At 75.3% G+C, this 57671-nt stretch carries 6 protein-coding genes and 1 pseudogene (1 of these 7 cut by a window edge); all 7 read right to left on the bottom strand.

The window, feature by feature from the left end; all coding sequences use genetic code 11:
* Positions 1-17595: pseudogene (locus ACZ4UB_RS08295) on the bottom strand (amino acid adenylation domain-containing protein) (its annotated part extends 387 nt beyond the left edge of the window); the annotation flags it as partial.
* An 82-nt stretch (positions 17596-17677) separates the two neighbouring features.
* The gene (locus ACZ4UB_RS08290; RefSeq protein ID WP_468069074.1) at positions 17678-20296 is read right to left on the bottom strand and encodes a type I polyketide synthase; all 2619 of its coding nucleotides are present in this window, start codon (positions 20294-20296) and stop codon (positions 17678-17680) included.
* A gap of 58 nt (positions 20297-20354) precedes the next feature.
* Positions 20355-21488 carry an adenine nucleotide alpha hydrolase family protein gene (locus ACZ4UB_RS08285; RefSeq protein ID WP_468069073.1) on the bottom strand — a complete coding sequence of 378 codons (1134 nt, stop codon included), beginning with the start codon at positions 21486-21488 and terminating at the stop codon, positions 20355-20357.
* 56 nt (positions 21489-21544) lie between these two features.
* On the bottom strand, positions 21545-25081 hold the full coding sequence (locus tag ACZ4UB_RS08280) for an amino acid adenylation domain-containing protein (protein WP_468069072.1): 3537 nt from the start codon (positions 25079-25081) through the stop codon (positions 21545-21547).
* Positions 25078-40053, bottom strand: a complete 14976-nt coding sequence (locus ACZ4UB_RS08275) for an SDR family NAD(P)-dependent oxidoreductase (protein ID WP_468069071.1) — start codon at positions 40051-40053, stop codon at positions 25078-25080. Before ACZ4UB_RS08275 ends, ACZ4UB_RS08280 begins: the two co-directional genes overlap by 4 nt.
* A gap of 574 nt (positions 40054-40627) precedes the next feature.
* Entirely contained in the window at positions 40628-49864 is a 9237-nt protein-coding gene (locus ACZ4UB_RS08270; protein WP_468069070.1) for an amino acid adenylation domain-containing protein, read from the bottom strand.
* 15 nt (positions 49865-49879) lie between these two features.
* Entirely contained in the window at positions 49880-57652 is a 7773-nt protein-coding gene (locus tag ACZ4UB_RS08265) for an SDR family NAD(P)-dependent oxidoreductase (RefSeq protein ID WP_468069068.1), read from the bottom strand.
* Positions 57653-57671 lie beyond the last annotated feature (19 nt).

The raw sequence follows: 57671 nt of genomic DNA, 5'->3' as shown, positions 1-57671 counted from the left end.
GGCGATGCCCTCGGCGGCCAGCGGGTGGCCGATGTTCGGCTTGATGGAACCGAGCGCCACCGGCTGGGTGGAGCCGGACCGGTAGACCCCTTCCACGGCCTTGAGTTCGAGCAGGTCGGTGACGGCCGACCCGGAGCCGTTGGCCTCGATCCAGCCGATGTCCTGGGGCAGGTGGCCGCTGCGCGCGAGGGCCTCCTTCATCACGTCCTTCTGGGCCTGGAGGTTCGGGGTGGCGGGGCCGGCGGTGCGGCCGTCGTTGTTGATCGCGATGCCCTTGATGACGGCGACCACGCGGTCACCGTCGGCCTGCGCGGCCGCCAGCGGCTTGAGGACGACGACCCCGACGCCCTCGCCGAGGACCAGGCCCGCGGCCCGGCGGTCGAACACGTGGAAGGCGGAACCGGGGTTGAGCAGTCCGCGCTGTCCGAAGACCTGGTGGGCCCGGTCGTCGGCCAGCAGGCTGACGCCCGCGATCACGGCGGACTCGATGTCGCCCGAGCGCAGGGCCTGGACGGCCATGTCCATGGCCACCAGGGCGGAGGAGCAAGCGGTGTCGACGACCAGGCTGGGGCCGCGGAAGTCGAAGAACTGCGAGACGTTCGCGGACAGGTAGTTCTGGCCGGTGACCACGACCGGGTTCTTCGCCCCGGCCAGGCTTTCGGTGTCGGGGGTGTGGGTGGCGCGGCCGCCGACGTAGACGCCGATGCGGCGGCCCTTGAGTTCGGCCGGCCGGTAGCCGGCGTGGTGCAGGGCGTTGTCGACCTCTTCGAGGAGGAGCAGGGCCTGCGGGTCCATGGCCGCGACGTCGGCCTCGGCGAGGAGGAAGGACTCCGGGTCGAAGCGCAGGACGTCGTCGAGCAGACCCGCGTGGTAGCCGACGGGACGGCCGAAGCGGCTGTCCGGGATCGGGTGCAGGGCCGAGCGGCCCTGGCGCAGCAGGTCCCAGTACGCACCGGCGGACGGGGCGTCGGGGAAGCGGCAGGAGAGGCCGATCACGGCGATGTCGGTGGTGGCGGGTGCGACGGCCGCGGTGGCCGGGCCGGCCGGCGCCGCCGGCGCGGTCGGCGCGGAGGCCGTTACCGCGCGGGCCGCGGAGGCCGGGATGGTGGCGGGGACGGCCGCGGCGGGGGCGGCGAAGGCCGCGAGGAGGGCGTCCCGGTGCTCCTCGGCGAGGTACGCGGCGAAGCCGTCGGCGGTGGGGTGCTCCAGCAGCGCCGAGGGGTCGATGGAGACGTCGAGTCGCTTGGCGGCGGTCTGCACCAGCTGGGACACCATGATCGAGTCGGTGCCGTAGTCGTGGATGGGGGTGTCGCCCGTCAGCCGGCTCCGCTCGAAGCGGAGTTCGGCGGCGAGCCGGTCCAGCAGCCAGGAGGAGGCCGCGTCGACCGCTCCCCGGACCGCGTCGTCGGCCGCCGCAGCGGCGGGCACCGCCGGGGCGGCGGCGACGGCCGGGGCGGCCGGGGTCGCGGCCGGGGACAGGCGGCGGGAGGTGAGCAGCTCGGGGCGCCACTCGGCGTCCGGACGCGGCAGCGCGGGCAGGACCACCCGGGCGCCGCTCGCCAGGGCCCGGTCCAGCAGGGCGAGGCCCTGCTCGTCCGTCAGCGCGGACAGCCCGGAGGCCTGGTAGGCGGCGCTGCGCGCCTCCCCCATCCCCGTGTCCTTCCAGCTCGGCCACTGCACGCTGACCAGCGGGAGCCCGTAGGGACGGGCCTCGGCGACCGCGTCCAGGTAGGCGTTGGCCAGGGCGTAGTCGCTCTGACCCACGGCGAGGGCGGGCACGGAGGCGGCGACCGAGGAGTAGAGCACGAACAGGCTCAGGGGCTCGTCGCGGAAGCAGGTGATCAGCGAGTCGAGGCCGAAGACCTTCGGGCTGACGACCCGGTCGATGCCGGCCTGCGTCTTGCGGACGAAGGCGGGGTTCTCGAAGTCGGTGAAGCCCGCGCTGTGGATCACTGCGCCGGCCGGTCCCATCCGCAGCCGGATGTCGGCGAGGCTCTTGGCCAGGGCCTCCGTCTCCTCCAGCGGTACGGCGAGGACCTCCAGCTCGATGCCGCGCGCGACCAGTTCGGCGAGCGGGCGCAGCTTCTCGCCCAGGGCGGTGCCGGCGGCGATGTGCGCGGCCCATTCGGTGCGCGGCGGGAGTTCCTCGCGGCCGGTGAGGACCAGCTTGCGCACGCCGTGGCGCTCGACGAAGTGGCGGGCGCTCAGCAGGCCGAGGCCGCGGGTGCCGCCGGTGACCCACAGGACGTGGTCGGCCGGGAAGGCGGTGCGGCCGGTCGGGACCTGCTGCGGCAGGGCGCGCAGCTCCGCCCGGTGGCGCGCGCCGTCGCGGTAGGCGATCTCGTACGGGTCGTCGCCCGCGGCGAGTTCGTCGGCGACGCGCAGGCACAGCTCGTCGTCGAGGACGCCGTGGCCGGCGTCGACGTGGCGGGAGCGCAGGTGGCGGTACTCGCTCTGCAGCATGCGGTAGAGCCCGGTGCGGGCGGCTCCGCCCGCGCTGCCGTCGCGCGTGATGAGGAGGGCGGTCAGTTCGTGGCGGCTGTCGACGAGCTGGCGCATCCAGTGCAGCCAGCCGGCCAGCAGGTGGTGCGCCGCGGGTCGGGCCGGGTCGGCGCAGCCCGCGAGGTCGACCACGGCGTCGTAGCGGTTCCACACGGTGGTGGGGTCGGCGATGTCGGCGGCGATCCGCTCCGCGTCCAGTACCTCGGCGGCGGGCAGGTGCGCGGCCAGTCGGGCGGCGAGGGCCTCGGTGCCCGGTGCGGCCAGTACGGCGGTACGGGCGGGCAGGGCGCCGCGCACGACCGTCCCGGCCGGGACCCAGTGCCGGGTGAGCAGTTCGCCGGCGGGGGCGGCCGACCGGTTCAGGGCGGTGAGTTGGGCGTCCGCGGCGGCGAGCCAGACCCGGTCCCCGCCGAAGGGGTAGCCGGGCAGGGCCGTACGGGCGGGCCGGCCCGCCGGGTGCAGGACGGCGAAGTCGACCTGGCGGCCGGCGGTCCACGCCTCGGCGAGGGCCGCGGGGCTGTCGTCGACCGGACCGCCCGCGACGGGCTTGCGCAGGTTGACGACCGCGCGCCAGGTACCGGCCGGGGTGTGACCGGCGGCCAGGTCGTCCAGGCGGGCGGCGAGTTCGGCCGGGTCGTGGAAGAGGACGGCGAGCCGGTGTTCCATGGCCTCGCGTCCGGACTGCAGGGTCCAGGCGATCTCGTCGGGGCTCGCGTCCACGGCCTCGTCGCGCAGGTGCGCGGCCAGTCGGCGGGCCTGGGCGGTGAGCCGGTCGGCGTCGCGGGCGGACAGCACGGCCAGCTGCGGTCCGACCGCCGGAGCGCGGGTCGGCGCCGCCGGGTCGCCGACGTACTCCTGGAGGATGATGTGCGCGTTGGTGCCGCCCGCGCCGAAGGAACTCACGCCGGCGGTGCGCGGCTTGACGGTGCCGTCCTCGAGGACGCGGCGCGGCCAGGGGGCGCGTTCGCGCTGGACCTCGAACGGGCCGGCGGAGAAGTCGATGTTGGGGTTGAGGCGGTCGGCGTGCAGCGAGGCGGCGAGTTCGCCGTGCCGCATCTGGAGCAGCACCTTGGTGATGGCGGCGATGCCGGCGGCGGACTCGGCGTGCCCGATGTTGGACTTCACGGAGCCGATCGGCAGCCGCTCGGGCGTGTCGCCCTGGAAGGCGCGGAGCATGCCGGTGACCTCCACCGGGTCGCCGAGGGCGGTGCCCGTGCCGTGGGCCTCCAGGTAGTCGAGGTCGGCGGGGCGCAGCCCGGCCCGCTCCAGGGCGGAGCGGACCAGGTCGCCCTGGGCCTTGGGGTTGGGGACGCTGTACCCGGAGCCGGCCCCGCCGTGGTTGACGGCGGAGGACTTGACGACGGCGAGGATGCGGTCGCCGTCGGCGAGGGCGGCGTCCAGTCGCTTGAGCAGGACGGCGCCGGAGCCCTCGGCGGGCACGTAGCCGGTGCCGCCTTCGCCGAAGCTGCGGCAGCGGCCGTCCGCGGCGAGGAAGCCGCGCTGGGCGAGCTGGAGGAACTTCACGGGGTGGCTGGAGATGTTGACGCCGCCGGCGACGGCGACGTCGCAGTCACCGTTGCGGATGGCCAGGCACGCCTGGTGGATGGTGACCAGCGAGGAGGAGCACATCGTGTCCAGGGCGACGCTGGGTCCGGTGAAGTCGAAGAAGTACGAGACCCGGTTGGCGACCGAGGCGTAGGAGGAGGAGGGGGCGAAGCCCTTGCCCTCCAGGGCTTCCTGGACGCCGTACAGCTGGTAGTGGCCGTACATCATGCCGACGAACACGCCGGTACGGGCGCCGCGGAGCTGCGCGCGGGTGTAGCCGGCGTCCTCCATGAGGTGCCAGACGGTCTCCAGGAAGACGCGCTCCTGGGGGTCGGTGTGCTCGGCCTCGATCTGGGACATGCGGAAGAACAGCGGGTCGAAGCGGTCGGCGTCGCGGACGAAGCCGCCCCACTTCCCGTAGGTCTTGCCGGGGGCGGACTTGTCGGCGTCGTAGAAGGTGTCGTGGTCCCAGCGGTCGGCGGGGACCTCCTCGACGCTGTCGCGGGCGGCCCGCAGGTTGCGCCAGAACTCGTCCACGTCGTCGGCCTGCGGGTAGCGGCCCGCGACACCGATGACGGCGATCTCGATGTCCTCGCCGTGGGTGGCGGCGCGGTCGGGGGCGGCGGTCACGGGGGCGGCCTCGGGGGTCGGTGCGGGGGCCGGCGGGGCCGGGGCGGTCGCGGGCGTCGTCACGGTCGCCGTCGGGGTCGGGGTCGCGGTCGCGAGAGCGGTCAGCGCGTCCGGGTGTTCGGCGCTGAGGTACCCGGCCAGTTCGCGGACCGTCACGTGCTCGAAGAGCAGGGTCTTGGGCAGCGGGCCGAAGAGCTCCTCCAGCCGGCGGACCATGCTCATCGAGATGAGGGAGTCCAGCCCGTACTGGTCGAAGGACTCGGTGAGGGAGATCTCGCTCTCGGGGAGCTTGACCTCCTCCGCGAGCAGTCGCAGGACCAGTGCCTCGGCGTGGCCCCGCACGTCCGCCTCGGCCGCCGGGGCGGTCGCGGTGGCCGCGGCGGTCACCGGGGCGGCGGGGGCGCGCCCGCCGTCGAGGGCGGCCAGGATGCGGTCGGGGTCACCGGGGGCCAGGAGCAGTCGGGGGGCGGTGGTGGCCAGGGCGCGGTCCAGGGCGCCGAGGGCGGCGGCGGTGCGCAGCGGGCGCATGCCGAGGACCCGGTCCATGAACTCCTCGGCGGCGGCGTCGATCCGCATGCCGCCGTCGGCCCACACCGGCCAGGCGGCGGCGAGGGTGCGACCGTGCCGGGTGCCCGCCAGGCGCCGGTGCTCGCGCTCCTCGGCGAAGTGGTCGAGGAAGGCGTTGGCGAAGGCGTAGTCGGTCTGGCCGGTGTTGCCGAAGGCGGCGGCGGCCGAGGAGAAGGTCACGAAGTAGTCGAGGCGGTCCTCGCGGGTGGCCTCGTCGAGCAGGACGGTGCCGTGCACCTTGGCGGCGAGGACGGCCTCGGCGTCGGCGCGCTCCTTGCGGGCGAGCAGGCCGTCGCGCAGGACGCCCGCCGCGTGCAGGACGCCGGCGATCGAACCGTGGGTGCGGCGGGCCTCGTCGATCAGCAGCCGCACGCCCTGCGGGTCGGACACGTCGGCCCGCACCACGCGGGCGCCGATGGCGTCGATCCGGGCGAGGGCCTCGGGGCCGGGGGCCGTGCGGGAGGCGAGCACGATGCCTCCGGCGCGGGTCCCGGCCGCGGTGCGGGCGGCGGCGATGTGCTCGGCGAGGAGCAGGCCGAGGGCGCCCGTACCGCCGGTCACGATGTGCGCGCCGGGGCCGGTGAAGGGCGAGGGGGCGGCGGCGGGCAGGGTCGCGCGGTGCCAGGTGCGGCGGGAGCGGCCCGTGCCGTCGGCGCGGGTCTCGACCCCGCCGGATCCGGCGAGTTCGGCGGTGACGGCGTCGGCCGGGGTGCGGTCCGCGGCGACGGCGAGCACGGTGAAGTCGACGGCGGGGTGTTCCAGGCGCACCGAGCGGGCGAAGGCGGCCATGGCCGGGTGGGCCGGGGAGGCCGCGGGCTCGGTGTGGACGTACAGGTAGCGCAGGGCTCCGCGGCGGGCCCGCTGCCAGGCCCGCAGGAAGGCGCCGGCGGTGTGGAAACCGTGCTCGACGGCCGCCGCGGTGTCGCTGTCCGGGCCGGACAGGTGCACCACGGTGGCGGATCCGGACGCGAGGGCGGCGACCGCCGCCTCGGCGTCGAAGGCGTCCGCGGCGTCAACGGCGCCGATGGTGCGCACGACCGTGCTCGCGCCCGCGGCGGTGAGGGCCGCGGTGACCGCCGCCGACCCGGCGGTGGGGCCGAGGACCAGTACGGCCGTGTCGAGCGGGCCCGCTTGGGCGGCGACGGGCTGCCAGCCGGGTGCGAAGGCGAAGACCTCGTCGGAGCCGGGGAGCGCCCCGGCCGCGCGGGCCGCGGCGGGCACGGCCCGCAGGGTGAAGGCGTCGATCGCGACGACCACCCGGCCCTCGGCGTCCCGCAGGGCGACGTCGAAGCACAGCGTGCCGGGTCGGGCCGGCCGGGCCGAGACCGTGGCGTGGGCGTACACCCGCTCCGGCAGGTCGGCGTAGCGGCGGACCGAGCCGAGCGAGAACGGCAGGTACGGGACCGGGTTCGCGGGGTCGGCGGCGCCGGGCGCGAGCCGCCCGGCGGTCTGCAGGGCCGCGTCGAGCAACGACGGGTGGAAGGCGTAGGCGCCGGGGCCGGTGTGGCGCTCGGCCGGCAGCCGCAGCGCGGCCAGGGCCTCGCCGTCGCCCTCGGCGATCTCCTCGATCACCTGGAAGGCCGGGCCGTAGTCGAAGCCGAGCCGGGAGAAGCCCGCGTAGCAGTCGGCGGCGGTGTGGACGCGCGGGCAGCGGGCGCGGACGGCCGCCGGGTCGACGGGGGCGGGGCGCTCGCCGGGGTCGCCGAACCGCAGGGTTCCGGCGGCGTGGACGGGGGCGCCGTCGCCCTCGCCGGCGACCTCGAAGGAGGCCGGGCGGTCGGCGGCGCCGGTGAGGCGGATCCGGAGGCGGTGGCCGCCGTGGCCGGCGGGGAGCCGGACGGGGGCGGCCCAGACCAGGCCGTCGATGCCGGTGACCGGGGCGCCGTCGGCGGCGAGTTCGCCGGCCAGGCGGGCGATCTCCAGGTGGGCGACGCCGGGCAGCACGGGGTCGCCGGCGACGATGTGGTCGCGCAGGAAGAACTCCCGGCCGGTGAGGTGCTTGGTGAAGGCGCGGCCGGCGCCGTCGGGCGCGGGGAGTTCGGCGTCGAGGAGCGCGGGGTGGAGCGGGGCCGCCGCGGCGGGGGCCGCCGGGGTGACCCAGTGCCGGGTCCGGGCGAAGGGGTAGGCGGGCAGGTGCACGCGGCGGCGCGGGGCGCCCTGGTGCAGGGCGGCCCAGTCGACCTCGGCGCCGTCCAGCCAGTGGCCGGCGAGGGTGTCGAGGTCCGCGGTGGCGGCGGCCGGGCGCGGCGTCAGGCCGCGCGCGGGCCGTCCGGTGCGCACCGCCGAGGGGCGGCCCGCCAGGTGGGCGGCGAGTTCGGCGCGCAGTGCGGCGGCGCCCTCGGCGACCACGGCGAGGCGGTGGGCCATCGGCTCGCGGCCGATCTGCAGGGTGTGGGCGAGGTCGCCCGGGGGGACGTCCTGCGCGTCGAGGTGGTCGACGAGCCGCTGCGCGGTGGTGCGCAGTGCCTCCTCGTCCCGGGCGGACAGCACGAACAGTTGCTCGGCGCTCTGCTCGTCGCGGGTGTCGGGCATGGTCGGTTCCTCCAGCACGATGTGCGCGTTCGCTCCGCCGAAGCCGAAGGAGCTGACGCCGCCGCGGCGCGGGTGCTGCGCGCCGGCGGCGTCGCGGTGACGCGGCCAGGGTCGGGCGGTGGCGGCGACCTCGAAGGGTCCGCCGTCGAGTTCCAGGTAGGGGTTCTGCTCGTGGAAGTGCAGGCTGGCGGGGATGGTGGCGTGCCGCATGCCGAGCGCGACCTTGAACAGGCCCGCGATGCCGGCGGCGGCCTCCAGGTGGCCGATGTTGGTCTTCACCGAGCCGATGGCGATGGGCGTCCGCGGGGCTGCGGAGCCGTTCTCGGCGCGCAGCCGGCGGAAGGCCGTGGAGAGGCCGGCGGTCTCGATGGGGTCGCCGAGCGCGGTGCCGGTGCCGTGGGCCTCGATGTAGCCGACGGTCTCCGGGGCGACCGCGGCCGCCCGGTAGGCCTCGACCAGCAGGTCGGCCTGGGCGTCGGGGTTGGGGGCGGTCAGCGAGGTGGTCCGGCCGCCGTGGTTGACGGCGACCGCCTTGATGACGGCGTGGACGGCGTCGCCGTCGCGTTCGGCGCGGTCGTTCGGCTTGAGCAGCACGACGCCGGCGCCCTCGCCCCGTACGTAGCCGTCGGCGCGGCTGTCGAAGGCCTTGCAACGGCCGTCGGGGCTGAGCATCTCGCCCTGGCTGAGGGCCTCGTAGACCGACGGGGAGAGGATCAGGCTGACGCCGCCGGCGATGGCCAGGTCGCAGGTCCCGTCGCGCAGCGCCGCGCTCGCCTGGTGGACGGCGGTCAGCGAGCCGGAGCAGGCGCTGTCCACGGCGACGGACGGGCCGCGCAGGTCCAGGACGTAGGAGACGCGGTTGGGGATGACGGACAGGGCGGCGCCGGTGAGGGTGTGGCCCTCGGTGCCGCGTCCGGCGGCGCGCTGCACGTCGAGGTAGTCGGAGTTGGTGACCGCGACGAACACGCCGACGCGCTGTCCGGCCAGCTCGGAGGGACGGTAGCCGGCGTCCTCGATGGCCGACCAGACCACTTCCAGCATCAGGCGCTGCTGGGGGTCCATCAGCTCCGCCTCGCGCGGGGAGATCCCGAAGAAGGCGGCGTCGAAGCGGTCGATGTCGGGGGCGAAGCCGCCCCAGCGGGAGCGGGATCGGGGCTGCTCGCGCCAGTCCCAGCGGTCGGCGGGGATCTCCGTCACCAGGTCGTCGCCGGCGGCGAGGTGGTCCCAGTACTCCTTGAGGTCGGTGGAGCCGGGCAGGCGTCCGGCCATGCCGATGACGGCGATGTCGCCGCTGGGGCGCTGCCCCCGCGTCGCCGGGGCGTCGGCGGCCTCCGCGCCCTCGGGGTCCTGGTCGCGGTCCGCGGGGAGCTCGACCCGGGCCGGGCCGAAGTGGGCGGTGAGTTCCCTGCCGTGGTGCTCCCACAGGTGGTCGGCGAGGGCGAGCAGGGTGCCGCGGCGGTAGAACAGCGTGGGGTAGACCTCGATGTCGTAGGCCTTGCGCAGTTCGGTGCTCAGCGCGGTGAAGCTGACCGAGTTCATGCCGAGGTCGCCGAGCGGGGTCTGCGCGCCGATGTCCTCGGGGCGCTGGCCGGCCAGGGTCGCGACCATGGTGGTCAGTTCGCCGACGAGCGCCTCGGTACGGAGCCGCGCGCTGCCGTCGGTGCGGTCCCGCTCGGGTGCGGTGGCGGCCGTGGCTCCGGTGGCGCCGAAGCGGGCCCGGAGTTCGGCCACGGGCAGGGCCGCCAGGGTGGTGCGGTCGATCTTCTCGTTGAGGGTGCGGGGGAAGCCGGTGACGCGGACCAGCGCGTCCGGGACCATGTGGTCCGGCAGCCAGGCCGCGAGCCGCTCCCGGGTGGGTTCGGTGGCGCCGTCCGCGAGGACGTAGGCGGCCAGCAGCGAGTGTCGGGTGCCCTCGCCGCGGGCGACGACCACGGCCTCGCGCACGCCGTGCAGGCCGCGCAGGGTGGTCTCGATCTCCTCCAGTTCCACGCGGAATCCGCGGATCTTGATCTGGGAGTCGATCCGGCCGAGGTAGTCGATCCGGCCGTCCGGGAGGCGGCGGACGAGGTCGCCGGTGCGGTACATGCGGGCGTCGGCGGCGGTGGCGAACGGGTCGGCCACGAAGCGTTCGGCGGTCAGCTCGGGACGGCCCAGGTAGCCCAGGGCCACGCCGTGGCCGCCGATGTACAGCTCGCCGGGGACACCTGCCGGGACGGGGCGGCGGGTGCTGTCGAGGACGTGGAGGGAGGTGTTGGCGATCGGGGTGCCGATGGTGACCTTCTCGCCGGGGGCGAGGCGGCTCGCCGCGGACCAGATGGTGGTCTCGGTGGGCCCGTACAGGTTCCACACGGCGTGGTTCCCGGCGAGCAGGGCCCGGGCGGTGTCGGCGGGCAGTGCCTCGCCGCCGCACAGGACGGTCAGGCCGGGCTTGCCCTGCCAGCCGGCGGCCAGCAGCATGCTCCAGGTGGCCGGGGTGGCCTGGATGACGGTGGCCCTGCTCGTCTCGACGGCGCGGCGCAGCCGCAGGCCGTCGCGGGCGTCCTCGGTGGGCAGGATCTCGACCGTGCCGCCGGTGACCAGGGGCAGGTAGAGCTCCAGGCCGGAGATGTCGAAGCAGACGGTGGTCAGCGCGAGCAGGGTGTCGCCGGGGCCGAATCCGGGTTCGCGGGCCATCGACCACAGGAAGTTGGTCAGGGCGCGGTGCGGTACGGCGACGCCCTTGGGCCGGCCGGTGGAGCCGGAGGTGTAGATGACGTACGCGGTGTCCCCGGGTCCGGCGGGGCCGGGCGAGGGGGCGGCGGGCGGCTCCTGGGCGCCGTCGGTGAGCAGGCGCGGCACGGCGGTGTAGGCGTCCTGGTGCGCGGAGTGCGTGAGCATCAGGAAGAGTCCGGCGTCCTCGGCCATGTAGGCGAGGCGCTGGCGCGGGTAGCCGGGGTCGAGCGGGACGTAGGTGCCGCCCGCGGCCTGGACGGCGAGGAGGGCGACGGGCAGGTCCGCGTCGCGCGGCAGCAGGACGCCGACGGTGCGGCCGCGGCCGACGCCGGCGGCGCGCAGCCGGGCGGCGAGGGTCTCGACGCGTTCGGTGAGCTCGCGGTAGGTCAGCTCGGTGCCCTGGTGGCGGACGGCCACGGTCTGCGGGCGGGCTTCGGCCTGCCGGCGTACGAGCTCCCACACGAGGGTGTCGGCCGGGTACGCGGCGGCGGCCGGCGGGGCCAGTCGGGTCCGCTCCTCGCCGGTGAGCAGGTCGAGCGCGCCGACGGCGGTGTCGGGGGCGCCGACGGCCGCGGCGAGGAGGGTGGTGAAGTGGGTGCCGATGCGCTCCACGGTGTCCGCGTCGAAGAGGTCGGGGTCGTACTTGAGGGTCCAGCGGCAGCCTTCGGCCTGCTCGACGAGCTCCAGGGTGAGGTCGAACTCGCCTTCCTGGTGGACTCCTTCGACGGGGCCGAGGACGAGGCCGTCGTGGCGGGCGGCGCGCGCCCAGTTCTGGAAGTAGAAGGCGGTGTTGAAGGGGGCGGACGGCGCGGCCGGGTCCAGCTTGCGCAGCTCCTCGGCGAGGGTGAGCAGCGGGTAGGCGCTGTGCTCCAGGGCGCCCAGGACGGTGGCGTGGGTGCGGCGGACCAGGGCGCGGAACGCCTCCTGACCGTCGACCCGTTCGGCGAGGACGACCATGTTCATGAAGTAGCCGAACACGTCGTCGTAGCCGCCCGCCGGGCGGCCGGCGGTGGGGGTGCCCACCGCGATGTCCGCCTGGTCGGCGTAGCGGTGCAGCAGGGCGAACCAGCCGGAGAGCATGACGCCGAAGAGCGAGGTGCCTTCGGCGGAGGCCAGGGCGCGGGCCCGCTCGGTGACCGGACCGGGGACGGCGCCGTCGATGCTGGCGCCGCGGTAGCCGGGTACGGCGGGGCGGGGGCGGTCCAGCGGCAGCGGCACGGTGGTCTGGCGGCCGCTCAGCCGCCGCGTCCAGTAGTCGCGCAGTCGACGGCCCTCGGGGCCGGCGAGCAGGTCGCGCTGCCAGGCGGTGAAGTCGGCGTAGCTGTGCTCGGGGCGGTCGGTGGGCGGCAGGCCGCCGTCGGCCACGGCCCGGTAGCCGCGCTCCAGTTCGGCGAGCAGCAGGGCGATGGAGACCCCGTCGAAGACCAGGTGGTGGAAGGTCAGCAGGAGGGCGTGGCGGCCGTCCCCGAGGGTGTAGAGGGTGGCGCGCAGCAGCGGGCCCCCGGCGAGGTCGAAGGGGCGGCGCAGCTCCGCCCGCATGCGCCCGCGCAGGTCGTCCTCGTCCACGGAGGTGAGGAACACCTGCTGGAAGGGGAGTTCGGGCTCGGTGGCGATGTGGGCCGCCGGGCCGTCGGCGCCCTCGCGGACGGTGGCGCGCAGTTCCTCGTGGCGGTCCAGGAGGTCCTGGAGGGCCACGCGGAGGGCGAGGAGGTCGGTGTCGCGGTCGAGCCAGAGGGCGAGGGGCAGGTTGTACGCGTAGGTGCCGGGGGCCATCCGCTCGATGACCCAGAGGGCGCGCTGGCCCTCGGACAGCGGGTGGACGCACGCCTCGGCGTCGGTGCGGGGGCGCAGCACGAGCTCGGCGGCCGGGGCGGCCGCGGGCCGTGCGGGCGCGGCGGGCGCGGCCGGGGCCTGCGGGGCCACGGGCGCGGCCTGGGCCGGGGCGGGGGCGGGGGCGGGCGCCGCGGCGGCCGGGGCGGCCGGGGCGACGACGTCCGCGAGCCAGCCGGAGGCGAGGTGCGCGGCGAGCTCGCGCAGGGTCGGGCGTTCGAAGAAGTCGCCGAGGGGGACGGTGACGCCGAAGGTGTCGTCCACCGCGGAGACGATCTTCATCCCGCTGAGCGAGTCGAAGCCGTAGTCGGCGAGGGGGCGGTCGGGGTCGACCCGCTCGTCCAGCTTGAGCACCCGCTCGACCAGTTCGCGCAGGCGCTCGCCGACGGCGTCGGCGGCCACGGCCGCGGCCTGGGCCGAGGCGGCCTCTTCGGTGGCCGCGGGGGTGGCCCGGAGCACCGGGTTCGCGCCGAGGACGACGCCGTCGCTCTCGGCGACGAGGACGGTCTGCCCGAGGTCGGCGCCCTCGGCGCCGAGCGCGCGGACCTCGGTGTAGCCCTCTTCGTGCAGGATCCGGGTCCAGCCCTCGGGCGAGGCCAACGGCGAGTCGGGCATGCGCAGTTCGCCGTCGTCGAAGGCCCACCAGCCTTCCAGGACGCCGCCGCCGATGGTCAGCAGCGGGCGGACGGAGGTCAGCTCGTTGAGCACGAGCCAGCCGCCGGGGCGCAGGAGGGCCTTGGCCTTGCGCAGGGTGGAGCGCAGGTCGCTGGTGGCGTGCACCACGTTGGTGGCGAGGACCAGGTCGGCGGCGGCGGGCGTGAAGCCCTGCTCGGCCAGTCCGCGCTCCAGGTTGAGGATCTGGAACCGGGCGAAGGGGTAGCGCTCGGCGAAGCGCTCCCGGCCGTAGTCCAGGAACCTCGGGGAGATGTCGGTGAAGGTGTAGCCGACCCGGCCGGCGTGGCCCTCCAGCGCGGGCAGGACCCGTTCGCTGGTGGCGCCGGTGCCGGCGCCGAGCTCGACCACCTCGAAGGAGGTGCCGTCCGGGAGCTGCTCCAGGCGCAGCTCCAGGGCGCGCCGGACGGTCTCGCGGACCAGCAGGTTGAAGTGGTCGGTGAGCGGGTTGCCCTTGTAGAAGTTCTGCACCAGCTGCATGGAGGAGCCGGGGAACATGATCTCGGTGGCGCCGACCTCGCCGCGCAGGATCTGCGGGTACGCCTGGAGGAAGAGCCGGTTGAGGGTGACCGTCGGCTCGATGTCCGGGTAGGCGGTGGCGAGGCGGTCGAACTCCGCTTCCCAGCCCTCGGCCTGCGCCGCGTGTTCCACGGAGTCGGCGGCGGCCGTGGTGGTGACCCGGTCGCCGTCGCGGGTGAGCAGGCCGGCGCCGGTGAGGATGTTGAGCAGGGCCTCGTGCAGCCGCTGGAAGCGGTCCTGGATGCGCAGGGTGGTGCGCAGCTCCAGGGCGCTGTGGCGTTCGCCGGAGCGGTGGAAGACGCCCATGCGCTGGTAGACGCCGAGCAGGACGGGGGCGGAGACCGCCTCCAGCTCCTGGTAGCCGTCGAGGACCCGGGTGGCGGCGGGGTCGGTGGCGGCCGCCCCGGCGAGGCGGGACGCCTGGTCCGCGAGGACGGCCGGGTAGCCGCCCGGAAGGGCGTCGCCGTCCAGGGCCGGGTCGTGGCCCATGGCCTCCAGGGCGCGGCGGTTGGCGCGGATGGGCATGGCCTGGGGCAGGCCGGAGGCGAGGATCCGCTCGACGGCGGTGATGCCCTCGGCGGCGGTGAAGCCGCTGATGCCCAGGCCCTGGAAGATCTCGGCGAGGCCGGGCTGGGCACCGGAGCCGACCTGGTGCCAGTAGCCCTGGTTGACGACGGTGACCGGGAAGTCCAGGCGGGCGCGGAGGAAGAGGGCGTAGGCGTCCTCGGTGGCGGAGGCGCAGATGTAGGCGCCGTTGCCGGCGAAGCGGCCGAAGGAGCCGGCGGAGGAGAAGTAGGCGAGGAAGTCGAGCCGCTCGCCCGCGACGACCGCGGCGAGGGCGGCCGCGCCCTCGGTCTTGACCCGGGTGGCCGCGGTGAAGGCGTCCTCGTCGAGGTCGGCCAGGAGGTGGTTGTCGAAGACCATCGCCGCGTGGAAGACGCCGTGCAGGGCGCCGAAGAGGCGGTGGGCCTCGGCCACGGCGGCGGCCAGGTCCTCGGTGGAGCAGGCGTCGCCGCGGACGTGGGCCACGTCGCCGCCGTGGGCGCGGATCTCCTCGACCGCGGCCCGCTGCTCGGCTCCGAGCTCGCCCCGGCTGAACCAGACCAGGCGGGCGCGGTGGCGTCGGGCCAGGTCGACGCTGAGCTCGCGGGCGATGCCGCCGGTGCCGCCGATCAGCAGGTAGACGCCGCCGTCGCGGTAGACGGGGCGGTCGACGGTCACGGTGGGGGGCAGGGCGACGCGGCCCAGGCGGCGTTCGTAGCGGATGCCCGCGCGCAGGACGGTGGTGCGCCCGGTGGTGTCGACGGGCTCGGCGAGGAGGAGGTCGGCCAGGGCGCGCGCACCGGCCTCGCCGGTGAAGTCGGCGGCGGCGAAGTCGACGGCCGCCGCGCGCAGTTCGGGCCGTTCCTTGGGGGCGACCTGGAGCAGGCCGTGCAGCCCGGCGGCGAAGGGGTTCTCCGAGGCGCTGCCGGCCACCGCGTGGACGTCGCTGGTGACGACGAGGACGCGGTCCGCGGCGGTGGAGCGCAGCAGGTGGAACAGGGACAGCGAACCGTCCCGGAGCTGTTCGGCGGCGAGCGCGGGGGCGCCCGTACCCTCGGCGATCCGGGTGCCGACGGCGCCGAGGTGGACGACCAGGTCGGCGTCGGCGGTGCGGGCGAGCCACTGCGACACGGGCTGCTCGTCGACGCGTACGAGGTCCACGGAGCCGGTGTGGCGCGCGGCGAGGGCCTCGCCCAGCCAGCGGGAGGCCGCGGTGACCAGGGCGGTGATGCGCCGCGGGGCCGGGGCGGCGCCTTCGGCCGGGGCCGGGGTGCGGACCCACAGCGGGCGGAAGAACTCCGGCGCGCCGTCCGTGACCGGGGCCTCGCCGGTGTCCTGGCGCTCGGCGGGCGCGGCGACGGCCACGGGGGCCGGGGGCTGCGGGATCCAGTAGCGGCGGCGGGCGAAGGGGTACGTCGGCAGCTCGATGCGGCGGGCGGTGGCCGGGGTGGTCCGCGTCCAGTCCACCCGGGCGCCGGTGACCCAGGCGGCGGCGACGCCGGACAGGTCACGGCGCTCCAGGGCCCGTTCGAGGTCGGCGGCCGCGTCGGCGGTGAGCTCCACCCGGGCGCGGGCGGCGCGACCGGTGACGGTCCGGTCGTCGCCCTCCCCCGCGACCCAGGCCTCCAGCAGGCGGGCCGCGTCGGCCGGGGACACGGCGGGCAGGGCGAGACGGAACTCGTGGGCGGTGCGCCCGGACTGCAGGGTGTGGGCGACGTCGGCGAGCCGGAGGGCGGCGCCGTCCAGCGGGCGGGGTCCGGCGGCGGCCAGGGCGGCGGCGACGGTCCGGGCGACGGCCCCGATGGTGTCCGCGGCGGTGGTGTCGGCGGGCAGCGCGGCGTTTGCCGCATCGGCCAGCAGGGCCTGGTAGCGGGCGCGTTCGGCCACGCCGAAGCCGCACTCGGCGAGTTCGGTGGCCAGGTCCAGGTAGTCGGCGTCCACGCCGAGGGTCTCGGCGGCCAGTGCGAGGCTCAGGCGCTGGGCCGCGGCCAGGGTGTCCGGCTCGGGCCGCTGGTCCCGGGATTCCCCGCCCTGGGCGCGGCGCAGGAAGGCGGCGAGGTCGGTGGCGGCCGCGCGCAGCCGGTCCTCGCTCTTGGCGGAGAGGACCAGCAGCTGCTCGGTGTCGGCCTCGTGGGCCTCGGTCGGCAGCGCCGCGCCCTGGTACTCCTCCACGACCACGCAGGCGTTGGCGCCGCCGCCGCCGAAGGAGCTGACGAGGGCGCGCAGCGGCGCGTCGGCGCCGTCGGCGGCGTCGCCGACGAGGGGGCCGGGGCGGTTCCAGGGGCGCAGGGTCTGCTGCACCTCGAAGGGGGTGGTGGTGAAGTCGATCTCGGGGTTGAGGCGGGCCGAGTTCAGCGAGGGCACGAGCGCGCGGTGGCGGAGCTGGAGGAGCACCTTGGTCAGGCCCGCGATGCCGGCCGCCGATTCCAGGTGGCCGATGTTGGACTTGACCGAGCCGACCGCGACGGTGGGCCGCTCGGCGCGCTGTGCGGGGGTGATGCGGCCGCCGAACGCCTCGGTCAGGCCGGCGATCTCGATGGGGTCGCCGAGCGGGGTGCCGGTGCCGTGGGCCTCGACGTAGCCGATGCTCTCGGGGGCGGCTCCGGCGCGGCCCAGGGCCGCGCGGATCACCTCGCTCTGGGCGGCGGAGCTGGGCACGGTGTAGCCGCCGGTCTTGCCGCCCGCGTTGATGCTGGAGCCGGTGATCACGCCGAGGATGCGGTCCCCGTCGGCGATCGCCGCGGACAGCGGCTTGAGCAGGACCGCGCCGACGCCCTCGCCGTCGACGAACCCGTCGGCGCCCTCGCCGAAGCTCTTGAGCCGGTCGTCGTGCGAGATCATGCCGCGCTGCGCCAGGGTGCGCAGGTGCATGGGGTGCAGGATGAGGTTGACGCCGCCCGCGACGGCGGAGGCGCACTCGCCGCTGCGCAGGCTCTCGCAGGCCAGGTGGACGGCGGTGAGCGAGGCGGAGCAGGCGGTGTCCACCGCGAGGCTGGGCCCGGTGAAGTCGAAGGTGTAGGAGACCCGGTTGGCGATGGACCAGTGGTTGGAGTGGGCGTCGGTCTGCACGCCGAGCGCGGTGGCCTCGCCGCCCATCCACTCGTAGTTGTTGTTCATGACGCCGACGAACACGCCGACCCGGCCCTGGGCCGCGAGCCGCGCGGCGGGGTAGCCGGCGTCGTCCAGCGTGGCCGCGGCGGTCTGCAGGAACAGGCGTTCCTGGGGGTCCATCGCCTCCGCGTCCGCGGGGGAGATCTGGAAGAACAGCGGGTCGAACTTGTCGACGTCGTCGATGAATCCGGCCCACTTGCTGTATCCGGCGCGGGTGCCGGAGGGGTCGTAGTGCGCGTCGGCGTCCCAACGGTCCGCCGGCACCTCCCGGATGCAGTGCGTGCCCGAAGCCAGGTTGTCCCACAGCTCACCGGCCGTCTCGGCCAGCGGGTAGCGGCCGGCGACACCGATGATCGCCACGCCCTCGCTCGGCGCCGCCGGGGCGGAAGCCTGCTTCAGCAGGCTCAGCAGCAGCTTGCGCTTGTCGTTCACAGTCTCTCTCTTCTCACAAGGTCTGGGGTGCCGGTCGCGGGGGCGGGCGGTCCGGCGGGTGGGGCCACGGGCGCGCTGCGGGTCAGGCGGCGGGGCCCTGGGCGGCCGCGGCGCGCTGCGCCCGCCGCGAGGTGCGGCCGTCGGCCGCGGGCGCGGCGCTCGCCGCCGCGGCGAAGCCCATCAGCTCGGCCAGGTTGTCGACGAAGGCGCGGATGGTCGGGAACTCGACGAAGGAGGTGGCGGGGACCGCGAAGTCCAGCTCCTCGGTGAGCTTGGCGACGATCTCGATCAGCACCAGGGAGTCGAGGCCGAGGTCGAAGAGGCTGGTGTCCAGGGCTGCGAGGTGGCTACCGCCGAGGACCTTGCCGATCTCCTCGACCAGGTAGTCGGTGACCAGGCGGCGGTTGTGCTCCGGGTCCTGCGCGTCGAACCGGCCGATCAAGCGGTCGGTGTCCTGCGGCTCGGCGGCGGTGGCCGCGTGGGCGCCGGGCACGGCCCAGTGCCGACGCCGCTCGAAGCGGTGGGTGGGCAGCGGCACCCGGCGGGCGCCGGCGCCGGCGCCCACGGCCTCGAAGTCGAGACCGGCGCCGAGCGTCCACAGCCGGGCGGCCAGGCCCAGCAGGTGGGCCAGGCCCGCGGGTTCGTCGTCCTGCGGCGCCAGCGGGAAGGCGTACCGCCCGGTGCCGGTGAGCTGGGCGTCGAGGCCGGAGAGGTCGCCGGTGCCCGTCCAGGCGTGCGCGGTGCGGCTGTCCTCCTCGGTCATCCAGGCGCCGGTGCGCGGGGAGAGCACGGGCAGGCCCGGTGCCCGCCACTCCCCCGGTGTGCGGCCGTCGGCCAGGGCCAGGGCCGCTTCCAGCGGGAGGGCGCCGGCCAGGGCCGCCGCGACGGCGGCGCCCGTGCCGGTGACCGCCAGAGCGGCCGGCTCGATGCCCCAGGCCAGCAGGGTGGAGGCGAGGGCGTAGCCGTGGACGAAGTCCTCGTGGGCCTCGCCGGCTCCGGCGCGGGTGCAGGCGTCCACGGCCTCCCGGTAGGCGGGCACCGCGTCGTACAGTTCGGCGCGGTCGGCGGCGTCGGCGCCGGAGCCGTCCAGGACCAGGACGGGGGCGGCCGGTTCGCCCTTCGGCGCGCCCTGGTGCAGGCGGTCCGCGTCGCCGAGGGCGAGGGCCATGGCGGCGTCGCGGGTGCTCTTGGCGACCAGGGCGAGGCGGTGGCCGTGGCCGCGGCGGCCCAGGGAGAGGGTCTGCGCCACGGCGGCGAGGTCGAGGTCGGGCCGCTGCTTGAGGTGGCGGGCCAGGGCCGCGCCGGACTGCTTGAGGGCGGCCTCGGAGCGCGCGGAGAGCACGAGCAGTTCGCGGTCCCGGCCGCGCGGGACGGCGGCCCGGGCCGGCGGCTCCTCCAGGATGACGTGCGCGTTGGTGCCGCCGATGCCGAAGGAGCTGACCCCGGCCCGGCGCAGGCCCTCGCCCTGCGGCCACTTGGTGGTCTCGGTGTTCACGTAGAACGGGCCGGTCTCGAAGTCGATCTCGGGGTTCGGCCGGGTGTAGTGCAGGCTGGGCACCAGGGTGGCGTTCTCCAGCATCAGCGCCGTCTTGATCAGACCGGCCATGCCGGCGGCGGTGTCCAGGTGGCCGATGTTGGTCTTGACCGAGCCGAGGGCGCAGAAGCCGACCCGCTCGGTGCCCTGGCGGAACGCCTGGGTGAGGGCGGCGACCTCGATGGGGTCGCCGAGCGGGGTGCCGGTGCCGTGGGCCTCGACGTAGCCGATGGTGTCGGGGGCGATGCCCGCGACCTCCTGGGCGTCGGCGATGACCTCGGCCTGTCCGGCGATGCTCGGGGCGGTGTAACCGGTCTTGTGGGCACCGTCGTTGTTGACGGCGGAGCCCTTGACCACGGCGTGGATCCAGTCGCCGTCGGCGAGCGCGTCGGAGAGCCGCTTGAGGACGACCATGCCCGCGCCGCTGCCGATGACGGTGCCCTGCGCCTCGGCGTCGAAGGCGCGGCAGTGCCCGTCCGGAGAGAAGATCATCCCCTCCTGGTACTGGTAGCCCTGGTCCTTCGGGCCGAGGTGGACCGCGCCGGCCAGCGCCATGTCGCACTCGCCGCCGATCAGGGCGAGGCAGGCGGTGTGCACGGCGACGAGCGCCGTGGAGCAGGCGGTGTTGATGCTGATGGCCGGGCCGCGCAGGTCGAGCTTGTACGCGGTGCGGGTGGCCAGGAAGTCCTTGTCGTTGGCGAGCATCAGCCGGTAGTGGTCGACCGAGCCGGCCGCGCGGTAGCGCTCGCCGAGGTTGTGCAGCAGGTAGGTGTTCATGCCGGCGCCGCCGTAGACGCCGATGCGGCCGTCGGTGCGCTGGGGGTCGTATCCGGCCCGCTCCAGGGCCTCGTGGGCGCACTCCAGGAAGATCCGGTGCTGCGGGTCGAGGATCTCGGCCTCGTCGTGGGTGAACTGGAACAGCTCGGAGTCGAACAGGTCCGTGTCCGGGATGGTCTGCGCGGCCTTGACGTAGCGCGGGTCGGCGAGGCGGTCCGCGGGCACGCCGGCGGCCAGCAGTTCCTCGTCGGTGTACCGGGTGAGCGTCTCGCGCCCTTCGCGCAGCACGTCCCAGAACTTGTCGGCCGAGTCCGCGCCGGGGAAGCGGCAGGCCATGCCGATGATCGCGATGTCGGAGTCTGATACGGAATCTGATGCGGAAACAGTCATGGTGGGTCTCCCTCGTCGGGTTCTCGAAGCGGGTGGAGGTCGGCCGGGGCCGCGGGCGTCAGCCCAGCGGGATGCCGAGGTCGGCGGCGACCGCGCGCATGTCCAGGAAGCTGGCCGCCACGAAGCGGGCGGCGTCCTCGCTGGCGTCCATGCGCTGGAAGAGGTCCACCAGCTCCGCTTCGTGGTCCTCCCGGGTGCCTTCACCGGCGGCGAGCGCGAGGACCACCTTGCCGAGACGTTCCTCGACCACGGGCAGGTCGAGGGAGCGGGGGAACTTGATGCTGAAGGTGTTGCGGTCGTAGTCGGCGTTGCGCTGGACCGACCGCACGTGACTGGCCGCGTTCAACTTGTAGAACATGCAGTCGAAATTCTTGAACGAGTAGTAGTTCAGCAGCGGGAAGAGCGTGCAGTGGGTCTCCATCGGCGAGGACTGGTAGAGGCCCTTCGCGCGCAGCTCCTCGACGATCCGGTCGGGGTCGTACTCGTGCCGGGTCGCGATGAACGGGAAGACGATCTTCGGGAGGTTCTCGTCCTCGTCGAACAGGAGCGCCTCCAGCTCCCCGCCGAACAGGGTGTCGGCCAGCCGCTCGCCGAAGGTCTTGTAGAAGCCGCGCACGACCTCGCGGACGTTGGACTCCATGGTCAGGATCTGCTGCGGGTCGGCGCACAGCGCGATGTACGGGATCTTCTGCCGGTAGGCCATCAGGATGGCCCGCAGCACGAAGAAGGTGCGGCAGGAGACGCAGGGCAGCTTCTCGTCGAGGTACTTGCCGGGCTTCTTGGGCGCCTTGCGGGTGAACACCTCGCGCATCATCAGCTTGATGTTGTCGTCGTCGGCGTCGAGCACGAAGGTCGCCGGGATCTTCTCCTTCGCCAGCGCGATGTTCTGCGCCGCGTGCACGCTCTCGAACGGCACGTCGAAGGTGAAGGCCAGGACCCGCTTGCCGTACTCGTTGACGAACTTGTCCAGCATGTACGTGCTGTCCTTGCCGCCGCTGTACATGAAGAGGCAGTCGAACTCGCCGGTGGCCTGCGGGGCCTGCTGGAACTCGGTGAACACCTTGCTGGTGTAGCGGTAGTTCTCCAGCAGGTCCTCGGCGAAGTCCATCGTGCACAGGTTGCAGACGCCCTTGGCGTCGAGGACGACTCCGGGATGGTCGGCCTTGAGCGAGCAGACGGTGCACACGGACATGGATCCCCCTGGGTTACCTGACTGGATGAGTGGTGCGTGGTGGGCGGAGCCGCCGGTCATGTCCGGCCTCCGCGTCGATTGCGGCGCCCGGCGAGCGCGGCGGTGTCGCGCCCGCGCCGCGCCGGCGGGGCGGCCCCCGCCGCGGCGGGTCGGGCGGCCGCGGGGCGGCCCGCGGCGCGGGCGCCGTCGGCCGCGGCATCGGCGGCGATGAGGTGGGCGGCCATGGCCCGGACGGTCGGGTGCCCGAACATGTCCAGGCGCGAGACCGGCCGGCCCAGGCTTTCGCGGAGCAGGGCCACCACCCGGGTGAGGCCCAGCGAATCGCCGCCCAGGTCGAAGAAGTTGTCCTCGGCGCCGACCCGGTCCAGGCGCAGCACCGCGCACCAGACCTCGGCGATCCGGCCCTCCAGGCCGCTGCGGACGGCCGCGCCGCCGCCGGCGATCCGGCCTGGGGCCGTCGGGGCGGGCAGTGCCTTGCGGTCGATCTTGCCGTTCGGGGTGAGCGGGAGGGCCTCCAAGGCCACCACCGCGGCCGGGACCATGTAGGCGGGCAGGGCGCCCTCCCGCAGGGCCGCGCGCAGCGCGTCCGGCCCGGGCAGGGCACGACCGGTGGCGTAGCCCACGATCCGGCGCTCCCCCGGCCGGTCCTCGCGGACCAGTGCCACAGCCGCGGTGACCCCGTCGATCCGGCGCAGGGCCGACTCGACCTCGCCGAGCTCGATCCGGTAGCCGTTGAGCTTGATCTGCCCGTCGATGCGTTCGAGGTACTCCAGCCGCCCGTCGGGCAGGTGGCGCACCAGGTCGCCGGTGCGGTAGGCGCGGCCCTCGCCGAAGGGGGCGGCCACGAAGCGCTCGGCGGTCAGTTCGGGGCGCGCCAGGTAGCCGTCGGCGACGCCGTCGCCGGACAGGTACAGCTCCCCGGGGATGCCCGGCGGTACGGGCACGCCCCGCTCGTCGAGCACGTGGCAGCGCGTGTTGCCGATGGGGCGGCCGATGGTGACGGCGCCGCCCGGCAGCACCCGGTCGACCGTGGACCAGATGGTGGTCTCGGTGGGGCCGTACATGTTGTACAGGGCGCCCACGCGGCCGACGAGTTCGGCGGCCAGCTCGCCGGGCAGCGGTTCGCCGCCGCACAGCGCCCGCAGGTCCGGGTCGCCGGGCCAGCCGGCGGCGAGGAGCATCTGCCAGGTGGTGGGCGTGGCCTGGAGCACGGTGGGCGCGGCGGCCTCGATCCGCTCGCGCAGCGCGAAGCCGTCGGCGGCGACCTCGGCGGGCAGCACCTCCACGGTGCCGCCGCGCACGAGGGGCAGGTAGAGCTCCAGGGCGGCGATGTCGAAGCAGACCGTGGTGAGCGCGAGCAGCGAGTCGCCGGAGCCGAAGCCGGGCCTCCGGGCCATCGTCCAGAGGAAGTTGACCAGTGCCCGGTGGCCCACCTGGACGCCCTTGGGCAGCCCGGTGGAGCCGGAGGTGTAGATGACGTAGGCGGGCGCGTCCGGGTCCGAGCGGTCCAGCGGCGCGGCGGCGGGCGCCGCCGGGTCCGGCCGGGTGTCCCGCTCGGTGACCAGGACCGGGGTGACCGGGAAGCCGGACAGGGTGTCGGCGAGGGCCTCGTCGGTCAGGACCAGCCGGGCCCCGCAGTCGCCGAGCATGTGGCCGATCCGGGCCGGGGGGTAGATCGGGTCGATGGGTACGTACGCCGCGCCGGTCTTGAGCACGGCCAGCAGGGAGACCAGCAGCCGCTCGCCGCGCTCCAGGTAGACGCCGACCCGGGAGCCCGGTCCCGCGCCCAGCTCGGCCAGGCGTCGGGCCAGCCCGTCGGTGGCGGCCTCCAGCTCGCCGTAGCCGAGCTCGTGGCCCCGGTCCCGTACGGCGGGCGCGGCCGGCGCGGCGCAGGCGATGTCGCTGACGAGCCGGGTGAGGGTGCGCTCGCGCGGGTACTCCTCGGCGGTGTCGTTCCACTGGTCGAGGACGAGGTCGCGCTCCTCGGGGCCGAGCAGCGTCAGCGCGGCCAGCGGGAGCCGCGGGCTCTCGGCCGCGGCGGCCAGGAAGAGCGCGAAGTGCTCGGCGAGCCAGCCCTCGTGCCCCTCGGTGAGCCCGGCGCCGCGGTGGAAGGAGACCGTGCCGGCGGCGTCGATGCGTACGGTCAGCGCGCGCTCGGCGGGCGCCGGGGCGTCCTGGGCCGCGCCCGGGAGCAGGACGGCGACGGGTAAGCCGCCGAGGGGCGCGGCCGTGGCCGGGTGGCGCAGCAGCAGGTCGCGCCGGTACGGGGAGCGGGCGGCCAGCGCGGTCGCCTCGGCGCCCACGAGCTCGGCGAGTTCGGGCAGGGTCCGCTCCAGCAGCCCCGCGGGGGCGCGCAGCGGGACCTCGGCCACCAGCAGCGCGGCGGGGGCCGCCACGGGCAGGGCCACGTCGCGCTCGCCGCCGCGGGCCAGCCGGGCGAGGAAGCCCAGCACCGCGGCGAGGGCGAGCCGCTCCGGGGCCGGGGCGGCGCCGGGGACCAGGGCCTGGGGCAGGGCGACCGGCTCCGCGGACCGGCGGCGCTCGGGCAGCGGGCCGAACCGCGGCGCGAGCAGCGGCTCGAGCGCGGTGAGGGTGCGCAGCCAGTGGCCCTCCTGGCGGTGCCCGGCGCGCAGGGCCGCAGCCAGTTCGGCGGTGCGCTCCGGTGTCAGGAGCGGCAGCCGGCCGCCGTGGTCGCGGGCCGCCGCGTCGGCGAGCGCCGCGGGGTCGACGGGCTCGCCGGCGAGCGTGGTCAGGGCGGTCAGGCGCACGTCGTGGTCGGCGGTGGCCACGGTGAGTCCGTCGGGGCCGCGGTCGACGACGGTGCCGGGTGCGGCGGTGGACGGCCGACCGGTGGGCTCCAGGGTGCGGACGGCGACGAAGGCGTCGTCGCCCAGCGCCAGCAGCGCGGTGCCGAAGCCGTTGGGGCGGCGGCCGAAGTCGGTGGCGCGCACCAGCGCGTCGAGCTCGGCGGCGGGGCGCCGCCAGTCGAGGACACCGGCGCCCGGGGGGCCGTCGTACTTGCCGTGGTAGGTGCGCAGGGCGAGGTCCTGCGGCGCACGGGTGGCGGTGCCCGCGGCCAGCTCGTCGACCAGCTCGGTGAAGGACTCGATGCCGGCGTCGTAGCAGGCCACGTCGAGGTCGTGCGCGGTCGCCCTCGCACCGACCGGGACGGCCCGCTCCTTGAGCAGGTCGCCGGTGTCGGCCTCGCGGGTCATCACGTGCCAGGTGACGCCGTGGTCGGTGTCCCCCTCCAGGACGGCCCAGCTGGTGGCGAACAGACCCGCGTGCCGGGGCAGCGGCCCGTCGTGGAAGTTGACGGGCAGTCGGGCGGGCAGCTCCAGTACCTCGTCCGGCAGCATCCGCAGGTTGGCGATGCTGAACAGGTAGTCGAAGCGGAGCGGTGCGAGGCGCTCGACCAGGTCCGGGCCGAACGGCACGGCGGTCAGGTCGGCGCCCTCGGCCCAGGCGCGCAGCTGCTCCGACGGGCTGACCACGGCTGCCACCGTGTGCCCGCGGGCGAGCAGCACCTTGGTGCACTCGACGAGGAGGGCCTCCTCGCCGACCACCACGCAGCTGAAGGGCTCGGCGGTCATCGGTTTCCTCCTTCGGAGCCGCCGTCGCGGCCCAGCAGTTCGGCCAGCAGTTCTTCCACGGCCGTGTCGGACAGGCCCGCGACGAGCGTCTCCGCGCCGTCGGCGGGACCCTGCGGGGCGGGGGTGGGGGCCGGGGTCGCCCGTACCGGCTCGGGCTCGGGCTCGGGGTCCGCCGCGGGCGCGGCGGTGCGCGAGAAGTGCTCGGCGAGCTGTCGGATGGTGATCCGCTCGAAGAGCAGGGTCGCCGGCTGCGGCCCGTGGACGGCCTCCAGGGCCCGGGTCAGGTCCAGCACCACCAGTGAGTCCACTCCGTAGTTCTCGAAGGTGAGGTCGGGGTCGAGCTGTTCGGGGGCCATCTCCAGCACCCGGGCGAACACCGCCGTGACCGTTTCCATCGCGTCGTCCGGACGGGCCGGTGCCGGCGCGGGGGCGGAGGCGTGGGCGTCCACCGCGGCCGCGGCAGGGGCCCCCGCGGGCGCCGCCGAGGTCGGCCGGGCGACCGGGCGGGGCGCCGGGACCAGGCCGTCGCTCACCGCCGCGATCACGCTCTGGAAGGCCGTTCCGGCGCTGGTCGCGGGCGAGCCCGTGCTGATCCCGTGGAATCCGCTGGCCCCGAGCACGTCGCGCCACTGCCGCTCGGCGGCCAGCGGGGAGCCGGGCATCCGCTGCTCCGCGTCGGTGAAGAGCCACCAGCCCGTGGTCAGGCCGAAGATCAGCGCCAACTGGTGCTGGGGGCGGGTGCCTTCGGTGAGGAGCAGCACGCCGCCGCCGCGCAGCAGCCGCTTGGTCTGCGCGAGGGTGTGGGCGAGGTCGCGCGTGGCGTGGAAGACGTTGGTGCCGAAGACCACGTCGTACGCGCCGGCCTCGATGCCCGTTCCGGTCGGGCCGGCCCCGGGACCGGCCTCGATGTCCAACACCTCGAACCGGGCGAAGGGGTGGGCCGCGGCGAACCGGGTGCGGCCCTTGCGGACGAAGGCCGGGGAGACGTCGGTGAAGACGTAGTCGACCTCGTCCGCGTACGGGGCCAGCGCGGCCAGCACCGCGGCGCTGGTGCCGCCGGTGCCGGAGCCCACTTCGAGGATCCTGACCGTGGCTCCGGGCGCGGCCGCGCGCCGGGCCTCGACCTGGGCCACGACGAGCCGGGCCACCTCCGCGTTGCACCGGTCGGTGACCGGGTCGCCCCGGTAGACGGCGGCCACCCGCTCGGCGGATCCGTCGGGGAAGAGCACCTCCATCGCGCCGAGTCGGCCGGTGAGCACCTCGGGCAGGGCGGCGAGGCAGTCGCGCAGCAGGGAGGCGACGGGGGCGATGCCGGGGTGCCGGGCGATCAGCGCGTCCAGTTCGCGGACCACGCCGGATTCGGGCTCCACCGAGCGGGTCCCGGAGAGCAGGCCGTCGGTCCCGTCGCCGGTGGCGGACAGGAATCCGGTCGCGGCGAGGATGTCGAGCTGGACCCGGAACAGGTCGGCGTGCTCGGGCACCACGCCGAGCAGGTCGGCGAGTTCGGTGCGCCCGTGGGCCCGTACGGGACGGCCCTCCAGGAGCTTGAAGAGTCCGGCCCGGTCCAGGGCGGCGGCGAGCAGGCGGTGCGCGAGCTCCTCCGCCTCGGCCACCGCGAGCTGGTAGGACCGCAGTTCACCGTCCCGCGCGGGGTCGGCGGCGAAACCGACCTCGGGCGCCGCGGCCGGACCGGGGCCCGCGGGGTGCACGGTCAGCGTGCGGTCCGCGACCACGCCCAGGTTGTCCAGGATGTGCTGGTCGGCGTCGAGGGCGAGCAGCTGGGGCAGTTCGGCGCCCAGGGTCCGCTCGACCACGGCCATGCCGCGCTCCGCGGTGAACGGCCGGATCCCGGCCGCCTCGAAGCGCCGCAGCACCCGCTCGCGCTCCGCGTCCCCGCCCGCGTTCCAGTAGCCCAGGTTGAGCACCCGGACCGGGAAGGGCAGGGTGCGGGCGGCGTGCAGGGCGTAGGCGTCGGCGAAGGTGCAGCCGGCCGCGTAGCCCGCCTGTCCGTGGTTGCCCTCGAAGGCGACCCCGGAGGAGTAGAAGAGCACGAAGTCCAGGGACTCCCCGCGGAGCGCGTCCAGCAGGCTGACGGTGGTGTCGGTCTTGGAGGTCAGGGCCGCGCGCAGCTCGGCCTCGGGGAGTTCCCGTACGACCTGGTTGACCAGCACCATCGCCGCGTTGACGACGCCGTGCAGGGCGCCGAACTCGCGCTTGGCCAGGGCGACGGCCTCGGCGAGCGCCGCCGGGTCGGTGGCGTCGAGCGGCAGGTAGCGCACCTGGGCCCCGGCCGTTTCCAGCCCGTCGAGCACCTGCTGGCGCGCCGCGTCGAGCGGGGACCGGCCGATGATCACGAGCTTGGCCCGGTAGGTCGTGGCCAGGTACCGGCAGGTGTCCCGGCCGACGGCGCCCAGGCCGCCGATGACGAGGTACACGCCGCCGGCGCGGAACCGGCCGGTGGACGCCGGCAGTTCGACCTGCTCCAGGACGCGGACCCGTCGTACGCCGGCCCGCAGGGAGACGGCGGTGGTGCGCGCGGGGAACGGTTCCGCGGCCACCAGGGCGGCCGAGTCGGCGGCCTCGGCGGCGCGGACGTCGACGAGGGCGACCTTCAGGGCCGGGTACTCCTTGGCGACCACGGTCGCCAGACCGGCCAGTCCGGCCGACCAGGGGGCGGAGTCGTCCCCGGGCTCCAGCGGGTGGACGTCGTGGGTGACGACCTTCAGCCGGAGCTCCGCTTCGAGCAGACCGTGCCGGTCCAGCGCGCGGACCAGGCGGTACAGCGAGATCGGTCCGCGCTCGTTGACGTCGTGCAGCGCGGCGGCGCCGACGGGGGCGCCCGGCACGGTGTCCGTGCCCGTACCGAGGAAGTAGACCAGGTCGGGTGCGCCCGGGCCGGTCAGGACCCGGTCCAGCTCCGCCTCCGCCAGGCCGCCGGGGCCGATCTCCAGGCGGGTCAGTTCGGCGCCGCGGTGGGCGCGGGCGATCCCGGCCGCCGGTTCGGCGTCGAGGGCGCTGCCGACCAGCAGCACGCTGCGGGCGGGCGCGGCGCCCTCCTCGGCCGCGCGGGGGATCCAGACGGGTCGGTGGGCGACGACGGTCGGCGCCTTCGCCTGGCGGTAGGTCAGGCCGGTGAAGCGGACCCGGACCTCGCCCGTCCCGTCCAGGACCCAGACGTCGCAGCGGTCGGTGCCGGTTTCCCGCACGTACGACCAGCCGTGGTCCGGCACCGGGCCGAAGACGTCGACGCGGTCGGCCGCGAAGGGCAGCATCGGCCGGGCCTGCGCCCCGCGGCGCCGCGCCAGCAGGGCGGCGTAGGTGTGCAGGGCGGCGTCCAGGACGCCGGGGTGCAGCGCGTGGGCGCCGTCGTCGACGCTCCGGCCGAGCCGGCCGAGGACCTCGTCCCCGCCCGTCCACACCTGCTCCACGCGGCGGTAGAACGGGCCGTAGGGCAGGCCCTGGCCCAGCAGCAGGGCGTAGAACGCGTCCTGTCCGGGACCGGTCTCCATGCGGGCCCGCAGCTCCTCGGTGTCCAGGGGCTCCGGGGCGGGTGCGGCCTCGGTGAGCCGGCCGCGCGAGCGCAGGGCGTCGTCGCCGCCGAGCACCTGGTAGCCCTCGGCGTCGAAGCGGACGGCGGCCCGCTCCGCGCCGCCGGTCACGGCGAGCGGGGCGATCCAGCGGACGTCCGTGAAGGCCCGCCCGATACCGGCGCCGCCGGCGGCCTCGGCGACCAGGTCGAGGTGGCCGACGCCCGGCAGGACCGGGCGGCCGTCGACGACGTGGTCGCGCAGCACCGGGGCGTCCGCCGTCAGGGTCCGGTGCCACAGCGGCGCGGTGGCCGCCGGGGCGGTGACGGACGGGGTCGGGGCGGCGCTCACGGCGGCCGCGGTGGCGGAGCCGGTGAGGTCGATCCAGTGGCGTACCCGCTCGAAGGGGTACGTGGGCAGGGACACCGTGCGCCGGGTCGCGGGCCGCAGGCGGTGGACCAGGTTCCAGTCGACGGTGATGCCGGACACCCACAGCCGGGCGATCATGTCGTCCTGGCCGGCGCGGACCTGGGCGGCCAGGAAGTCCTCGCCTCCGGTCCGGGCCGCCAGCAGGTCCTCCAGCATCGGGTGCGGGCGGACCTGCCCCCGGTGCAACCACTGGCCCTGTTCGCCGCGTCCGATGGCGGTGAGCCGCTCGGCCGCGTCGGTGAGGTCGGCGGCGACGAACGCCAGGCGCTCGGCCATCGGTTCGCGGCCGACCCGCAGGGTGTGGGCGACGTCGGCGAGGCGGACGGGGGCGCCGTCCGTGCGGGCGGCCCGTGCGGTCAGGACGCGGCCCAGTTCGGCCGCGTAGGCGGTCAGGCGCTGCGGGTCGCGGGCGGACAGGACGATCAGTTCGGGCGTCTCGACGGTCTGCGGGGCGGGCTCGGGCGCCAGGTACTCCTCGACGATGACGTGCGCGTTGGTGCCGCCCGCGCCGAAGGAGCTGACGGCGGCCCGGCGGGGCAGCGGGCTGCCGTCCTCGGCCAGCGGCCGCGGCCAGGGGGCGCTCTCGCGCTGGACGGTGAAGGGGGAGCCGGTGAAGTCGATCACCGGGTTGGTCTCCTCGGCGTGCAGCGTGGGCAACAGGGTGGCGTGGCGCAGCTGGAGCACCGCCTTGGTGAGGCCGGCGATGCCCGCCGCGCCCTCCAGGTGGCCGATGGAGGACTTCACCGAGCCCAGCGCGCAGAATCCGGTGTCGGCGGTGTGCTTGCCGTAGGCCTGGGCCAGCGCGGTGTGCTCGATCGGGTCGCCGAGCGCGGTGCCGGTGCCGTGCGCCTCCAGCACGCCGATGGTGCGGGCGCTGATGTCGGCCGCGGCGAGCGCCTGCTCCACGAGGGCCTGCTGGGCGTGCGGGTTGGGGACGGTGTAGCCGCTGGTGCGGCCGCCGTGGTTGACGGCGGTCGAGCGGATCACGGCGTGCACCGTGTCGCCGTCGCGGACCGCGTCGGACAGCCGCTTGAGCACGACCGCTCCGACGCCCTCACCGGGCACGTATCCGCTGCCCCCCGCGCCGAAGGCGCGGCAGCGACCGTCGGCGGCGAGCATCGTCTTGCGGCTGAGGTGGACGTACTTGTCCGGGTGCACGGCGACGTTGACCCCGCCCGCTACGGCGTAGCCGACCTCGCCCCGGCGGATGCTCTCGCACGCCTGGTGCACGGCGACCAGGGAGGCCGAGCAGGCGGTGTCCACGACCACGCTCGGGCCGCGGAAGTCCCCGAAGTAGGAGACCTGGTTGGCGATCGACGAGCGGTTGGCCAGTACCACCTGGTGGTTGCCGCGCGCGGACTCGGCGGCCGCGAGGACCGCGTAGTCGTTCCACATCACGCCGACGAACACGCCGACGTCGTGGCCCTGGCCGCCGAAGCGGGGGGCGGGCAGGCGCGCGGGCGGGTAGCCCGCGTCCTCCAGCGCCGACCAGGCGGTCTCCAGGAACAGCCGCTCCTGCGGGTCCATGGTGCGGGCCTGCATCGGCGAGATCTGGAAGAACAGCGAGTCGAAGGAGGCGACGTCGGACAGGAAGCCGCCCCACCGGCTGTAGCTGCGGCCCGGGGTGGTCGGGTCCGCGTCGAAGAGGGCGTCGGCGTCCCAGCGGTCGGCGGGGACCTCGCTCACGCAGTCCCGGCCGTCGGCCAGGTTCTGCCAGAACTCGTCCAGGTCGCGGGCCTGCGGGTAGCGCCCGCTGATGCCGATGACGGCGATGGGCTCGTCCCCTGCCGGGTCCGTGGCCGGGGCCGCGGCGGACCGCACGGGGGCGGGGGCCGCGACGACCGCGGGGGCCTGGGTGGTGGTGGGGGCGGGGGCGGGGGCGGGGAACAGTCGCGCGACCGCGTCCGGGTGCTCGGCCAGGACGTGCGCCGCCAGCTCCTCGACCGTGCGGCACTCGAAGAACACCGTGCCGCGCAGGCCCGGGAAGTCCTTGCCGAGCAGCCTGTTGGACTCCATCACCAGGACCGAGTCCAGCCCGTAGTCGTCCAGCGGGACGCGGCTGTCGAGCCGGCCCGCGCGCAGCCCGAGCACCTCGGACAGGACCTCGCTCAGGTGCTCCACGAGGCGGGCGCGCACGTCGGCGACCGCGGTGACGGGCAGCGGGGCGGTGTGCGGTGCGGGCCGGTGGGCGGTCCCGGTCGCGCCGGCCGGTTCCACCAGCGCCGCGTCCAGGGCCGCGGGCTCGCCCCAGGCCGGGACCAGCCACGGCGCCGGGACGGCGAAGGAGCCGGTGAACGCCGCCAGGCCCTGCTCGGCCGTGAGCGCCCGCATCCCGCTGCGCCGCGTGTACGCGGCCAGTTCGGCCGGGTTGACCAGGCCGTCGACCCCGCCGACCGACCACAGCGGCCAGCCGAGGGACAGGCTCCGGCCGTGGCGCGCGCCCTGGGCGGCCCAGGAGTCGCGGAGCACGGTGTAGAGGTCGGCGAAACGATTCGCGGTGGCGTAGCTGGCCGCGCCGAAGTCGCCGACCAGGGAGGAGACGGAGGAGAAGACCACGAACAGGTCGAGGGCGTCGTCCCGGGTCAGCCGGTCCAGGTGGACCAGGCCGCGGGTCTTGGCGGCCAGCACCCGGGCGAAGCGGTCGCGGTCGCCGTCGGTGGCCCGGCCGTCGTCGGCGACGCCCGCGAGGTGGAACACCCCGTGCGGGGCGCCGAAGCGCTCCCGGGCCGTCGCGAGGGCGGCGCCGAGTGCGGCGGCGTCGGCCACGTCGGCGCTCAGCGCCAGGACCTCGGCGCCGAGGGCGGTGAGGCCGTGCTGCCAGGCGGTGGCTCCGGCGTCGGGCTCGGAGCGGCCGACGAGCACGAGCTTGGCCCGGCAGGTACGGGCGAGGTGCTCGGCCAGCAGCCGGCCGATCGCGCCGTTGCCGCCGGTGATCACGTAGACGCCGTGCTCGCGCAGGGGCGTCGCGGTGGCGGTCGCGGTGGCGACGGCCTGCCGCAGGGCGCGCACCTCGCGCCCGCCGGTGGTGGTGCGGCGCACCTCCAGGCCGGCGGCGCGCGGGGCGGCGCGCAGCTCGACGGCGACGGCGACGGCCCGGCCGGCCGGGTCCAGGTCGTGCGGCAGGCCCAGGGTGAGCAGTTCGAAGCGGGAGGTGATCGGGCCGGTGGACCGGGCGAAGCCGGCCAGTGCGGCCTGTTCGGGGCGGTCCGCACCGGCGTCCTGCGGGTGGGCCAGCAGGCACCGGACGCGGCCGGGCAGCGTGCCCGCGGCGGTCGCGGTCAGCAGGCCGAGGACCTCGAAGCAGAGCCCTTCCAGCTCGTCGGGGGCCGCACCGGGGCCGTCCGCGGAGGCCGGGTCCCGCACCAGGGCGAGGTCGAGGCCGTGCTCGTCGGCGAGTCCGGCGAGCCGGTCCGTGCGCGCCTGCCCCAGCTCGGGTACGGCGACCACCCGGCGCCAGGCGCCGGTCGCGGCCAGGGCGTCCACCAGGGCGGCGTCCTCGCCCAGCACGGCGAGGGTGGCGGGCAGTGCCGCGGCGTCCGCCGCCGCGGGTTCGGCGGCGGGGCGCCAGTACGGCTCGTAGAACCGGGCTTCGCCCGTGGCGGTGGCGTCGTCAGCGGCGGGAGCCGCCGCCACGACCGGGGTGGCGGGCGAGGTGGCCGCCGCCGTCGGGGTGCGGCCCGCGAAGTCCCGTACGCGGGCCAGTACGCGGCCCTGCTCGTCGTGGACGGTCACCTCGAAGCGGCGGATGCCGGCGCTCTCGCCGATCAGGCGGGCGTGCGCGAAGCACACGGCGGGCAGCGGGGCGTACGCCTCCAGCGCGCCGAGGCTGAAGGGGACGTCCAGTGCGCCGGGGCGCGGGGACTCGGTGCGGCCCGCCCAGTGGCAGGCCCGCAGGGCTCCGTCGAGCAGCGCCGGGGGCAGTTCGGTGCCGGGCGCGGCGGGGTCGGCGCTCAACCGGAGCAGGGCCTCCCCCGGTCCGGTACGGACCTCGTCGATCACCTGGAAGGACGGGCCGTAGTGGAATCCCGCGGCGGCGTAGTCGGCGTAGGCGCCGTCCCGCTCGCGCACCGGGGTCAGTCGAGCGCTCAGGGCCTCGATCTCGGCGGCGCCGGGCTCGACGGGTGCCGCGGGGGCGGCGATGCCCTGGACGTGGGTGGTGCGGGCGTCCCCGGTACGGGAGAAGACCTCGAAGGCCAGCCGGTCCCCGTCGGCCCGGAAGGCGGCGTACAGCGCCAGTTCGGCGGCGTCGCCGGGCAGTTCGACGGCCCGGCCCCAGACGACCTCGCGCAGGGTGTGCCGCACGCCCGGTTCGGCGAGCGCGGCGGCGGTCCGTACGAACTCCAGCGTCGCGGCGCCCGCGAGGAGCGGGCGTCCCTCGATCACGTGGTCGCGCAGCAGGGCGTCGTCGGCGCGCAGGGTCTTGCGGAACCTGGCCTCGGCCACGGTGGACTCGTTGGCGTCGACCAGCGGGTGCAGGGCGGCCGTCTCCGCGTGCGCGTCGGGGTCGAGCGGGATCCAGTAGCGCTCGTCGGCGAAGGGGTAGAGCGGGGCGCCGGTGCGGCGCGGGGTCGGGCCGGGGCGTTCCGCGTGCTCGGCGGCCCAGTCCACCTCGGCGCCGGTGAGCCAGCGCAGGGCGGCCGCGGCGAGCGGACCGTCCTGCTCGGACCCGGTGGCGCCGGTGGTCCCGGGCAGGGGGCCGCCCGCGGCGTAGCGGCGCAGGGCGGCGACGATGTCGGCGCCGTCGGTGGAGAGGACCGCGAGGCGGACCGCCATGGCCTCGCGGCCGACCTGGGTGGTGAAGCAGAGGTCGGCGAGCGGGACCCGCTCGGTTTCGAGGAACCGCGCGGCCGTGTCGGCGTAGGCGCGCAGCCGCTCCTCGTCGCGGGCGGAGAGCAGGAAGAGCACGGGCTCCTCGACGCTCTGCTCGGCGGCGGGCGCGGCGGCGGCCGGGGCGGGCTCGGGGGCGTCGCGCAGCACGAGGTGGGCGTTGGCGCCGCCCGCGCCGAAGGAGCTGAGGCCGGCCAGGCGGGGGCGGTCCCCGGCGGGCCAGGCTTCGGCGGTGCGCTGGACCCGGAACGGGGAGCGGTCGAAGTCGATGTTCGGGTTGAGCTCGACGGCGTGCAGCGAGGGCACCCGCGTGTCGTGGGCGAACTGGAGCAGCACCTTGGTGAGTCCGGCCATGCCGGCGGCGGACTCCAGGTGCCCGACGTTGGTCTTGACCGAGCCGATCGGCCAGTGGCCGGGGGCCGTTGCGGTGCCGTCGGCCGCGCGGTAGGCGGCGGTGAGGCCGGTCAGCTCGATCGGGTCGCCGAGGGCGGTTCCGGTGCCGTGCGCCTCGACGTAGCCGATCTCCCGCGGGTCCACACCGGCCTGGGTCAGGGCGGCGGTGACGACGCGCTGCTGGGCGCGGGGGTTGGGCACGGTGTAGCCGTTGGTCTTCCCGCCGTGGTTGACGGCGCTGCCGAGGATGACGCCGTGGATGCGGTCGCCGTCGGCCAGCGCCCGGCGGTAGGGCTTGAGGAGGACGGCGCCGACGCCCTCGCCGGGTACGTAGCCGTCCCCGCCCGCCCCGAAGGCGCGGCAGCGGCCGTCGGAGGAGGGGAACCGGCCCTGGCTGAGGAAGGCGTACTTGTACGGGTGGACCGAGACGTTGACGCCGCCGGCGATCGCCAGCTCGCTCTCGCCGCGGCGCAGGCTCTCGCAGGCCAGGTGGATCGCGGTGAGCGAGGAGGAGCACATGGTGTCGAGCGCCAGGCTCGGGCCGGACAGGCCCAGCGCGTAGCTGACCCGGTTGGCGATGGTCGCGAAGGAGGAGCCGGTGAGCGGGCGGCCACCGCGCAGTACGTCCACGGCGCCGTGGAACTGGTACTCGCCGTACATCACGCCGACGTAGACGCCGACGGGGGCGCCGGACAGGTCGGCGCGGCGGTAGCCGGCGTCCTCCAGGACGTGCCAGGAGTTCTGGAGGAAGAGCCGCTCCTGCGGGTCCATCAGCTCCGCCTGGCGCGGGGAGATGCCGAAGAACAGCGGGTCGAAGCGGTCCACGTCGCGCAGGAATCCACCCCAACGGGTGTGCGCGGTACCGGTGTTGGCGGGGTCCGGGTGGTACCAGCGGTCGCGGTCCCAGCGGTCCTCGGGGATCTCGGTGATGCAGTCCCGGCCGTCGAGCAGGTTGGTCCAGAACTCGTCGAGGCCGTCCGCCATCGGGTAGCGGCCGGCCAGGCCGATGACGGCGATGGCCTCGTCGTCCGCGTCGGTCGCGGCCGTCGCGTCGTGCGCGGTGACGGCCGGGTCGAGGGTGCGGGCGGCGCGGGAGGTACGGCCCGGGCGGGTGCGGGCGGGCCTGGCGGCGGCGGCCGGGCGGGCAACGGCGGCGGCCGTGGAGGCGGAGCGACCGGCGTGCGCGGCGAGCAGTTCGGCCCGGTGGTGCTCGGCGAAGTGGTCGGCGAGCTCGCCGAGGGTGGCGTACTCGAAGAAGAGGGTCTTGGACAGCCCCTGGATGCGACGGTCCAGCTCGCGGTTGAGCTTGGTGATCATCAGGGAGTCGATGCCGTAGCGGTCGAACGGCGCGTCCTCGGCGACCTCGGTCGCCACCAGCCCGGTCTCGGCCGCGATCAGCTCGCGCAGCATCGCCAGGGCGGCCTCGCGCGGGGCCGGGCCCTCGCCGTGCTCGGCGCCGTCGACTTCCGCGTCGGCGGCGCCGTTTTCGGCGGCGGGGGCGGCGGCCGGAGCGCCGAGCACGGCGGTGATCCGCGCGGTGTCCCCGTAGCCGGCGACCACCGCGCCCGAGGTGGCCAGGGCCCGCTCCAGCAGGTCCAGGCCCGCCGCGGTGGGCAGGACCGCGAAGCCGGTGGCGGCGGCGATGTCGGCCGCCGCCTCGGCGCTCTGGCGCATGCCGCCCTCGGCCCACATGGGCCAGGCGATCGCGGTCGTGCGGCCGTCGCGCTCGGCGTGGGCCTCCATGTAGGCGTTGGCGTAGGCGTAGTCGCTCTGTCCGGCGGAGCCGATGTGCGCGGCGATCGAGGAGAAGGCGACGAAGAAGTCGAGCGGGTCCTCGGCCGTGGCGGCCTCCAGGGCGCGCAGCCCGGCCACCTTGGGGGCCAGTACGGCTTCCAGGTCCTCGGCGGACTTGGTCAGGGCGAAGCCGTCCCGCAGGATGCCGGCGGCGTGCACGACGCCGTGGAAGGGGCCGTGGAGCGTACGGGCCCGCGCCAGCCGGTCGGCCAGCTCCTCGGGGTCGGACACGTCGGCGCTGAGGTACGTCACGCGCGCGTCGGCGGGTGCGGTGGCGGGCTCCTCGCTGCGGCCCAGGAGGACCACGCGGCAGTCGGCGCCGGCGGTCAGCCAGTCGGCGACGATCCGGCCGAGGCCGCCCGCGCCGCCGGTGACCAGGTAGTGGCCGCCGTCGCGAACGGGGACCGGCTCGGTGGCCGGGGCGGGTCGGAACGCGGGGACGCGGCGGGCGCCGGCGGTGTGCAGCACCTCGGCGTCGCGGCCCGGGCCGGCGAGTTCGGCGGCGAGCGCCGCGGCCTCGTCCGCGTCCGCGGCCAGGCCCACGGCCTGCACCGCGAGCAGCGGGTTCTCGGCCCGCACGGTACGGGCGAAGGCGGCCAGCGCGGCGCGCTCGGGGCGGGCCCCGGCCGGCTCGTGGCGGTGCACCAGCAGGACCCGTACCGGGGTCGCGGGCCGGCCGCGGAGCAGCTCGCGGACCAGGTCCAGGGCCTGGCCGGCGGTGGGCTCGTCCACGACGACGGTGTCCGGGGCGGTGTCGAGGGCGCCGTCGGTGGTGACCTGTTCGGCGCCCAGGGAGCGCAGCAGGGCGTCCAGTTCGGTGCGGCGGGCCTCTTCGTCGGCCACGACGAGGGCCGTGCGGGGACGGTGGCCGGCCGGCTCGGCGGGGGCGTCGACCCAGTGGCGCACCAGCAGCTCCGCGGTGGGCTCGGCGGGGCTCGCGCCGTCCTTCAGGACGCGGACGGTGAGCCCGGCCAGGCGGGCCAGCACCCGGCCGTCGGAGTCGAGCAGGCTCAGGTCGGCGACGGCGGACCGCTCGCCGGTGCGGCCGGCTTCGACGTGGGCCCAGCAGGCTCCGTCGACCGGCGCGTGGACGGTCAGTTCGTCGAGGGCGAGCGGCAGGAAGCCGTCGGCGGCGTCGCCGTAGGCGCGGGAGAGCAGCACCACGAGGGCGTGCAGGGCGCCGTCCAACAGGGCCGGGTTCAGGAGGGCGCCGTCCAGGGCCGCGCCCTCGGGCAGTTCGAGCATGGCGAGGGCCTCGCCGTCGCCGAGGGCCACCTCGGCCAGGGCCCGCATGCGGGGGCCGTAGTCGAGGCCGCGCTCGCGCAGCAGGGCGTAGCAGTCGTCGTGGGAGACGGCCTCGGCGCAGCGGTCCGCCGCCGCGGCGAGGTCGTAGGGGCCGGCCGGGGCGGGCGCGCCGGGCAGGACGGTTCCCGCGGCGTGGACGCGGTCGTCCTCGGCGATCTCGAAGCGGACCGGGTCGACCGAGTCCGTCACATCGTACGCCGTCGCGTCCTGCTCCTGCTCCTGCTCCTGCTCCTGCTCCTGCTCCTGCTCCTGCTCCTGCCACAGCGAGACCAGGGCGGTCCGCGGGCCCTCGGCGTAGGAGAGCAGTTGCTCGAAGGAGACGTCGCGCAGTCGCACCGGGCCGTCGAAGGCGAGTTCGCCCGCGGCGCGTGCCAGCTCCAGGTGGCCCACGGCCGGCATGACGGGGGCGCCGGCGACGCGGTGGTCCGCGAGGTAGAACTCCTCGCCGGAGCGGGAGCTGCGCCAGGCCAGGGTGTCCAGGGTGGAGACGTTCTCGTCCAGCAGCGGGTGCGGGCCGCGGCCTTCGTGGTCCGTGGCAGCTTCCGCGGCGGCCGCGGGAGCGGTCATCCAGCAGCGCCGACCCTCGAAGGGGTAGGTGGGCAGCGGCACGCGGCCGCGCTCCTCGCCGTCGAACCAGGCCGTCCAGTCGACGTCGGCCCCGGCCTGCCAGGCGCGGGCGACGCCCTGCCAGGGGCCGTCGGAGACGCCGAGTACGAGGCCGCGGACCTCTTCCTGGGCGCTGCGCAGCGCGATGCCGGAGCCGCCCGCCGCCCGGGTGGTGGGGGTCTGCGGGGCGAAGCCGTCGGCCAGGTCCAGGGCGCCGGTCACGCAGGCGGCCACCCGGGCCGCGAGGCCGTCGCCGTGGACGGCGACGGGACGCACGCCCCAGTCGAGCCAGAGCCGGCCGAGGGCGTACTGGAGGGCGAAGGCCAGCCCGCGCTCCCCCTGTTCGGCGGCGCCCGCGGCCAGGGCGGCGGCGTGGTGCGCGGCGAAGGCCGGTTCGGCGGCGGCCCACTCGGCCGCGAGCGCCTCGGCGCCCGGGACGTGCTCGGTGAAGGCGAAGGAGATCTCGGTGGCGCCGTGGCCGGTCGGGACGGTGGCGGCGCGCAGGGCCTCGGCCAGCGCGGCGCGGTCGGCGCCGTGGACGGCGAGGCGGAACTCGTGGGCGCGGCGGCCCACGGCCAGGGTGTAGGCGGTGTCCGCGAGCAGGGCCGCGGCGGCCCGCTCCTCGCCGGGGCCGTCCGTGCCGGTGTCGCCGGCGCCGGCTCCGTCGTCCAGGTGCCGCGCGAGCCGATCGGCGGCGGTGCGCAGCGCGGTGGCGGTGCGGGCGGAGAGGACCAGGACCTGGCCGGGGCGCGAGGGGGCGCCGGTGGTGACGGCCGGGGCCTCCTGCAGCACGGCGTGCGCGTTGGTGCCGCCGATGCCGAAGGAGCTGACCCCGGCGCGCAGCGGGCCGTCGCCGGTCCAGGGCCGGGTCTCGGTGGCGACCGTGAAGGGGCCGGACGCGAAGTCGATGGCCGGGTTGGGCGTGCGGTAGTTCAGCGTGGGCACCAGGGTCCGGTGGCGCATCATCAGCGCGGTCTTGATCACGCCGGCGACGCCGGCGGCCGCGTCGAGGTGGCCGAGGTTGGACTTGACCGAGCCGATGGCGCAGAAGCCGGTGTCGGTGGTGCCGGCGCGGAACGCCCTGGTCAGGGCGGAGACCTCGACGGGGTCGCCGAGCCGGGTGGCGGTGCCGTGGGCTTCCAGGTGGCTGATGGAGCGCGGGTCGACGCCGGAGACGGCGTGCGCCTCGCGGATGACGGCGCTCTGTCCGGCGGCGCCGGGTGCGGCGTAACTGACCTTGCCGGAGCCGTCGTTGTTGGTGGCGGTGCCCTTGATGACGGCGTGGATGGTGTCGCGGTCGGCGATGGCGTCGCTGAGCAGCTTGAGGACGAGGACGCCGACGCCGTTGCCGAGGACGGTGCCGCTGGCGTCGGCGTCGAAGGTGCGCACGTGCCCGTCCTGGGAGAGGATCGCGCCCTCTTCGTAGAGGTAGCCCTTCTCCTGGGGGAGCTTGATGGTGACGCCGCCCGCCAGCGCCATGTCGCATTCGCCGTTGATGAGGCCCTGGCAGGCCAGGTGGATGGCGACGAGCGAGGTGGAGCAGGCCGTCTGGACGGTGTAGGCGGGGCCCTTGAGGTCGAGCTTGTACGCCAGCCGGGTGGCGAGGAAGTCCTTGTCGTTGCCGACCATCACGGCGAAGTGGTTCGAGGTGGTGGTCTGGTCGACGTGGGGCAGGACCTGCTGTTGCAGGTACGTGTTGATGGCCGCGCCCGCATAGACGCTGATCAGCCCGTCGTGGCGGGCGGGGTCGTAGCCCGCGTGCTCCAGCGCGGCGTGTCCGGCGGTCAGCAGGATCCGGTGCTGGGGGTCGGTGAACTCGGCTTCCGCCGGCGTGAATTCGAAGTACCCGGTGTCGAAGAGGTCGACGTCGGGGAGCACGCCGTGGGCCGGGACGTAGTCCGGGTCGTCCAGCAGGCGGCGGGGCACTCCGGCGGCGGCGAGCTCCTCGCGGCTGAAACGGGTGACTCCCTCGCGGCCCTCGCTCAGCAGCTGCCAGAAGGAATCGAGATCGTCGGCGCCGGGGAAACGCCCGGCCATGCCGATGATCGCGACATCCGTGTCGTTCACCATCGGACCCTCGGGGCTGCTCACTGACCCAACTCTCCCTTTCGCTGGCCTGACCGGAGTGGGGCAGGCGAACCGCTGATGATGAATTCCGGCACGACCCTATGATCCCCACGCATTTCCTGTGGGTCCGACAAAGGGCGTTGAATTCTGCCGGTGCCCGACAGGGCGAAACCGGCGAAATGGACAGGAGGAAACTCCTGCATGACAAAAGGCATGACCATAGAGCACCTACCGGCCGTTGCCGATGGCGTCACCTATGGGAAAGTCGCTGGCTGCTACGCCACTGGACAGAAATCGGGGCCTGTCCCCGCCGAAATACCGCACAGCTTCACTGTGATCCCCCGAAAAGCCCGTCGGCATGAATGCCGATTCCGTCACCCCGTAGCTCCGGGTCCCAGTTCGCGGACCCGCACCGAGTCAACATCGGACTCGACTGCTTGGAGCCTAGAGGAGTGATCGTCGGGGTGCAACGAAAAACGATCAGAGAATGATCTTCCTCTGACCGCTTTGTCCGGAGCCAATCCTTCCGGCTTTCACCCAACGACTTTCGGCCACCCCCGCATCGGGGGTGGCCGAAAATCTACTCACGTGCCGTACGTCAGGACCGGGCGGCGGCCTCCCGCAGCGCCTCCAGGGCGGTGTCGGGGGACGCCGCGATCGCGTCCAGCAGCCGCTCGTACCCCCGGGCCAACCGCTCCGCGGTCCCCCGGGCGAACAGGTCCGTGCTGTATTCCAGGTAGCCCTCCAGGGCGCCGCCGGCGTCCTGGAGCACCAGGTTGAGGTCGAACTTCGTGGTGCCCGGCCGGGCCGGCAGGTACCGGACGGCGAGCCCGCCGGGCTCCGTCCCCGGCCCGTCCTGGGCGGCGGCGGGGTCCCCGGCGGGGGCGGGCAACAGGTTGAACATCACCTGGAACAACGGGGAGTGCGCCGGGTCCACTTCCCCGATCAGGGAGCGCACCAGATCAGAAAAGGGCAGGTCAAGGTGGTTGTGGGCGTCGGCGGTGGCCTCCCCCGCGTCGGCGAGCAGCTCGGTGAAGGAGCGCTGCGGGTCCACGTCCAGCCGCATCACCAACGTGTTGGTGAAGTAGCCGACGACCTGTTCCAGTTCGGGACCGGGTCGGTTGGCGACCGCCGTTCCGATGGCCAGTTCGCGCTCCTCGGTGCGCCCGCCGAGCAGGACGGCGTACGCCGACAGCAGGCCCATGTAGAGCGTGGCGCCGCGCTCGCGGCCCAGCCGCCGAAGCCCGTCGGCCGTGCCCGCCGGGACGCGGACCGGGACCGAGGAACCCTGGTACGTCTTCACCGGGCCGCGCGGGTAGTCGGTGCGCAGGGCGGTGGCGGCGGGCAGCCCGGCCAGGCGGCCGCGCCAGTATTCCCGCTGCCGTTCCAACTCCGCAGCGTCAACGGCCGATTGCTGCCAGTGAGCGAAATCGGCGTACGACAGCGTCGGGGCGGCCCGCCGCGGCTCCCGGCCGCCGAGCAATTGCTGGTAGGAATCCATCAACTCGGCCAGGACCACATTCACCGACCAACCGTCGAATACGCCCCACGGCCGGGTGAGTACGGCGACGTGCGCGTGCTCCGACAGCGCGATCAGGTGCGCCCGCAGGGCGACCGGGGCGCCGGGTACGAACGGGCGCAGCCGTTCCGCCGCCGCCCAGGTCTCGGCCTCCTCCTCGTCCCCGGCCGCCAGCACCGGCACGGTGAACCCGGCCGCCGCGTGGACCTGCTGGGTCCAGACCCCCTCGTGCTCCGTGTAGCCGGTGCGCAGGATCGGGTGCCGTTCGACCAGGGCCCGGACGGCGCTCGTGAAGGCACCGTGGTCGAGCGGGCCGTCGATGCGGAAGGCGAGCTGGACGTTGTCGTGGGCCTCGGCGAGGTGGCCGGGGCGGTTCAGGAACCACAGGTCCCGCTGTTGCAGGGCCAGCGGGGCCCGCGCCCCGACTGCCGTGGAGCCGTCCACCGGGACCAGCGGGGGCGCGGTCCGCGCCCGGCCGCTTCCGTCCTCGCCCGCCGCGGACCGGTCCGCGGCGGACCGCGCGACGGCGGCGGCCAGTTGCTCCAGCGTGGCGCCGGTGAAGACGAGCTTGAGCGGGAGTTCGGCGCCCGTCTCCTGCTTCACGCGCAGGGTGAGCCGGGTGGCCAGCAGGGAGTGCCCGCCCAGGTCGAAGAAGCTGTCCCGCAGGCCCACGCGGCCTACCCCGAGGAGTTCGCCGACGATCCGGCACAGGGTCCGTTCGATGTCGGTGCGCGGCTCGACGTACTCGCCCTTGGCCACGTCGTCGTCGCCGGGTGCGGGCAACGCCCGCTTGTCCACCTTGCCGTTGGAGGTCAGGGGCAGCTCTTCGAGGATCACGAAGGCGCTGGGGACCATGTACTCGGGCAGCGAGCCGGCGAGGTGTTCCTTCAGCATGCGTGCCATGGCGGGGCCGAGCAGGCCGAGCTGCGGGGAGCTCGCCTGCTGGGTCGCGCGGTAGGGGGATCGCGCCCGCACCCGGGGCAGTTCGCCCCGGCCGAACACCAGGTCCAGGCCCTCGGGCCGGTCCTGGGACCAGGTGGCGGCCACCCGGTAGCCGAGGGATTCGGCGTACCTCAGGACGTCTTCGAGTTCGCGCATCCCTTCGGCGGCCCGTGCGGACGGTCCCGCGCCGTGCGCCGGCGGGGGGACCTCGCGGGTGGCGGGCCAGCGGGCCAGGTCCTCCTGGAGGCGGACGTCGTCGGCGACCCGGGGGTCGGTCAGGCCGCTGACCCCGAACCGCTCGGGGAGCGCGCCCGCGCCGCCGGCGAGCAGCGCGCGCAGCGCGGCCGGGCCGTCGGCCTCCAGCCAGGGGTGGCCGGGGTCCGGGGCGGTGGCGGTGGCGCCCTTGGTGAGCAGCGCGTCGAAGGTGTGGGCGAGCTCCTCGCCGTCGCCGGCGCCGCGCCGCAGCGGCAGGTCGACGGCGCCGAGCTCGGGGAACCGCTCGGTGAGGGCGGCGAACCAGCCGGGGCTCAGCAGGAGTTCGGACTCCACCCGGCGGCGGTCCTGCACCCGGGCCCGCAGTGCCCCGACGGTGGTGCCCGCGGTGGCGTCGGCCAGCTCGGCGGCGCACAGCCGCGCCGGGAACAGGTCGAGGTTGCCGACGCCGCCGATCAGGATGCGCCCGCCCTCCTCCAGCAGCGGCAGCAGGCGCGCGAGCGTCTCCTCCAGGTAGGGGAGGTTGGGGAAGTAGCGCACCACCGAGTCGAGGACGATCGTGTCGAACCGGGCCCCGGCGAGCGGGCCGTTCGAGGGTTCGGTGACGCTCAGGGCGTCACCGTGGACGAGGGACACGTGGGTCCAGCCACGGCGCTCCGCGAGTCGACGGACGGCGTCGAGGGCCGGTGCGCTGGCGTCGACGACGTGCACCGTCTCGCATTCCTCGGCGTAGTGCCGCAGCAGGTCGCCGGCGCCGCAGCCGATCTCCAGCAGGCGCTTGGGCCGCAGCTCCTCGACGGCGCGGGCGAGCGCGCTCGGCGGCCCGCCGGCCGCGGGCGGCGCGGGGTCGACGGCCGTGGAGCCGGCGTACCGCTCGTCGAAGGTGCGCCGCCACCGGTCGAGGTGGACGGCGTCCTGCTCCCGGGCCGCCCCGTCGAGCCACTGGGGAGTGGGGCGGGCGTAGGCGACCAGGGTGGTGGTCTCCCCCGAGGCCCGGGGGACGACGACGGCGCTGTGCACGGCGGGGTGCGCGTGCAGGGCACCCGCGATCTCGCCCGGTTCGATCCGGAAGCCGCGCACCTTGACCTGGTCGTCGGCGCGGCCGAGGTACTCCAGCGTGCCGTCCGGCAGCCAGCGGGCCAGGTCTCCGGTGCGGTACATGCGCTCGCCCGGGGCCCCGAAGGGGTCCTCGACGAAGCGCTCCGCGGTGAGGTCGGGCCGGCCCAGGTACCCCTGGGCCAGGCAGGTCCCCGCGAGGTAGAGCTCCGCGGCCACGCCCACCGGGACCGGGCGGCGCCGGTCGTCCAGGACGTAGGTGCGGGTGTTGGCGACGGGGCGGCCCAGCGGCGCCGCGGCGGGCCATGCGGCGATGTCCTCGGGCAGGGTCGCGGCGGTGGCCACGTGGGTCTCGGAGGGTCCGTACTGGTTGTGCAGCCGCAGCCACGGCCGGTCGGCGTGGAACCGGCGCACCTGCGCGGTCAGCTGGAGGGCCTCGCCGGCCTGGAGGACGTGGCGCAGGGCGGTGAGTTCCAGGCCCTGCGCGGTGGCGGCCTCGTAGACGGCGGCGATCACCACGTTGGGGGCGAAGAACTCCGTGATCCGCTCCCGGTCCAGCCAGCGCGCCAGCTCGGCGGGGTCCACCCGGACGTCCGCGGCGGGCACGCACAGGGTCTTGCCGTGCAGCAGGGCGTTGAGCAGCTCGTACTCGGACATGTCGAAGCTGACCGCGGCGAACTGCGCCACCCGCGAGCCCGGTTCGGCCGGGAAGACGGACCGGGACCAGGCGAGCAGGTTGGTCAGCACCCGGGCGGGCAGGACCACGCCCTTGGGCCTTCCGGTGGAGCCGGAGGTGTAGACGACGTAGGCCGGCGTCTCGGGGGTCAGCGGGCCGGTGCGCTCCTGCGGCCGGGGATCGTCGACCGCGGCGTCGGCGAGCAGCGCCCGGGTGGCCGGGTCGTCCAGGACCAGGAGCGGGGCACCCGGCAGGGCGGGGGCCGTGGCCCGGTCGGTGAGGACCACGGCGGGCCGGGTGTCGCCGAGGATGAAGTCGATCCGGTCCTGTGGGTACTCGGGGTCGATGGGCAGGTAGGCCGCGCCGGACTTGAGGACGGCGAGGAAGGCGACGATCGCCAGGCTGCCGCGGGGCAGTGACACGCCGGCGTGGGAGCCGGGTCCGACGCCGCGGGCGATGAGGACCCTGGCCAGGCGGTTCGCGTGCTCGTTGAGCTGGGCGTACGTCAACTCGTCGCCGCCGGGCGCGCTGACGGCGAGGGCGGCGGGGGTGCGGGCCGCCTGGCGCTGGACCAGCTCGCCCAGCGGTACGTCGGTGACGGGCGCCTTCGGCCCGCTCCATTCGGTGAGCAGCCGGCGCAGTTCCGCCGGGGGCAGGACCGGTACGTCGAGCGCGGCGGTCCGGGTGCCGTCGCCGTCGGCGAGGGCGGCGGTGATGCCGGCCAGTGCGCTCTCCAGGTAGTCGGCGACGGCCTCGCAGGCCACCTGCGCGTCGGCCTGGACGTCCAGCGAGAGCTCGGTGCCGAAGTCGTCCAGGGAGACCACGAGGGGGTAGTTGATGCCGTCGGCGGCGGAGAGGAAGCGGACGCCCCGGCCGTCGGTGAGGGCCTCGGCGGCCTCGCCGTGTCCGGCCTCGAAGTGGCGGAAGTTGGCGACGGCGCTGAAGAGCGGTGCGTCGCCGGCCAGTGCGCTGCAGCGCTGCGCCAGCCCGAGCGGGGTCTGCTCGTGGTCGATCAGGTCCTTCAAGCCGGTGTCGACGTCGGTGATCAGCTCGCGCACGGTGCGCTCGGCCAGCCGGGTCCGCAGGGGCAGGGTGTTGATGAAGTTGCCGAGCATCCGTTCCACCCCGGGCACGCCCTGGAGCCGGCCGGACAGGATGGTGCCGAAGACGACGTCGTCGCGTCCGCTGGTGGCGGCCACGACGCGGGCCCAGGCCGCGTGGAACAGGCTGGCGGGGCCGATCCGCAGCCGCTGGGCCTGGGTCCGGATCTCCCGGGTGAGGGCGTCGGGCAGGGCGCGGCGCAGCCGGCGGACCCGGCTGGTGTCGCCGTGCACGTCGGTCAGTCCGAAGGGGGTGGTCGGTTCGGTGACGTCGCCGAGCATGGCGCGGAAGTGGCTCTCCGCGTCGGCGTCGCTCTGCCGGCCGCGGGTGTGGGCGACGAAGTCGCGGTAGGGGGCGGGCGGGGCCAGGAGGTCGGCGCGGTCCGCCATGTGCAGGGCGAGCTCGCTGAGGGTGAGCCGGAGCGAGGTGGCGTCCTCGATCAGGTGGTGGGCGCTCAGCAGCAGGTAGCGGCGGGCGGAGCCGGGGTCCTCGGCGACGGTCAGCCGCAGCAGCGGGGCCCGGTCGATGTCCAGGTTGCCGGGCCGCTCCAGCAGGGCGAGGGCCTGCTGTTCGGCGTCCCGCTCCGGGTCCAGGAGCAGGCGCCGTACGGGCAGGGTGGCCGAGCGGTGGACGACCTGGACGGGTGCGGGCAGGCCGTCGGTGACGACGGCGGTGCGCATGACGTCGTGCCGGTCGACGACGGCTTGCAGGGCGCGGGTGAAGGCGGTGGCGGCGGCCTCGTCCTCGGCGACGTAGAGGGTCGAGACCAGGTACGGGTCGTTGTCCGGGTCCAGCAGGCGGTGGAAGAGGATGCCCTCCTGGGTGGCGACCAGGGGGTAGATGTCCTGGACGTTGGCCGCGCCGCCGGGGACGGTGGCGGTGACCGCGTCGATCTGCTCCTGGGTGAGTTCGACCAGCGGCAGCAGCCGCGGGGTGATCCGCTCGCAGCCGGCCGGGATCGCGTTCGGCGGGACCTCGTACGTCTCGGCGGGTTCGGCCGCGTCCAGTGCGGTGGCGAGTTCGGCGAGGGTCGTGGCGCCGAAGACGGCGCGTACGGAGGCGCGCAGGCCGTGCTCGGCGAGGCGGGCCACCAGGACGGTGATGAGGAGCGAGTGGCCGCCGAGGGCGAAGAAGTTGTCGCCGGCGCCGATCCGGTCCCCGTCGAAGCCGAGGAGTTCGGCCCACAGGTCGGCGAGCAGCCGCTCGGTGGGGGTGGCCGGGGCGGTGTACTCGCGCTGCGCGAAGGCCTCGATGTCGGGGACGGGCAGGGCCCGGCGGTCGAGCTTGCCGTGGGCGGTGACGGGCAGGTCGCCGAGGATGACGAAGGCGCCGGGAACCATGTACTCCGGCAGGGTCGCTTCCAGGTGCCGGACGAGCTCGGCGCGCAGGGCGCCCTCGTCCGCGGCCGGGGCCGCGTCGTCGCCGAGGACGGGGTAGGCCACCAGCCGGGGGCTACCGGGCTGGTCCTCGCGGACGATGACGGCGCAGGCGCGCACCGCGGGGTGCTCGGTCAGCCGGTGTTCGATCTCGCCCAGCTCGATCCGGAAGCCGCGGAGCTTGACCTGGTCGTCGGCGCGGCCGAGGTACTCCAGCGTGCCGTCGGGCAACCAGCGGGCCAGGTCCCCGGTGAGGTACATGCGGGCGTCGGGGTCCGTCGCGAACGGGTCCGGTACGAACCGCTCGCGGGTCAGCTCCGGCTGGTGCAGGTAGCCGCGGGCCAGGCCCGTACCGGCGATGTACAGCTGGCCGACGCAGCCGACGCCCTGGGGACGCAGGGCCTCGTTCAGGACGTACAGGCGGATGTTCTGGATCGGGCGGCCGATGGGGACCAGGCGCGGGGCCGGCCCGGCGGGCACGGTCCAGTGGCTGACGTCGACGGCGGCCTCGGTGGGCCCGTACAGGTTGTGCAGCGGGGCGGTGTGGCGTTCGTAGTGGCGGGCGCACAGCTCCGGGGGCAGGGCCTCGCCGCTGCAGAACACCTGGCGCACGGAGGCGCAGGCGGACCAGTCGGGCTCCGCCACGACGGAGCGCAGCATGGAGGGCACGAAGTGCAGGGTGGTGACCCCGAACTCCCGCACCGCGGAGACCAGGTAGGCGGGGTCCTTGTGGCCGCCGGGCGCGGCCACGGCGAGCCGGGCGCCGAAGAGCAGCGGCCAGAAGAACTCCCACACCGAGACGTCGAAGCTGTAGGGGGTCTTCTGCAGGACGACGTCGTCCTGGTCGAGCCGGTACTCGTTCTGCATCCACTCGATGCGGTTGACGGCCGCCCGGTGCTCGATCATCACGCCCTTGGGGCGGCCGGTGGAGCCGGAGGTGTGGATGACGTACGCCAGGTTGCCGGGGCCGAGGCCGAGCGCGGCGGCGGGCAGGTCCTCCTCGGACAGGTCCTCGGCCGCGTGGCCGGACCGGTCGCGGACCGCGCCGTCGCGCTCCAGGGTGAACAGGTCGGCCGCGCCGTGCAGCGGGGCCGGGTCCAGATGGGGCTGGGTGAGGACCACGCGGACGCCGGAGCTCTCGACGAGGTCCTCGATGCGGGCCGCCGGGTAGGACGGTTCGATCGGCATGTAGGCGCCGCCGGCCTTGAGGATGCCGTAGATCCCGGCCACCATCTCGGCGGACCGCTCCGTGCTGAGGCCGACCAGGGTGTCCGGGCCCACCCCGCTGCGGCGCAGGGCGTCGGCGATGCGGTTGGCCCAGGCGTTGAGCTCGGCGTAGGTCCAGGTGCGGTCGGCGTCGGCGAGGGCGGTCCGACCGGGGTGGCGGGCCGCACGGGCCTCGAAGAGTTCGTGCAGGCAGCGGTCGGCGGAGAACGGGCGGTCGGTGTCGTTCCATCCCCGCACGACCTGCTCCCGCTCGGCCTCGTCGAGCAGCGACAGGCCCGAGAGCCGGGCCCCGGGGTCGGCGGTGAGGGAGCCGAGCAGCTCGCCGAAGTGGCCGGTGAACCGGCGGATGGTGTCCGGGTCGAAGAGGTCCGTGTTGTACTCGACGGTCCCGGCGAGGCCGTCCGGGGTCTCGCGCAGGTCGAGGGTGAGGTCGAACTTGGTGACGCCGAGGTCGAACTCGATGGGCGACACGAGGAGTTCGCCGAGCCGTGCGGTGCGCTCGGTCTGTGCCTCCTGGAGCACCAGCATGGTCTGGAAGACCGGCGAGTGGCTGAGGCTGCGTTCCAGCTGGAGGGCGTCGGCCACCGCTTCGAAGGGCACGTCCTGGTGGTCGTAGGCGGCCAGCGCGGTCCGCTTGACCTGGGCGAGCAGCTCGGGGAAGGACGGGTCGTCCGCCAGGTCGGCGCGCATGACGAGCGTGTTGGCGAAGAAGCCGATGAGCCCCTCCACCTCGATCCGGTTGCGGCCCGCGACCACGGTGCCGACGGCGATGTCGCTCTGGCCGGTGTAGCGGTTCAGGACGATGGAGTACGCCGCCAGCAGCGTCATGTAGAGGGTGGCTTCGTGCCGCGCGGCGACCTCGCGCAGCCGCGCCAGCAGGTCGGGCGGGAGCAGGAAGCCCGCCCGGGCCCCCCGGTACGTCTTGACCGCGGGGCGTTCTCGGTCGGCGGGCAGGGTCAGCCGCGGGTCGACCCCGGCGAGCTGCTCCTTCCAATAGGCGGTCTGTCGGGTCTGCTCCGCGCCCTGCAACCACTGGCGCTGCCAGTGCGCGTAGTCGGCGTACTGGACGGGCAGCGGGGCGAGCGGCGAGGGCAGTCCGGCGGCGAACGCCTCGTACAGGGCGCTCAGGTCGCGGATGAGGACGCCGACCGACCAGCCGTCGGACACGGCGTGGTGCATGGTGATCAGGAGCACGTGCTCCTGCTCGGCCTCGCGCAGCAGCCGGACCCGGATCAGCTGGTCGCGCTCCAGGTCGAAGGGGGTGGCCGCCTCGCCCGCGCAGATCCGGGCCAACTCGGACGGGTCGCCGAGGTCCGCCTCGGCGACGACGAAGTCGGCGCCGTCGCCGATCAGCTGGTGCGGGACGCCGTCGCGGTCGGCGAAGCGGGTGCGCAGCGCCTCGTGGCGGCGGACCAGCTCGGCCAGGGCGCGCCGCAGGGCGGGGCGGTCCAGCGGACCGCTCAGCCGGGTCGCGACGGGGATGTTGTACGCGGCGCTGCTGCCGTCCAGCTGGGCGAGGAACCACAGCCGCTGCTGCGCGAACGAGAGCTGCGCGGGGCCGTCGTCGTCCCGGGCCAGCAGCGGGACGTCGTCGATCCGGCCGAGGGCGGTGAGGTCGACGCCCTGTTCGCGCAGGAGCGCGATCAGGGCCCGGCGGCGCTTGGCGGGCAGTGAGTTGATCGTCCGGAGCAGGTCCGGTCCGGTGGAGTGCGTGGTGGTGCTCATCGTGGTCCCCTCGCCCTAGTTACCGACGCCCAGGGCGTCCAGCTCGTCGTCCGTCATGTTCTCGATGCGGCTGAGGCTTTCGAGGATCGTGTTCACGTCCGCGGCGCCGATGGCGGTGGCAGCGGGCCCGGCGGCCGGCAGGCGGCGTCGGAGCTCGGCGGCCATCACGGTCAGTTTCGGCGCGTCGAAGACGGCCTGTACGGGCAGTTCGACCCCGGTGCGCTGCTTGATCAGGTTGATCAGGCGGGTCGCCAGCAGCGAATTGCCGCCGAGGGAGAAGAAGTTGCTCGCGCCGCCGAGCCGGGAGGGCTCGATCTGGAGCAGCTCGGCCCACGCGGAGGCCATCAGGGACTCGGCGTCGGCCCGACCCTGGTCCGCCGCGGGTACCGCACCCGATGCGGGGGCGGACGCGGGTACCGGCGCCGGTGCCGGTGCTCCGGCGGGCGTGCGGCCCACCCAGTAGCGGCCCGTCTCGAAGGCCGTCGCGGGCAGCCGCACCAGTCGGCGGGGGCCGCGGTGCAGCGCGGGCCACGCGACGGTGGCGCCGTGCACCCACAGCTGGGCCAGGTTCTCCAGGTCCCCGTCGGCGGCCAGCCCCGCGAGGAGGGCCTCGCCGCGGGGGCCGGAGATCACCGCGGCGAAGGGGCCGCCGTCCTCGTCCGCGTTGCCGCGGTGGACCGTGGCGAGGTCGGCGCGGGCGTCGTGACCGGCGTCGGCGTCGGCGTCGGCGGCCAGGTGGTGGGCGAGGGCGTCACGGAGCTCCTGCGCGGAGCCCGCGACCACGGCGAGCCGTTCGGGCAGCGCCTCCCGGCCGACCTGGGTGGTCCAGGCGAGGTCGGCGAGGTCCACCGGTGCGGTCCCGAGGTGGTCGTGCAGCCGCTGGGCGGCGGTGCGCAGCCCCTCGGGGTGACGGGCGGAGACCACCACGAGCTGCGGTCCGGCCTCCGCTGCGTCCCCCGCTTCGGACGCGTCGGACGCGCGCGGCGCTTCCTCGACGACGAGGCTCACGTGGCTGCCGCCCGCGGCGACGGAGTTGATCAGGGCGAGCAGGGGCTCCGGGCGGCTGGAGGCCGTACCGGGCGCACCCGCCGTGCCCACCGCGCCCCGGGGCTCCCAGGCGGTCAGCGCGTCGCACAGGACGAGCGGGCCGGCGGCGAGGTCCAGGTTCGCGTTGGGCTCCCCCGCCTCGACCAGCGGCGCGAGCTCCCGGTGGCGCAGTTGCAGGACGACCTTGGTCAGCTGGGCGATGCCGGAAGCCGCCTCCGGGTGCCCGAGGTTGGACTTGACGGTGCCCACGGCGACCGGGGCGTCGGCCGCGGCGAACACCTCCCGCAGGGCGCCCACCTCGACCTCGTCGGAGAAGGTGGTGCCGTTGGCGGCGGCCTCCACGTAACCGATGGAGCCGGGGGCGACCCCAGCGCGGTCCAGTGCCTGCCGCATGACCTTCACCATGCTGCGGTGGCTCGGCGTCATGAAGCCGTTGGACCGGCCGCTGTGCAGGGAGGCCGTGCCCCGGATGACGGCGAGGACCGTGTCCCCGTCGCGCCGCGCGGCGGCCAGCGGCTTGAGCAGGACGGCGCCGACGCCCTCGGCGGGCAGGTAGCCGTCCCCGTCGCGGAAGCTGCGGCTGCCCGGGTGGCTGCCGAGGAACTGCATCTCGGACAGGGCCACGTACTTGTCCGGGTGGACCGTGAGGTTCACCCCGCCCGCGACGGCCAGTTCGCTCTCCCCGCGCAGCAGGTCGGCGCAGGCCAGGTGGACGGCCATCGCCGAGGACGTGCACATGCTGTCGACGGCCAGGCTCGGGCCTTCGAGGCCGAAGAAGTGCGAGACCCGGTTGGCGATCATGTTGTAGGAGGACGAGGCGGTCAGGGCCGCGAGCGCGGGGTCCGTGTCCTCGGCCCGGTACATCTGGTAGGCGGATCCGACGTACACGCCGACCCGGCGTCCGTGCCGCCGCTCGATGACCTCCTGGGTCACTCCGCTCTGCTCGAAGAGGTGCCAGACGGTCTCCAGGAAGAGCCGCTGCTGCGGGTCCATCACCGCGGCCTCGCGGGGCGAGATGCCGAAGTGCAGGGGGTCGAAGCGGTCGATCCCGTCGAGGAAGGCGCCCCACTTGCCGCGGCTGGTGCCGGGGGTGTCGGGGGCTCCGGCGTACTGCTCGTGGTCCCAACGGTCGGCCGGCACCTCGGTGACGGAGTCCCGGCCCGAGCGCAGGTTGGCCCAGAAGGTCTCCAGGTCGGGGGCGTCCGGGTAGCGCCCGGTGACGCCGATGATCGCGATGGCGTCACGGTCGGGGTCGCCGCCGAGGTCACGGTCGGCTTCCGCGGTACGGGCGCCAGCGGTGCGCGCCTCGGTCGTACGGGGCTCCGCGGCGTGCGGCTGCTGCTGCGGGACCGGCGCCGGGGCGGGCGCGGGCTCGGGGGCGGCCGCCGGGGTCGGCTGCTGGGCGCCGGACCGGGCCGGGGGCTCGCCGAGCAGCGCGCGCAGCTCGGCCGGGTGCTCGCCGAGGAGGTGGCGGGCGAGTCCGCGGACCGTCTGCACCTCGAACAGCAGGGTCCGGGGCAGCGGGCCGAAGGAGTCCTCCAGGCCGGAGACGAAGTTCACCGCGAGGACGGAGTCCATCCCGTACCGCTCCAGCGGCGTGTCGACGGCCAGCCGCTCCGGGCGGAGCCCGAGGGCCGTGGCGAGCTGTCGTCGCAGCTGCCCGACGGCGCGCTCCTCCAGGGAGCCGTCCGTCGCGGGCGCCGGGGCGCCCTCGGCCGGAGCCGGCGCGGCGGGCGTGCTCGCGGCGGGAGCCGGCGCGGTCGGGGCCGTGCGGCCGGTGAGTCCGGCCGGCAGCTGCTCACGACGGCCCGAGACCACCAGCAGGCGTCCGGTGTCGAGGCCGTTCTCGCGCGGAGCCTGGGCGACCCGGAGGGCCGCCAGGCCGCGGGGGGTGTCCAGCGGGGTCAGGCCCGTACCGGCCAGGTGGTCGCGCACGGCGGCGTCGGCCCCCATGCCCCCCTCGTCCCAGAGCGGCCAGGCGACGGACACGGTGTGTCCGCTCCGCAGGCCGGCCCCGACCAGGTGGTCGCGGTGGGCGGCGTAGGCGTCCATGAACCCGTTGGCGGCGGCGTAGTCGGCCTGGCCGGGGTTGCCGAAGGTGCCGCTGATCGAGGAGAAGCAGAGGAACGCCTCCAGCGGCTGGTCCCGGGTCAACTCGTCGAGGTGGACGAGTCCGGCGACCTTGGGCGCCAGGACGCGCGCCAGCTCCTCGGGGCTCTTGCGGACCACGAAGTTGTCCGCGACCACTCCGGCGCTGTGCACGATGCCCGCCAGGGGGCCGTGGTTGTCGGCGACGTGGGCGAGCAGGCGGGCCACGGCCTCGCGGTCGGCCACGTCCGCGCGCTGGTAGTCCACCGTCAGGCCGGCCTCGCGCAGGGTCCGCAGGGCCTCCCGTCGGTCCGCGTCCAACGGGGAACGGCCGGTCAGCACCACGGTGGCGCCGGCGGCGGACGCGGCGATCTCGCGGGCCACGATCAGGCCGAGGCCCCCGGCACCGCCGGTGATCAGGTACACCCCGTCCGAGCGCCACGGCCGGGCGGCGGGCCGGGGCCCGGTGAGTTCGGCCAGCTCCGCGACGAGCCGGCGGCCGCCGCGGTGGCGCACCTCGGGCTCGGGGTCCGACACGGCCTCGGCGATCAGCCGGGCGGCCACCGCGGCCGGCGCGGCGCCGTCGAGGCACTCCACGAGCTGGGTGCGCAGCCGCGGGTTCTCCAGCCGCGCGGTCCGCAGCAGCCCGCCGAGGCCGCCGAAGCAGGCCCGCGGGTCGCCATCGGTGTCCTGGCCGGCGTCGCCGACGAGGACGACCTGGAGCAGTTCGGGCTTGCGCACCCCGCGCTCCAGCAGCTCGCGGACGATGCCGAACAGGCGCCCGGCCAGATCGGTGTACTGCTGGGCGGGCGAGCCCTCGACCGGCTCCAGGAACCGGCACCCGGTCTCCGCCGCCAGGGCGGCCTCGAACGCCTCGCGGTCGGCGGCGTCGAGCCGCCCGATCACCACGACGTGGCGCGCCGCGAACTCCGCGGGATCCGGGTTCCCCTGCGGGATCCCGGACGGCGTACGAGCGATGGCGCGCTCGGTCCAGACCGGGCGCAGCAGCAGCACCTCGTCCGTCGCGTCCGCCGCGGATCGCGCCGTCCCCACGGGCGACTGCGGCCGCTCGGCGGGCTCCGGCGCGGGCTGGTGCGGCTGCTGGTGCAGGGGTTCGCCGAGGATGTCCGCGCCCAGTCGGCACAGATCCCGGGCGAAGGGGTAGCCGGGGAGGCTGATCCGGCGGGCGGGCGGCAGGAAGGCGTGGGCCGCCTCCCAGTCCACGCTCGCCCCGTCGGCCCACAGGCCCAGCAGCCGCTCGTACGCGCCCGACTCGGACCACTGGGCGAGGGCCTCGGCCAGGGCCCGGCCGTCGCGGTCGCGGTCGACGCGGACGGTGCCGCGCGTCCAGGCCGCGCCGGGGCGCCGCGGGGCGCCGGCGAAGGACTCCAGCAGGGCCACGGCCTCGGCCCTCGTCGCGGCGGCGAAGGCCAACCGCTCGTCCAGGGCGGTCCGGCCGCTCTGCAGGGTCCGCGCGACGTCGGTCAGGTCGGCGTCGGTCAGCTCGCCCAGTCGGGCGCTCAGCCGCCGGGCCTGCTCGACCAGCTGGGCCTCGCTCATGGCCGAGAGCACCAGCAGGGCCGGCCGGCCGTCGGCCGCGGGCCGTACCGGTCGGGGGGTGGTGGGCAGGTGTTCGGCGATGACCACGTGGGCGTTGGAACCGCCGCCGCCGAAGCTGGACACGCCGGCGATCCGCGGGAAGGTGACCTGTTCCCCGTCGACCTCCAGGACCGGGCGCCGCCACGGCTCGACCTCCTGCTGCACGTGCAGCGGGGTGCGGTCGAAGTCGATGTGCGGGTTGAGCTCGCGGGAGTGCAGGCTCGGCACGAGTTCCCCGTGCTTGAGCTGGAGCAATACCTTGGTGACCGCGGCGATGCCGGCCGCGCTCTCGCAGTGCCCGATGTTCGACTTCACCGAACCGATGGCGAGGTGCTCGGGGCCGCCACCGGCCTGGCGCAGGGCCTTCTGGAGTCCGGCGATCTCGATCGGGTCGCCGAGGGAGGTGCCGGTGCCGTGCGCCTCCAGGTAGCTGAGGGCCCGCGGGTCCACACCGGACGCGGCGATCGCCTGGGCGATGACCTCGCCCTGGGCCACCGGGGTGGGTACCGAGTAACCACCGGTCCGACCGCCGTGGTTGACGGCGGTCCCCTTGATCACGCCGTAGATCTGGTCGCCGTCGGCCACGGCCCGGTCCAGCGGCTTGAGCACGACGGCGCCCACGCCCTCGCCGGGCACGTAACCGTCGCCGCCCTCGCCGAAGGTGCGGCAGCGGCCGTCGCTGGAGAGGAAGTGGCGCTCGGCGAGCACCATGAACTTGTTGGGGTGCGGGCTGAGGTTCACGCCGCCCGCGATGGCCGCCTCGCACTGGCCCGACCTGATGGCCTCGCAGGCCAGGTGGAGGGAGGTGAGGGAGGACGAGCACATGGTGTCAACGGCCAGACTGGGGCCGCGGAAGTCGTGGAAGTAGGAGACCCGGTTGGCGATGGTGGAGGCGCTGCCCCACAGGGCGGTCCGCTTGCCGCGCTCCTGCGCCTGCGCGCCGAAGAGCTGGTATTCCTGGTACATCACCCCGACGAAGACCCCGACCCGGCCCGCGTCGGACAGGCCCCGGCCGGTGTAACCGGAGTCCTCCAGGGCGTGGTGGGCGCACTGGAGGAACAGGCGCTCCTGCGGGTCGAGGTAGTCGGCCTCCAGCATCGAGATCTGGAAGAACAGCGGGTCGAACTCGTCGATGCCGTCGAGGAAGCCGCCCCACGTGCCGGCGGTGCGTCCGGACGCCTCGGTGTAGCGGCGGTGGTCCCAGCGGTCCGCCGGAACCTCGCGGATGCTGTCGCGGCCGGCGCGGAGGTTGTCCCAGAACGCGTCGAGGTCGGGAGCCTCCGGGTAGCGGCCGCTGACACCGACGATCGCGATGTCGGTGACGGCGGGTGCCTGGGCGGCGGGTGCCGGCGCGGTGGGTGCCTGCGCCGCGGTCGCGGCGGCGACCGGCGCCCCGACGCGCGCGGGCTCGGCGGGCGGGGCGGGGTCCGCGGCCGTCGCGGGCGGGGCGGGGATGCGGCGCGAGCTCAGGCCGGACAGGTCCGCGCAGACCCGGCCGTGCTCGTCGTAGAGGGTGACGTCGAGCCGCACGGAGCCGTCGGCGGCCTCGGCCGCGCTGTCCGGTTGGTGGCGGACCCAGGCCCAGGCCCGCTCGGGCGTGGCGGCGGGGGTGGCCGCCTGCTGGAGGGCGAAGGGCAGCGCGAGCGCGGCCCGCCCCTCGCCGGTGGGGCCGCCGGTCAGCCACAGGCCCATGGTGGCCTGGAGCGCGCCGTCGGCGATCGCCGGGTGCAGCCGGACGCCGTGCAGCGGGTCCGCCGTGGGCTCCAGCCGGAGTTCGGCGAGGACCTGGGGGCGTCCGGCGGCGTCGGTACCCGTGGCCAGGGCGACCAGGGTGCGCTGCGTGGGGCCGTACTCCAGGCCCATGGCGGTGAAGTGGCCGTAGACGTCCGCGGCGGAGAGGGTGCCCGTGCAGGCGGCGCGCACCTCGGCGAGGGAGGGCAGGGTGCGGTCCCGGCCGGCCTCGCGCAGGCTCGCCCGGCCGGCGCTGCACAGGGTGGGTTCGCCGTCGGCGCCGAGGGCGTGGATCTCGTACGCGTGGACGGCGCCGCCGGGCAGGGCCCGTACGGTCACGCTCAGGTCGAGCCCGTCCGTTCCGCTGGCGGCGGGGGACAGCCACACGACGTCTTCCAGGTGCACCCGGTCGGCGTGCTCCTCGCCCAGGGTGCGGGCGACGGCCGCGCGGGCCATCTCCAGGTGGGCCACGCCGGGCAGGACGCGGACGCCGCGCACCTGGTGGTCCTTCAGGTACGGCTCCTCGCCCGTGAAGTGCGTCAGGTACGAGCTGACGCGGCCTTCGCCCTCGCCGGCGGCGTCCGGGGCGGACCGGTGCAGCATCGGGTGCTCGGCCGCGGGGGCGGCGGAGTCGAGGTGGGCCGCCACGGCCCGTACCGTCCGGTGCCGCGAGAACACGGTGGGCTCGACGGTACGGCCGTACCGCGTCGTCAGCCTGCCCGCGAGCTGGGCGAGGCCGGTCCAGTCGAGCCCGAACTCGGCGAGCTCGGCGTCGGGGTCGACCTCGGCGGCGGTCACGCTCAGCAGCGCCGCCACTTCTTCGGTGACGACGGCCAGCGGGCCGGCGGCGACGTCGACCGGGACCCGCGCCTCGACGACTGCGGGGGCGGCGGGGGCGGTGGGTGCGGTGGGGGCTGCGGGTGCTGCGGGGGCTTCGACGGTCGCGGGAGCTTCGGGTGCGGGCGCCCGGTCGGGGTGCTCCTCCTCCAGCCAGGCCGCCAACTCGGTGATCGTCCGGTACTCGAACATCACCGTCGGCGACAACGCCACACCCAGCCGATCCTCCAACTCCGCGACCAACGCCAACAAATCAGCCGACGCCAGACCCAACTCGTAATAGCCCAGATCCACCTCCACATCAGCCGCCACACGCCCCAACGGCACCGCCACCAGATCCCGCAACACCGACACGAAATCACCACCGCCACCCACAGGCACGGCAACGACATCGGGGACGGGGACGGGCTCGGGTGCGGGCGCCCGGTCGGGGTGCTCCTCCTCCAGCCAGGCCGCCAACTCGGTGATCGTCCGGTACTCGAACATCACCGTCGGCGACAACGCC

The organism is Streptomyces sp. NPDC028419 (genome assembly GCF_055565515.1).
Note: the sequence above shows the minus strand (reverse complement) of the source record. Positions and strands in the feature narration are given on the sequence as shown.

Bases quoted from the DNA above. Each gene is read 5' to 3' on its own strand.
- ACZ4UB_RS08290 (WP_468069074.1), bottom strand. From the start codon at position 20,296: ATGACTGTTTCCGCATCAGATTCCGTATCAGACTCCGACATCGCGATC.
- ACZ4UB_RS08285 (WP_468069073.1), bottom strand. From the start codon at position 21,488: ATGTCCGTGTGCACCGTCTGCTCGCTCAAGGCCGACCATCCCGGAGTC.
- ACZ4UB_RS08280 (WP_468069072.1), bottom strand. From the start codon at position 25,081: ATGACCGCCGAGCCCTTCAGCTGCGTGGTGGTCGGCGAGGAGGCCCTC.
- ACZ4UB_RS08270 (WP_468069070.1), bottom strand. From the start codon at position 49,864: ATGAGCACCACCACGCACTCCACCGGACCGGACCTGCTCCGGACGATC.
- ACZ4UB_RS08265 (WP_468069068.1), bottom strand. From the start codon at position 57,652: ATGTTCGAGTACCGGACGATCACCGAGTTGGCGGCCTGGCTGGAGGAG.